Origin of the sequence: Bartonella sp. CE47NXGY, assembly GCF_042195415.1 — a bacterium.
In the GTDB taxonomy this organism is placed as follows: domain Bacteria; phylum Pseudomonadota; class Alphaproteobacteria; order Rhizobiales; family Rhizobiaceae; genus Bartonella.
The window spans coordinates 173,014-230,684 of the sequence record NZ_JBHIOI010000001.1; the positions used below are offsets into that span (position 1 = coordinate 173,014).

The 57,671-nt window shown below is 37.4% G+C and carries 46 protein-coding genes (2 of these 46 only partly in view); 25 read left to right on the top strand and 21 right to left on the bottom strand.

Annotated features, from left to right (window positions below):
- On the bottom strand, window positions 1-794 hold the 5' portion of the coding sequence (locus ACFIL3_RS00735) for a YgfZ/GcvT domain-containing protein (protein WP_375612944.1). 79 nt of this gene lie to the left of the window's left edge; only the first 794 of its 873 coding nucleotides appear in the window; the start codon lies at window positions 792-794; its stop codon lies beyond the left edge, outside the window.
- Between the two features lie 64 nt (window positions 795-858).
- Here ACFIL3_RS00735 and ACFIL3_RS00740 point away from each other — a divergent pair, with 64 nt between their 5' ends.
- Window positions 859-2,187 carry a dihydroorotase gene (locus ACFIL3_RS00740; RefSeq protein ID WP_375668205.1) on the top strand — a complete coding sequence of 443 codons (1,329 nt, stop codon included), beginning with the start codon at window positions 859-861 and terminating at the stop codon, window positions 2,185-2,187.
- Window positions 2,188-2,604: 417 nt separating this feature from the next.
- Here ACFIL3_RS00740 and ACFIL3_RS00745 read toward each other — a convergent pair whose 3' ends face one another.
- Window positions 2,605-2,973 (bottom strand): TIGR02301 family protein, encoded by a 369-nt coding sequence (locus ACFIL3_RS00745; protein ID WP_375612942.1) that lies wholly within the window; start codon window positions 2,971-2,973, stop codon window positions 2,605-2,607.
- Window positions 2,974-3,472: 499 nt separating this feature from the next.
- Between ACFIL3_RS00745 and cysS the strand changes: the two genes are divergently transcribed.
- The 5 genes from cysS to pssA all read left to right on the top strand — a co-directional run bounded on the left by cysS (window position 3,473) and on the right by pssA (window position 9,366).
- Window positions 3,473-4,981: a cysteine--tRNA ligase gene (gene cysS, locus ACFIL3_RS00750; RefSeq protein ID WP_375611222.1), complete on the top strand. Its 1,509-nt coding sequence runs from the start codon at window positions 3,473-3,475 to the stop codon at window positions 4,979-4,981.
- Between the two features lie 50 nt (window positions 4,982-5,031).
- Window positions 5,032-5,703 carry a DUF421 domain-containing protein gene (locus ACFIL3_RS00755; RefSeq protein ID WP_375611298.1) on the top strand — a complete coding sequence of 224 codons (672 nt, stop codon included), beginning with the start codon at window positions 5,032-5,034 and terminating at the stop codon, window positions 5,701-5,703.
- A gap of 115 nt (window positions 5,704-5,818) precedes the next feature.
- Window positions 5,819-7,702: an ABCB family ABC transporter ATP-binding protein/permease gene (locus tag ACFIL3_RS00760; protein ID WP_375620728.1), complete on the top strand. Its 1,884-nt coding sequence runs from the start codon at window positions 5,819-5,821 to the stop codon at window positions 7,700-7,702.
- A 117-nt stretch (window positions 7,703-7,819) separates the two neighbouring features.
- Window positions 7,820-8,518 (top strand): phosphatidylserine decarboxylase, encoded by a 699-nt coding sequence (locus ACFIL3_RS00765; protein WP_375612939.1) that lies wholly within the window; start codon window positions 7,820-7,822, stop codon window positions 8,516-8,518.
- 8 nt (window positions 8,519-8,526) lie between these two features.
- Window positions 8,527-9,366: a CDP-diacylglycerol--serine O-phosphatidyltransferase gene (gene pssA, locus ACFIL3_RS00770; RefSeq protein WP_375611225.1), complete on the top strand. Its 840-nt coding sequence runs from the start codon at window positions 8,527-8,529 to the stop codon at window positions 9,364-9,366.
- A 70-nt stretch (window positions 9,367-9,436) separates the two neighbouring features.
- Here pssA and ACFIL3_RS00775 read toward each other — a convergent pair whose 3' ends face one another.
- The 9 genes from ACFIL3_RS00775 to rpsF all read right to left on the bottom strand — a co-directional run bounded on the left by ACFIL3_RS00775 (window position 9,437) and on the right by rpsF (window position 18,359).
- Entirely contained in the window at window positions 9,437-10,186 is a 750-nt protein-coding gene (locus tag ACFIL3_RS00775) for an SDR family NAD(P)-dependent oxidoreductase (protein WP_375613045.1), read from the bottom strand.
- 2 nt (window positions 10,187-10,188) lie between these two features.
- Window positions 10,189-11,682, bottom strand: coding sequence for an amidophosphoribosyltransferase (gene purF, locus ACFIL3_RS00780; RefSeq protein ID WP_375638093.1), 1,494 nt, complete (start codon window positions 11,680-11,682; stop codon window positions 10,189-10,191).
- An 82-nt stretch (window positions 11,683-11,764) separates the two neighbouring features.
- A complete protein-coding gene (locus ACFIL3_RS00785; protein ID WP_375629260.1) occupies window positions 11,765-12,340 on the bottom strand; it encodes a CvpA family protein in 576 nt (191 codons plus the stop codon).
- Between the two features lie 142 nt (window positions 12,341-12,482).
- Window positions 12,483-13,859, bottom strand: coding sequence for a DNA repair protein RadA (gene radA / locus ACFIL3_RS00790; protein ID WP_375612937.1), 1,377 nt, complete (start codon window positions 13,857-13,859; stop codon window positions 12,483-12,485).
- A 6-nt stretch (window positions 13,860-13,865) separates the two neighbouring features.
- Window positions 13,866-15,356: a replicative DNA helicase gene (locus ACFIL3_RS00795; protein WP_375610161.1), complete on the bottom strand. Its 1,491-nt coding sequence runs from the start codon at window positions 15,354-15,356 to the stop codon at window positions 13,866-13,868.
- A gap of 595 nt (window positions 15,357-15,951) precedes the next feature.
- On the bottom strand, window positions 15,952-16,548 hold the full coding sequence (gene rplI / locus ACFIL3_RS00800; RefSeq protein ID WP_273791080.1) for a 50S ribosomal protein L9: 597 nt from the start codon (window positions 16,546-16,548) through the stop codon (window positions 15,952-15,954).
- A 25-nt stretch (window positions 16,549-16,573) separates the two neighbouring features.
- Window positions 16,574-17,554, bottom strand: coding sequence for a hypothetical protein (locus tag ACFIL3_RS00805; protein WP_375638094.1), 981 nt, complete (start codon window positions 17,552-17,554; stop codon window positions 16,574-16,576).
- A 149-nt stretch (window positions 17,555-17,703) separates the two neighbouring features.
- The gene (gene rpsR, locus ACFIL3_RS00810) at window positions 17,704-17,952 is read right to left on the bottom strand and encodes a 30S ribosomal protein S18 (RefSeq protein WP_012754957.1); all 249 of its coding nucleotides are present in this window, start codon (window positions 17,950-17,952) and stop codon (window positions 17,704-17,706) included.
- Window positions 17,952-18,359 carry a 30S ribosomal protein S6 gene (gene rpsF / locus ACFIL3_RS00815; RefSeq protein WP_375612935.1) on the bottom strand — a complete coding sequence of 136 codons (408 nt, stop codon included), beginning with the start codon at window positions 18,357-18,359 and terminating at the stop codon, window positions 17,952-17,954. The genes rpsR and rpsF overlap by 1 nt, the downstream gene beginning before the upstream one ends.
- Before the next feature lie 335 nt (window positions 18,360-18,694).
- Between rpsF and ACFIL3_RS00820 the strand changes: the two genes are divergently transcribed.
- From ACFIL3_RS00820 to gmk, 7 genes are all read left to right on the top strand, one after another.
- A complete protein-coding gene (locus tag ACFIL3_RS00820; RefSeq protein WP_375612934.1) occupies window positions 18,695-19,282 on the top strand; it encodes an undecaprenyl-diphosphatase in 588 nt (195 codons plus the stop codon).
- A gap of 77 nt (window positions 19,283-19,359) precedes the next feature.
- Window positions 19,360-20,304 (top strand): ACP S-malonyltransferase, encoded by a 945-nt coding sequence (gene fabD, locus ACFIL3_RS00825; RefSeq protein WP_375612933.1) that lies wholly within the window; start codon window positions 19,360-19,362, stop codon window positions 20,302-20,304.
- A gap of 18 nt (window positions 20,305-20,322) precedes the next feature.
- Window positions 20,323-21,060, top strand: a complete 738-nt coding sequence (gene fabG, locus ACFIL3_RS00830) for a 3-oxoacyl-[acyl-carrier-protein] reductase (RefSeq protein WP_375638095.1) — start codon at window positions 20,323-20,325, stop codon at window positions 21,058-21,060.
- Between the two features lie 260 nt (window positions 21,061-21,320).
- Window positions 21,321-21,557, top strand: coding sequence for an acyl carrier protein (locus ACFIL3_RS00835; RefSeq protein ID WP_004860281.1), 237 nt, complete (start codon window positions 21,321-21,323; stop codon window positions 21,555-21,557).
- 101 nt (window positions 21,558-21,658) lie between these two features.
- On the top strand, window positions 21,659-22,921 hold the full coding sequence (gene fabF / locus ACFIL3_RS00840; RefSeq protein WP_375622331.1) for a beta-ketoacyl-ACP synthase II: 1,263 nt from the start codon (window positions 21,659-21,661) through the stop codon (window positions 22,919-22,921).
- A gap of 96 nt (window positions 22,922-23,017) precedes the next feature.
- Window positions 23,018-24,127: an endolytic transglycosylase MltG gene (gene mltG, locus ACFIL3_RS00845; protein ID WP_375681757.1), complete on the top strand. Its 1,110-nt coding sequence runs from the start codon at window positions 23,018-23,020 to the stop codon at window positions 24,125-24,127.
- A gap of 291 nt (window positions 24,128-24,418) precedes the next feature.
- On the top strand, window positions 24,419-25,096 hold the full coding sequence (gmk, locus tag ACFIL3_RS00850; RefSeq protein WP_375681758.1) for a guanylate kinase: 678 nt from the start codon (window positions 24,419-24,421) through the stop codon (window positions 25,094-25,096).
- Window positions 25,097-25,125: 29 nt separating this feature from the next.
- On the opposite strand, the gene rsmA is transcribed toward gmk, so the two are convergent.
- The 6 genes from rsmA to lptF all read right to left on the bottom strand — a co-directional run bounded on the left by rsmA (window position 25,126) and on the right by lptF (window position 32,665).
- Window positions 25,126-25,956 (bottom strand): 16S rRNA (adenine(1518)-N(6)/adenine(1519)-N(6))-dimethyltransferase RsmA, encoded by an 831-nt coding sequence (gene rsmA / locus ACFIL3_RS00855; RefSeq protein ID WP_375611238.1) that lies wholly within the window; start codon window positions 25,954-25,956, stop codon window positions 25,126-25,128.
- Window positions 25,947-26,960, bottom strand: a complete 1,014-nt coding sequence (gene pdxA, locus ACFIL3_RS00860; RefSeq protein ID WP_375681759.1) for a 4-hydroxythreonine-4-phosphate dehydrogenase PdxA — start codon at window positions 26,958-26,960, stop codon at window positions 25,947-25,949. Before pdxA ends, rsmA begins: the two co-directional genes overlap by 10 nt.
- Complete coding sequence (locus ACFIL3_RS00865) at window positions 26,960-27,916, bottom strand: SurA N-terminal domain-containing protein (protein ID WP_375620739.1); 957 nt, start codon at window positions 27,914-27,916, stop codon at window positions 26,960-26,962. Before ACFIL3_RS00865 ends, pdxA begins: the two co-directional genes overlap by 1 nt.
- A 109-nt stretch (window positions 27,917-28,025) precedes the next feature.
- On the bottom strand, window positions 28,026-30,386 hold the full coding sequence (locus ACFIL3_RS00870; protein ID WP_375681760.1) for an LPS-assembly protein LptD: 2,361 nt from the start codon (window positions 30,384-30,386) through the stop codon (window positions 28,026-28,028).
- The gene (lptG, locus tag ACFIL3_RS00875; RefSeq protein ID WP_375681761.1) at window positions 30,387-31,478 is read right to left on the bottom strand and encodes an LPS export ABC transporter permease LptG; all 1,092 of its coding nucleotides are present in this window, start codon (window positions 31,476-31,478) and stop codon (window positions 30,387-30,389) included.
- The gene (lptF, locus tag ACFIL3_RS00880; RefSeq protein WP_375681762.1) at window positions 31,475-32,665 is read right to left on the bottom strand and encodes an LPS export ABC transporter permease LptF; all 1,191 of its coding nucleotides are present in this window, start codon (window positions 32,663-32,665) and stop codon (window positions 31,475-31,477) included. The genes lptG and lptF overlap by 4 nt, the downstream gene beginning before the upstream one ends.
- A 396-nt stretch (window positions 32,666-33,061) precedes the next feature.
- Between lptF and ACFIL3_RS00885 the strand changes: the two genes are divergently transcribed.
- From ACFIL3_RS00885 to ACFIL3_RS00895, 3 genes are read left to right on the top strand one after another with little or no spacing between them, the layout of a single operon-like run.
- Complete coding sequence (locus tag ACFIL3_RS00885; protein ID WP_375649565.1) at window positions 33,062-33,508, top strand: DNA polymerase III subunit chi; 447 nt, start codon at window positions 33,062-33,064, stop codon at window positions 33,506-33,508.
- Entirely contained in the window at window positions 33,508-33,687 is a 180-nt protein-coding gene (locus ACFIL3_RS00890; RefSeq protein ID WP_375629223.1) for a hypothetical protein, read from the top strand. The genes ACFIL3_RS00885 and ACFIL3_RS00890 overlap by 1 nt, the downstream gene beginning before the upstream one ends.
- Entirely contained in the window at window positions 33,677-33,940 is a 264-nt protein-coding gene (locus tag ACFIL3_RS00895; protein WP_375629333.1) for a hypothetical protein, read from the top strand. The genes ACFIL3_RS00890 and ACFIL3_RS00895 overlap by 11 nt, the downstream gene beginning before the upstream one ends.
- Here ACFIL3_RS00895 and ACFIL3_RS00900 read toward each other — a convergent pair.
- Window positions 33,937-35,226: an MFS transporter gene (locus ACFIL3_RS00900; RefSeq protein WP_375611247.1), complete on the bottom strand. Its 1,290-nt coding sequence runs from the start codon at window positions 35,224-35,226 to the stop codon at window positions 33,937-33,939. The two genes, ACFIL3_RS00895 and ACFIL3_RS00900, sit on opposite strands and share 4 nt — an antisense overlap.
- Window positions 35,227-35,798: 572 nt before the next feature.
- Between ACFIL3_RS00900 and bafA (ACFIL3_RS00905) the strand changes: the two genes are divergently transcribed.
- The 4 genes from bafA (ACFIL3_RS00905) (at window position 35,799) to ndk (ending at window position 48,341) form a co-directional block, all read left to right on the top strand.
- Complete coding sequence (bafA, locus tag ACFIL3_RS00905; protein ID WP_375681763.1) at window positions 35,799-41,303, top strand: BafA family autotransporter; 5,505 nt, start codon at window positions 35,799-35,801, stop codon at window positions 41,301-41,303.
- A 362-nt stretch (window positions 41,304-41,665) separates the two neighbouring features.
- A complete protein-coding gene (gene bafA / locus ACFIL3_RS00910; RefSeq protein ID WP_375681764.1) occupies window positions 41,666-44,230 on the top strand; it encodes a BafA family autotransporter in 2,565 nt (854 codons plus the stop codon).
- 831 nt (window positions 44,231-45,061) lie between these two features.
- The gene (gene bafA, locus ACFIL3_RS00915; protein ID WP_375681765.1) at window positions 45,062-47,650 is read left to right on the top strand and encodes a BafA family autotransporter; all 2,589 of its coding nucleotides are present in this window, start codon (window positions 45,062-45,064) and stop codon (window positions 47,648-47,650) included.
- 268 nt (window positions 47,651-47,918) lie between these two features.
- Entirely contained in the window at window positions 47,919-48,341 is a 423-nt protein-coding gene (gene ndk, locus ACFIL3_RS00920; protein WP_375612918.1) for a nucleoside-diphosphate kinase, read from the top strand.
- A gap of 329 nt (window positions 48,342-48,670) precedes the next feature.
- On the opposite strand, the gene pgsA is transcribed toward ndk, so the two are convergent.
- The 3 genes from pgsA to ACFIL3_RS00935 all read right to left on the bottom strand — a co-directional run bounded on the left by pgsA (window position 48,671) and on the right by ACFIL3_RS00935 (window position 52,568).
- The gene (pgsA, locus tag ACFIL3_RS00925; RefSeq protein WP_273723320.1) at window positions 48,671-49,252 is read right to left on the bottom strand and encodes a CDP-diacylglycerol--glycerol-3-phosphate 3-phosphatidyltransferase; all 582 of its coding nucleotides are present in this window, start codon (window positions 49,250-49,252) and stop codon (window positions 48,671-48,673) included.
- Window positions 49,253-49,324: 72 nt separating this feature from the next.
- Entirely contained in the window at window positions 49,325-51,304 is a 1,980-nt protein-coding gene (uvrC, locus tag ACFIL3_RS00930; RefSeq protein WP_375681766.1) for an excinuclease ABC subunit UvrC, read from the bottom strand.
- Window positions 51,305-51,704: 400 nt separating this feature from the next.
- Window positions 51,705-52,568, bottom strand: a complete 864-nt coding sequence (locus ACFIL3_RS00935; protein ID WP_375681767.1) for a 23S rRNA (adenine(2030)-N(6))-methyltransferase RlmJ — start codon at window positions 52,566-52,568, stop codon at window positions 51,705-51,707.
- Between the two features lie 1,632 nt (window positions 52,569-54,200).
- On the opposite strand from ACFIL3_RS00935, the gene tatA reads away from it, so the two are divergent.
- The 5 genes from tatA to ACFIL3_RS00960 all read left to right on the top strand — a co-directional run.
- The gene (gene tatA, locus ACFIL3_RS00940) at window positions 54,201-54,503 is read left to right on the top strand and encodes a twin-arginine translocase TatA/TatE family subunit (RefSeq protein WP_375612915.1); all 303 of its coding nucleotides are present in this window, start codon (window positions 54,201-54,203) and stop codon (window positions 54,501-54,503) included.
- Between the two features lie 55 nt (window positions 54,504-54,558).
- On the top strand, window positions 54,559-54,963 hold the full coding sequence (locus ACFIL3_RS00945) for a twin-arginine translocase subunit TatB (protein ID WP_375638106.1): 405 nt from the start codon (window positions 54,559-54,561) through the stop codon (window positions 54,961-54,963).
- Window positions 54,960-55,742: a twin-arginine translocase subunit TatC gene (gene tatC / locus ACFIL3_RS00950; RefSeq protein ID WP_375612913.1), complete on the top strand. Its 783-nt coding sequence runs from the start codon at window positions 54,960-54,962 to the stop codon at window positions 55,740-55,742. Before ACFIL3_RS00945 ends, tatC begins: the two co-directional genes overlap by 4 nt.
- 61 nt (window positions 55,743-55,803) lie before the next feature.
- Window positions 55,804-57,081, top strand: coding sequence for a serine--tRNA ligase (gene serS / locus ACFIL3_RS00955; RefSeq protein WP_375612912.1), 1,278 nt, complete (start codon window positions 55,804-55,806; stop codon window positions 57,079-57,081).
- Between the two features lie 133 nt (window positions 57,082-57,214).
- A protein-coding gene (locus ACFIL3_RS00960) for a protein-L-isoaspartate(D-aspartate) O-methyltransferase (protein ID WP_273791164.1) crosses the window boundary here: on the top strand, window positions 57,215-57,671 show its 5' portion. The gene runs 203 nt beyond the window's last position; the window shows 457 of its 660 coding nt (coding positions 1-457); its start codon is at window positions 57,215-57,217; its stop codon lies beyond the right edge, outside the window.

The window sequence follows — 57,671 nt, forward strand, 5'->3', positions numbered from 1 at the left end:
TTTTTTACAGTAAAGGGGATGTTATGATCCATAGCATCTTTGACGTGGTCAATACGCATTAAAGCAAGAGCCTCATTTTCTACACATGTTCCCAAGTAGCCAAGCACTTTTGTTCCTGCTTCAATGCTAGATTGAGGGATTAATTTACACTGGCCTTTTACAATAAAAATACGGCGACGTGCTGCACGGCGGTGGTGCATTCGTGAAACAATTTCTTGTCCAATATAACATCCTTTATTGAATGCAAGTCCATTGATTTGATCGTAATTAATATCATGAGGAAAGACTTTGCCAATTTCATAGTCTTGATCACTTTCCGCAATTGCATAACGGATACGCAATTGATTCCATGTGTCATGATATTCTGAAGTTAAAAAAGGTTTTTTGCCATAGATTCGTATTATTTTTTCTTTTTGTGGGAAGCGTTTATCAACAAAACTTGAATCAAAATTTAAAGCATCTGATTCATTATTCAAAGAAACTGTAACAAGCTCTTGGAATGGTTGTGTAATTTCTACTTTTTTGCGCAGCTTATAGAGCAACAGACGCTTATGGAGCGTATCAGCTAAAGGCATCCTGATATCAATCAGGTAACCATCTTCTTTTTTTCCGATAAGAAAATCAGCAAGAACCTTTCCTTGTGGGGATAAAAGGGCTCCAGGGAAAAGTTCCTGTGGACTGATTTTTTTTACATCTGTCGTGATCAGGGATTGTAGAAAATCTGTTGCTTCTTCGCCTGTAATTTGAATAAGTCCGCGGTTTTTTAAGCAAATGGCATTTTGTTTTTCAATCATGGTTCTTGCCTTTCTGCTCAAAGTTACATAATCGATAAGTGAGCAATATGTAAGGAGCGTGGTTATGTTTAAAACATTTGATACAATTTTTAAAGGTGCAACACTTGTGAATCATGATGGAAGAAGCAAGCGTGATATTGGTATTACAAATGGTCGTATTGCTGAAATAGGCGACCTTACATGTGCATCGGCTAGTGAGGTCATTGATTGTACGGGGCTTCATATTTTACCAGGAATTATTGATAGCCAAGTGCATTTTCGTGAGCCAGGAAATGAATATAAGGAGGATTTGGAAAGTGGCTCGTATTCTGCTGTGTTAGGGGGGGTTACGGCAGTTTTTGAAATGCCTAATACCAATCCATTGACAACATCAGAAGAAACATTAAGCGATAAGGTTCAACGCGCATTTCATCGAATGCATTGTGATTTTGCATTTTGGGTTGGAGGAACGCGTGAAAATGCTCATGAACTATCTGAATTAGAAAGACTTCCTGGTGCGGCTGGAATTAAAGTCTTTATGGGGTCCTCTACCGGTGATCTTTTGGTTGATGATGATGAAAGTGTACGCCTTATTTTGAAGAATACACGCCGTCGTGCGGCTTTTCATTCTGAAGATGAGGCGAGGCTCAAAGAGCGTAAAATATTGCGTATTGAAGGGGATGCATCGTCACATCCGATTTGGCGTGATGAAGTTGCGGCATTAAAATGTACGCAGCGTTTGGTAAAAATTGCTCATGAGACGAAGGCTCGGATTCATGTGTTACATCTTTCGACAGAAGAAGAAATTGATTTTCTAAAAAAACATAAGGATGTTGCAACAATTGAAGTGACACAACATCATTTGACACTCACGGCTGATGATTATAAGAAGTTTGGTACATTAATTCAGATGAATCCGCCTATTCGTGAGCCGCGCCACCGTGACGCTCTTTGGTACGGTGTTCAACAAGGAATTATTGATGTCTTAGGTTCAGATCATGCGCCTCATACTCTTGAAGAAAAACTTCAACCTTATCCCTCTTCACCTTCAGGTATGACAGGCGTGCAAACAACAGCAGCAATTATGTTGACACATGTGAATGCAGGAAAAATATCTCTTGAACGTTTTATTGATCTCACTTCACATGGCCCTAGTCGTATTTTTGGTATAAGTTGTAAAGGGCGCATTGCTGTTGGGTTTGATGCTGATTTAACCATTGTTGATCTTAAGCGAGAGGAAATTATTACGAATAGCTTAATTGGTTCTCGCGCCGGTTGGACACCTTATGATGGTCAAAAAGTTAAAGGTTGGCCTGTTGGGACTATTATCCGTGGTATGCGCGTTATGTGGGAAGGTGAAATTGTTACACCTTCACAAGGAGAGCCTGTTAAATTTATGGAAACTTTGGTGTAAACAAATTAAAATTATAAGTATGCCGTAAAATACCATCTTTTAGAGTGGTGATATAGGGTATGTCAGCCTCTTTGGTACATAAGTGTTTTTTTAATGCGAGGTGAGTATTCTTAGGCTTGTTTGTAGAAACTATGCAGCAAATTACATGTGTTAGAAGCCAAGAGAAACCTTGTTCAACAAGAACCTAGATTATTTACAGAGCAAATTTAGTTAAAAATCTTTGTCCGTTAAAGTGTGGGGAGGAAGCCAAAGAACAGTTTTGTATGGGGAAAAAGGCGCATATGAATAAAAGCGTATCAAGACATTATTCTTTAAACGTCTCTCTATTTTCAGAGCTGGTTTATTGCTCCCCGCATTTGTGAAAGGAGTATCATTGATATCGCTAAGATTGAGAGAGCTACTTTTTGTATAGATTAATTATTTATAATGCATGAGGAGGTTTTCAGATAAAATTCTTCCTTCCTCAATGTATCTTTGGTTGGCTTCAATGGCTGCTTGTGTACAATGATGATAATTTTCTGAGAAAGCACGATACGCTTCATTAAACGCTTCATAAAAATAAGCACGTCTTTGTGGAATGGGGCGTTCTGCTTCAATCAGTGCATTCATATAGTCATACCATTGGTTTGTTGGAGGCTCGCAAAGATTTTGGAGAGAATGCAATGATCCCAAAATTTCTGCTAGTCGGAGTAATTTTTTTTCATAAGGTGGAGATTGTTGTGCAAAGGTTGGCATTGAAATGACAAGAAATATTAAAATAATGATGTTCATCAATCTATACCGCATTATTTTTATTGCTTTCTTTGAATAAAACTCTGTAAAGATAAAATAATTTTGTCATGAGAACGGTGTAAAAAAATAAAGTTAATTGCTACATTATTCTCAATTATTGATTATAAAATATAGGGCGTAAGAGGCAGTAAGGAACCCATTGTGGAATATTGAAAATACTGACGAAGCTTTGTGTGGTTAAAAATTTAAGATTTTCTTTCTGCAAACTATCTATTTTTCACATAGATTTATATTGTATTGCCTATAGATTTTTTTCTAAGCTCATTTTCTTTAAGGAGAGAAAGCATCTCTAATGATAGAACGCTTTTGTCCAATCAAATAAAATAGATTGTTTTTATGATAAACGATGGATACAGCCGTAAATACAATGGGAAAATGGTAAGAAGAATTTACTATAAGATACAAGTTTTTAGCTTAAACCGCGTAATACAATGATTTGAGATAAGATACATCTAAAAGGATCGGTGCATAATATCGTCCATGGAGTCAATAAATGAAAGAGTTGCGATTTTATAATACGCTAACACGTAAAAAAGAAAAATTTACACCAATAGATGCGACAAGAGTACGCCTTTATGTTTGTGGACCGACAATTTATGATTATGCGCATATAGGAAATGCACGTCCTGTTATTGTTTTTGATATTTTATTTCGCTTATTGCGTCATGTTTATGGCAATGAGCATGTTCTATATGCACGTAATATTACAGATGTCGATGATAAAATTAATGCACGAGCAGCTAGCGAATATCCAAACGTATCATTGAATGAGGCTATTCGTCACTTAACAGAACGTACATATTCTCAGTTTCAGCAAGATACCATAGCACTTGGTTGTCTGTTGCCAACCAGTCAGCCACGCGCCACTGAGCATTTAGAGGAGATGCGCTCTTTAATTGAAAGGTTGCTTGAAAAGGGGCACGCTTATGAAGCGGAAAATCATATATTATTTTCTGTAAGTAGCATAAAAAATCCTCCCCATTATGGGGCATTTGCAAATCGTTCTTTAGATGAAATGAGGGCGGGGGCGCGTATCGATGTTGCTGCTTATAAAAGGGAAGAGATGGATTTTGTTTTGTGGAAGCCTTCTGTGGAAGGAGAACCAGGTTGGAAATCACCGGGCGGAATTCCTGTTTTAGGTCGTCCAGGTTGGCATATTGAATGTTCTGCAATGTCAATGGCAAAGTTATTAGCGCCCTATGGCGGTGGTTTAACCTGTGATGATCCGACCGCCAATGTTTTTGATATCCATGGTGGTGGAATTGATTTAATTTTTCCTCATCATGAAAATGAGATTGCACAAAGTTGTTCAGCTTTTGGGACGGAGCGAATGGCTAATTTTTGGATGCATAATGGTTTTTTACAAGTTGAAGGCAAAAAGATGTCGAAAAGCTTTGGCAATTTCATAACTATTCGTTCTGTTTTAGAGAATAATTTGGGGGAGTTTAATGGTATTTTAACCGATGAAATGAAGCAAAATTGGGCTGGTTTGTCTGCGCGTTTTTCGATGTTGCAAACGCATTATCGTGAACCATTAAATTGGACAGCACAGCGTTTAATACAATCGAGCAGCGAACTGTATCGTTGGTATGAATGGCTTCGCAGCAAAAAGAGTGAGATGAAAAACAATGAAGCAATTGATGATACTTTGATAGATGCACTTAGTGATGATCTTAATACTCCAAAAGCACTGACTCTTTTGCGAAAATTTTATAAAGAAGGAAATGCTTTGGCTCTTCTGAATGGGATGAATTTATTAGGACTGTTAAGACAAGAATGGATTAAAGAAATAGATTGCCCATTATTTACGAGAAAAACTTTCCTTGATACAAAATTTATTGATCAGCGCATTGCCGAAAGACTAAGACTTATCCATAATAAAGAGTGGGAAGCTGCGGATACAATTCGTGATGAGCTTGCAGCCAAGGGGGTTCTTTTAAAAGACAGTAAGGATCCGCAGAGTGGTGAGCGCATAACTGTGTGGGAAATAAAGCGACACTAAAGCGACACTAATGTCTCTATTCCAGCAGCTCCATAAAAAAGGAGAATATGATGGAATTTTTATATCATTATGGGTATGTTGCACTAAAACTAGTTGTAGGACTTATCGCTTTCCTCTTGATTTTAAGAACCACAGGTCGTGGTAGTCTTAGTCAAATGACGCCAGTTGATTTGGTAAGTAATTTTGTCATGGGAAGTATTATTGGAGGCGTTATTTATAGTCCGGATGTTAGCAGTATTCAATTGTTGATTGTCTTATTTATTTGGCAGACTTTAGTCACATCTCTTAATTTTCTGATGCGCTATTCAGTTTTTTTTCGTCGTCTTATTGCAGGACGACATATTGCATTGGTTTTAGATGGAGTATTTCAAGTGGATAAGATTAAAAAATTAGGTATCAGTGTGAATGATCTGATTACAATGTTGCGCATTAAAGGCTGTAGTTTACATGAAGCTGCTTTCGTTCGTTTAGAAACCAATGGCGATTGTTCCGTTATTAAAAAGGAAGAAGGAAAGAAGTCTATCATTTTAATACAAAATGGTGAAATTCTTGATAAGGGGCTGAAAGAGATTGGTAAAACAAAAAAATGGCTTCAGGCAGAATTGAAAAAAAAACATGTAAAAGTTGAAAATTTATTTGCAGCAGAGTGGTATGAAAATACAGATCAAAATAATAAATTGTATAGTGGATTATTTCTTGTTCCTTTTTCAAAAACAGTCTAACTTCAAAAAACAGGTAGGTATAGCTTATTGGAAGCCATAATGAAGAGATGAATCTATAAATAACCACAGAGGGTATTTTGCCTGTTTGTGCGGATGATAGAGAAGTAAGGACTTTATGAAACGCAATGAAATGACAAAAACTGTATCATCAGATACAGGGAAGACTCTGCACACACTTTACAATTTATGGCCCTATATGTGGCCGGTAGGGCGGCGTGATCTAAAAATGCGTGTGCTATGGGCAATATTTTATCTTGTTTTGGCTAAGCTCGTTCTCATATCTGTACCGTATTTATTTAAATATTCTACGAATGTGCTTGATTCAAGCTTTCAGCTACCTGAATGGTTCCCATCCAGTTGGATTATTCCCATCATGCTTGTTTTGGCATACAATGTCGCGCGTATTATGCAGGCTGGATTAAATCAATTACGCGATTCCCTGTTTGCCACTGTTGGTCAATACGCTGTTCGTCAATTAGCTTATAAAACCTTTGTACATATGCATGAGTTATCTTTGCGATTTCATTTGGAACGCCGAACAGGTGGGCTTTCTCGTGTGATTGAGCGTGGAACAAAAGGAATCGAAGCGATCGTAAGATTTTCAATTCTTAGTACAGTACCAACAGTTTTAGAATTTATATTAACGGCACTGGTATTTTATATAAGTTATGGGTGGCATTATCTTCTCATTGTTGTTGTAACGGTTGGATTATATATTTTGTTTACCATTAAGGCGAGTGATTGGCGTATTCGCATTCGACAAAAAATGAATACAGCGGATACTGAGGCGAATACTCGCGCTGTTGATTCTCTTTTGAATTTTGAAACGGTCAAATATTTTGGTAATGAAACTCTAGAAGCCGATCGATTTGATGCTTCTATGGTAGGTTATGAAAAAGCCGCAACAAAGATTTGGACATCTTTAAGCTGGCTTAATTTTGGTCAGACTCTTATCTTTGGTATTGGAATGACGATCATGATGCTGATGTCAGCTTATGAAGTTTTTTATAAGACACAAACTTTAGGAGATTTTGTTTTTATTAATGCGCTTTTAATGCAACTTTCCATTCCACTAAATTTTATTGGTTCAATGTATCGTGATATTCGACAAGGTTTAACGGATATTGAAGCAATGTTTGATCTTTTAGATGTTCAGAAAGAGATCGTTGATAAATCGGATGCTAAACCGTTAGAGATAAGCGATGGGACCATTTGTTTTCATCAGGTAAAGTTTTCCTATGATTCGAGACGTCAGATTCTCAGAGATATTGATTTTGAAGTTCCTGGAGGAAAAACAGTCGCTATTGTCGGTCCATCGGGTGCCGGTAAATCTACTATTTCTCGGTTGCTTTTTCGGTTTTATGATGTTGATGCAGGCTCTATCACAATTGATGGGCAGGATATTCGTGACGTAACACAAAAGAGTTTGCGTGAAGCGATTGGCATGGTCCCACAAGATACGGTGTTATTTAATGATACAATTGCCTATAATATTTGCTATGGGCGTCCAAGTGCTACAGATGAAGAGATGCGCAAAGCTGCTGAAATGGCACAAATATCAAAATTTATTGAAATTTTACCGGAAGGTTTTCAGTCTATGGTAGGAGAGCGAGGTCTCAAATTATCAGGTGGTGAAAAACAACGCGTGGCTATTGCACGGACACTTTTAAAAGCTCCTCCACTTCTTATTCTAGATGAAGCAACGGCGGCTCTTGATACGGCGACGGAACAGGAAATTCAACAAGCATTGGATATTGTAAGCCGTGGACGTACAACATTGATTATTGCGCACCGTCTTTCTACTGTTATCAATGCGGATGAAATTTTAGTTCTTAAAAGTGGTCGTATTATTGAAAATGGGACGCATACAGAGCTTTTACGCAAGAAAGGTCTCTATGCTTCAATGTGGAATAAGCAGCTTGAAGCATCGCAAGCAGAAGAAAAATTACGTAAAATGCGTGAAGAAGATGAGACGAGTGTTGTTAATCGTAAAAAATAAATAGAGCAAAATGTAATCTATATCTTTATATGGAGTGATTGATTAAATACATAAAAAGACACAAGAGGAACAAAAAGCTTTGTTGCTTGTTTAAGTTTACGATGAATAGGAAATTATATGAGTATTCTGCAATCTTTCCATAATAGCTTTGTAACGGTTCATAAAGAAGGTTATCCTTTTATTGTAGCGTTTTTTGTTATTTCGCTCATTCTTGGTTGGATATGGAGTCCGTTGTTTTGGTTTGGTCTCGTTCTCACGGTGTGGTGTGTATACTTTTTCCGTGATCCAGATCGTGTGATCCCTTTGAATTCAAATTGGGTTATGTCGCCTGCAGATGGGCGTATTTCATTTGTGGAATCATGTGTTCCACCTGAAGAATTAGGATTAGGGAAAGATGAAATGATCCGTATTTCCATTTTTATGGATGTTTTTTCATGCCATATTAATCGTATTCCTATCAGTGGTACAGTAGAGTCTATCGTTTATCATCCAGGTCGATTTACCAATGCTGACTTTGATAAAGCTAGTCAGTTTAATGAGCGTAATGGGGTGGTAATTGATAGCAAACATGGTAAAATTGGTGTCGTACAAATAGCGGGAATGGTTGCGCGCCGGATTGTTTGCTGGTCAAAAGAAAACGATGCCGTTATGACTGGTGAGCGATTTGGATTGATTCGTTTTGGTTCTCGCCTTGATGTTTATATACCAACTGAAATGAAATTGCGTGTTGCAGTTGGACAGACAGCAATTGCTGGAGAAACAGTTTTGGGTTCTTTTGATGATAAGAGTGCCACAACGGACTTCAGATACGATTAGGACTCACAATGAAAAATTTTTCGCCATTTTCTTCATTCAATCCTGAGGGGCAGCATGATGATGTTGCAAATCGGCGGCGTTCACCTACATCAATGCGGTATGTCATTCCCAATATCATTACTATTTTAGCAATTTGTGCAGGGATGAGCAGCATTCGTTTGGCTTTTGAACATCGCTATGAAGCTGCTATTTTAATGGTGCTTTTGGCCGCAGTTTTAGATGGTGCTGATGGTCGCATTGCCCGTTTAATAGATGGTAGTTCATCTTTTGGGGCACAGATGGATTCTCTTGCTGATGTTATAAATTTTGGTGTTACCCCTGCACTCATTGTTTATTCTTTTATCTTGAATCAAGCGAATCATATTGGGTGGGTTGCTGCCCTTGTTTATTGTGTTGCTTGTTGTTTGCGATTAGCACGTTTTAATGTGATGTTAGATAACCCCAATATACCTAAGTGGCAGAGAAGTTATTTTGTTGGTGTTCCAGCACCAGCAGGAGCATTATTACTTTTATTGCCTACCTATTTAGGCACTCTTGGTTTGGTCCCCAATTGGGGGTGGGCATTATTTTTTAGTCTTTATACTGTAATTATTGCTTTTCTTTTGATTAGTCGTTTACCGGTATGGAATGCAAAAACAATTGATCAAAATTTAAGGCGCGATATCGTTATACCTTGCATGTTGGTCATTGTTATTTATGTCGGTTTTCTTGCGACTTACACATGGGAAACTTTATTGATTACAGCTGTTAGCTATATGATTTTTCTCCCTTGTAGTTTTATCGCTTATAATAAACGTGCTACTTTAGAAGAGAAAAAGGCTGATGCTAAAGCTATCCAAGAATTATAAAGTGCTTCATTCTTCTGTCGAAAAGCACAGGAAAAAGAGAGAGTCAAACGATTTACTTCTCATATGATGATCAATCAGGTACATGATAATCTACAAACCGATTTTTATGGACATTAAAGAGTTTTCCAGTTTCCTTTAAATCAGGTGATAACAAATGGACTATCTTTTTTGCAACCTCTTGTGGTAAAGGAAGAGTTTGTGGATCTTCACCGGGCATAGCTTCAGCGCGCATGGCAGTGCGTGTGGCACCAGGGTTGACACAATTAATCTTAATAGGGGTTTGTTTGAGTTCTTCTGCCCAACAGCGGGCAATCACCTCTAAAGCCGCTTTAGAGGCTGCATAAGCTCCCCAGAAAGGGCGCGCAGCATGCGCAACGCTTGAGGATAACAGGATGGCTCGTCCAGCATCAGATTCACGTAATAAAGGCTCAACGGCTTTCATTAAGCGCCATTGGCTGAAAAGATTTATTTGAAAAACATCTTCAAATACCGTGTTTTCTATATGCGCTATTGGTGAGAGTGTTCCAAGAATTCCTGCGTTTGCAACGATAATATCAAGTTTTTTCCAGCGTTTGGCAATTGAGATAGCAAGGGTATCGATGTTTTCCATATGATGCAAGTCAAGGGGAACAAGGGTTGCATGAGCTCCTTTTTCTCGGATTTGATTATCTAATTCAGTAAGTCCACTGACTGTTCGTGCAAGAGCAATAATATGAGCACCGCGTGCAGCAAGCTCGAGTGCCAAATAATAGCCAATCCCTCTTGATGCGCCAGTAACAAGTGCAACACGCCCATGGAGACTAAAGTCACGTTTTGTCATCATTAATCTCTTGTTTTAAGAACAGATGATTGATGAATTTTGGAGAGATTTTCTTGATCAACCAGATGCGTAGGATAATATCCAGTAAAATAATGGTCAGTAAATTGTGGATCGGCGTTATTCCGTTTTTCCCCTGCTACAGCAAGATATAATCCATCAGTTGAAAGAAATTCTAATGAATCCGCTCCAATAAAATCACACATAGATTTTAAATCTGGATATTGATTTGCTAAAAGGTTTTCAGCTTTAGGTGTATCAATACCATAAAAGTCAGGATAAAAAATCATAGGGCTAGAAATGCGCATATGAACTTCTTTTGCTCCTGCATCGCGAAGCATTCGTACAATTTTAAGGGATGTTGTTCCACGCACAATAGAGTCATCAACCAGAATAACACGTTTTCCTTCAATCACAGGACGGTTTGCCGAATGTTTTAACTTGACGCCAAAAGCGCGAATTTGTTGTGTTGGTTCGATAAAAGTGCGGCCAACATAGTGATTACGAATAATACCAAGCTCGAAGGGAATTCCAATTTCTTGTGCATAGCCAATTGCAGCAGGCGTTCCTCCATCAGGAACAGGAACCACAACATCACCCTCACAAGGGGCTTCCTGTGCTAAACGGATTCCCATATTTTTACGTGTTGTATAAACACTACGCCCTCCAACGATTGAGTCCGGGCGGGCAAAATAAACATATTCAAATAAACAAAGCTTTTCTGGTGTCTCATTTTCTGGTTTTATAATTTTTTTCGTAATTTCCCCATTTTTTTGTATTTCACATATGATGATTTCTCCATTTTTAACATCACGGACATATTTTGCTCCAATAATATCAAGAGCACAAGTTTCAGAACAAAAGATAGGCTTACCATCAAGTTCCCCCATCACGAGAGGTCTAATTCCTGTTGGATCGCGTGCCGCAATAAGCTTTGTACGTGTGAGCGCTAACATAGCATACCCACCTTCTACTTGCCGAATCGCATCAACAAAACGATCAGAGGACGATTCATAACGTGAGCGGGCGATAAGATGGAGAAAAACTTCTGAATCTGACGTTGATTGACAGATAGCACCAGAAGCGATGAGTTCACGGCGTAATGTGAGACCATTGGTAAGATTACCATTATGCGCAATAGCAATACCTCCAACTTTCAATTCAGCAAAAAGGGGTTGAACATTGCGTAATGCCACTTCTCCAGTTGTTGAATAACGGGTATGTCCAATAGCACGATTTCCTGGTAAGCGGGCAAGTGTTGCAGGGTTTGTATAGTGATCGCCAACAAGACCTAAATGCTTTTCTTGATGAAATATTTTATTATGGTAAGAAACAATCCCAGCTGCTTCTTGCCCACGATGCTGAAGTGCGTGGAGTCCAAGAGCTGTTAATGTTGCGGCATCTTCATGCCCAAGAATACCAAAAACTCCACATTCTTCATGAAGGGTATCATCATCTAATGAAAATTCTTGACAGAAAACATCGCTTTTTATCATCATATTCTTTCAGTTGTGATATGGAGGAATCATTAATATCACATTTTACATCATTTAGTTCTCTTTCCTCATGAAAAACTATTCTCTATTTTTTGAAAATTATCTTTTCATGAGAGTGTTGCTCATACGTATGTTTATTGCTGTCTTTAAACAAATTTTCCGTCTTTTCGAGAACAGATCCAATATCTTTGGGGAGTATTTCCCAGACTTTTTGTCCCAATGAATCTAAAATAGGCCTTGTTTTTGCATTTTTTAACCAATTCGCTTGAAGCTCGGGTTTAATCAGTGCATTAAGCAGTAACATACCGATGACCATGATAAGTAAACCACGAAGTGCTCCAAAAATAAAACCAATAGCACGGTCAAGGATACCAATTCGACTATCAATAATAAAATCAGAGATCTTCATTGTAATAATTGAAGTAATAATGAGAACAATAATAAAAATTGTGACCAATGTTGTGATCAATGCAATCATTTTATTAGAGAGATATTGTTCAAAGAAAGGTAAGACAGGTTTGAATAAAAACAGTGTCGTAACAGCTGCAACTGCCCAAGAAATCAACGATAACACTTCACGTGAAAATCCTCGAAGCATAGCAAGAAAAGCGGACAACAGGATGATTACTACGACAATTCCATCAAGGATTGTTATGATCATTTGTTTGTTCCTTATACATAAAGTTGTGTTCTTTTAAGTCTGTGTGCAAATATATTTTTTGTTATGCCATTTTTTGTTCTTATAGCAAGGATCTTTTGTATTTTATAGAGTTTTTTCTATATTATCATATCTGTGGTGCAGATCATTTTTTACTTACGGTAAGAGTAGCAACGAGTTCGGGAAGGTCGGAGAAAGTTTTTTGTTGAAAGTTGAGCGACTTCATCATTTCGGTTGTTGTTGTGGGGTGAAAGGCTCCTTGAAAACCGAGTTTTTTTGCTTCATTGATGCGCTGTGCTGAATGTGCAACAGCGCGGGTAGCTCCTGAAAGACTGACTTCACCAAAATATACATAATCCGTTGGCAATGCGATATTGGCAAGAGAAGATACCAAAGCAGCGGCTACAGCTAAATCAGCAGCAGGTTCTGATATGCGATATCCACCTGCCACGTTCAGATAGACATCATGCTGTCCAAAACGAATGCCACAATGAGCTTCTAAAACGGCAAGAATCATAGAAAGGCGATTTCCATCCCATCCGACAACCGCACGTCTTGGTGTCCCAAGGGAAGAAGGAGCAACAAGCGCTTGAATTTCTACGAGTATCGGGCGTGTCCCTTCCATTCCTGCAAAAACAGCAGCGCCTGGTGCTTTTTCATTACGTTCCCCTAAAAATAATTCAGATGGATTTATCACTTCGCGTAATCCTTTATCAGACATTTCAAAGACACCAATTTCATCTGTTGGTCCGAAGCGATTTTTTACAGTTCTAAGAATGCGATAATGATGTCCTCCTTCACCCTCAAAATAGAGAACGCCATCAACCATATGTTCAACGACTCGAGGACCAGCAATTTGTCCATCTTTTGTAACATGCCCAACAAGAACAACGGCGGCTCCTGTTTTCTTGGCAAAGCGGATCATTGCCTGAGCACCGATACGTACTTGTGTGACAGTGCCAGGTGCTGAATCTGCTGTATCTGACCATAGGGTTTGAATCGAATCGATAATCACCATATCAAGGTTTTTATGTTCGCTTAAGGTTGCCAGAATATCTTCAACATTGGTTTCAGCAGCAAGTTTCACTTCTGTATTGTTAGCTTCAAGCCTTTGTGCGCGCAGACAAATTTGCGCAATAGCCTCTTCACCTGAAACATAGATGACATTATATCCTTTACGTGATAAAGCAGCGGCTGTTTGTGTCAGCAATGTTGATTTACCAATACCCGGATCACCTCCAACAAGGAGTGCTGATCCACGGACAAAGCCCCCACCGGTAACACGATCAAGTTCAGCAATACCAGAATGAATACGTGGAGCATCTTCGATATTTCCAGAAAGAGATGTGAGTGTGACAATGCGTCCTTTACGAGCATTCTGCTTAGGACCACTTCCTATGCCGCTATTTATAGTTTCTTCGATAAGGGAATTCCATTCCCCACAAGCGCTACATTTTCCTGCCCAACGGGAATGGATGGTTCCGCAATTTTGACAGATAAATTGAATACGATTACGCGCCATGTCGATTTAACCAATTTGCTCTGGAAGGTAATTGCTATCGGCCAGATCACTAAAGCGTGTGAAATCAGATTGAAAGGCAAGGGGCACGATTCCTGTCGGCCCATGGCGCTGTTTTGCAATAATAACGTCAGCTTTTCCAAAAGCTTTATCCATTATTTCTTGCCATTTCGTATGTTCCAAGCTACCTAGTTTTGGTTCTTCATTTTTGAGATAGTATTCTTCGCGATAGACAAACAGAACGATATCGGCATCTTGCTCAATTGAACCAGATTCACGTAAATCTGAGAGCTGTGGACGTTTATCTGTTCTATTTTCTACTTGACGAGAAAGTTGAGAGAGAGCGATAATAGGAATATTCAATTCTTTTGCTAATGCTTTTAATCCTGTGGTAATTTCTGTGATCTCTTGAACACGATTTTCTGATGAACGCTTTGAACTGCTTGTCATGAGTTGGATATAGTCAATAAACAAGATATCTAAACCATGTTGCCGCTTGAGACGCCGCGCACGAGCAGCTAATTGCGTAATTGATATTCCCCCAGTTTGATCAATATAAAGTGGTGCCTTTTGTAGTTGGTTCACCGCACGAATAATTTTTGAAAATTGTTCATCTGAAATATTGCCACGCCGAATATCAGAAGAAGAGACTTCTGTTTGTTCAGAAATAATACGGGTTGCAAGCTGTTCGGATGACATCTCAAGTGAGAAGAATCCCACAATGCCGCCTTCATTTTCTTGGATATTGGCATTACGATTATAAGCATTAGCAATATTAAAGGCAATATTGGTAGCCAGTGAGGTTTTACCCATACCAGGGCGGCCCGCAAGGATAATTAAGTCAGATGCTTGTAATCCTCCCATTTTTTCATCAAGTGTTTTAATATGGGTGGCTATCCCTGATAATTGTGAAGAGCGCTTTTTCGCAGCACTTGCCATATCGATAGCTTTTTTAATAGCCTCATTAAAATTTTCAAATCCACCTCCATATTTCCCTTTTTCTGCTAGCTCAAATAACTGATTTTCAACAGTTTCAATTTGTTGGGTAGGTGTGAGTTCTACAGGAGCATCAAAGGCTGTATTGACAACTTGAGTTCCAAGGTTAATCAAAGACCGTCGGATAAAGAGATCGTAAATGACGCGTCCATAATCTTCAGCGTTAATAATAGTGACTGCCTCTGTGGCTAAGCGAACAACATATTGGTATACAGTAATATCTCCAATTTTTTCTTCCATTTGGATATAGGGCTTGATTGTAACTGGATCTACACGTTTTCCTATTTTAATAAGGTGAGATAAAACATGATAAATTTTTTGATGCAATGGTTCAAAAAAATGTTCTGGTTTTAGAAAATCTGAAACGCGGTCAAGAGAATCATTGTTGATAAAGATGGCACCAAGCAATGCCTGTTCAGCTTCAATATTATGCGGAAGTTGCCGAAAAGAAGGAGAATCCTCTTTCTTTGAAGAGCTGACATTAACAACGTTAGTTTCTTCCATAATATTTTTCCACTAAAATTCTAAGTCTAGCTACTTTAGGCGATAAATTGAAAATCGTATAATTAAAAGAATAGAGCTACAAATCTTCATTTTAAGTTAAAATTATATAATTTTTAAAAACTCTCTTTTCGTTCCTCATTTATCATTTGTGTATTATTTATATAACGTCTATCTATTTTATTTTATAATATGTGATTTTAAAGTGGAAGGTTTGCTACTCTAAATTTAAGTATTTTTAAGTTACTTAACCTTAAAATTCCAATATCTGTGTAAGTAGAATTATTTTTTTATAACTGAAATTATTTCAGATCATGTGAGGATATAATCAACTTAACGCTCATACAAACTTTAGCCTTAAGGGTAGAACTTTAAATTATTTTTGCTTTATATGCTGGAAAAAAAAAGACATTTCACTCTTAGTGATATTATCATTCTCGGCATGTAATGCCTTTAAATAATATATTTCTAATTCTTTCATAAAAATTAGGTTCTTTATGTACGATAGCCATAAAATACTCACTTTTAAAGTGTGAGTATTTTATGAGCGATATTTAAAATGGAATAAAAAATATAAAACAGAAAGCAAAAATAGCAATTAAGCTTCTTGATGAGAACTGTTTATATCGTTGTCATTAATTTCTTCTGCCAATAATTCTTCCTGACTTTCTTCTAATAATTCTTCTTGAATATTATATATTTCTTTAGCCGAAGTGAGGGTTTCACCTTCTGCTTGGCGTTGTGCTTCACTGGTAGAACGCGCAACATTAATAATCACAGAAATTTGAACCTCTGGATGTAAGCTAAGAGTGATAGTGTGAAGACCGATCATTTTTATTGGATGATTAAGTTCGATTTGATTTCTTCCAATAGAAAAGCCTTCATCTGTTATGATTTCAGCAATATCACGTGTTGACACAGAACCATAAAGTTGTCCTGTTTCACCAGCAGAACGAACAACAATGAATGATTGTCCATCAAGTTTTTCAGCAATTTTTTGCGCTTCGCTTTTGCGTTCAAGATTACGTGCTTCAAGTTGTGCACGTTGTACCTCAAAATGTTTTTTATTAGCTTCATTTGCGCGTAAAGCTTTACCTTGAGGCAAGAGAAAATTACGCGCATAACCATCTTTAACTGAGACAATATCACCCATCTGACCAAGACGAGGAATGCGCTCAAGTAAAATAATATCCATAGTTTTTCCTTTCGAACAAATAAATTTAGTGGAGTTTTTTGCGTGATTGAAAATTGTATTGAATAGCAGCCCAAATTCCCATCAAAAGCATCATGAAAACAATAGGTGGAGTAAAAACGACTGTAAAAATAGCAATATAAACAAGAGAAAGTATAATAATCCGACCGTTTACCCCTTTTGTAATATTGTGAAGATATGCTAGACCGCTAATTAATATGATGACAATGTATGCAGTACTAAAGACACGGGTACTCAAGTTAAGAGAAGCGCTCAGCTCAACCATCGATGCTATGCAAACAATAATGAAAATAACAATTCCAGAAATGGGAAGGCGGAGAGTTTCGCTCCAATCATCACGGGGTCTTTTCAGCCATTTCATATGTTGTGCTGCTATCATGGAAAAGTAAAGGTTACCAATGAGAAAAACCAAACTATAAATAGTCAAAGAAAAAGCAGTAAAAGTTGCTGTATGCGTCATTAAAAGCTCACTAAAAGCGCGTATATCGGCTTCTTTTATTGACTGTGTTTGTTGCAGAGTTTGTGCTATGTTTTCGGTGATTTTTTTTGCAACGATGGGTGTGGAAGGACGTGTTTGAACATAGAGCCCAATGAAAGTTGCTATAAGAGCGATAAAATTAGTTAAATGAAAAATAACCGATGATAATGGATACCATATCAGTTCGTTTTCTTTTTGCGCTGGTCGTGCAAGCCCAAGAAGCCAAGAAGCATAGACAGCAGGAAGGAAAAATAAGAACATAAAGCCAAGAGCAATATAGGTATTAGTGGTTATGATAAGAACAACAGTGGCACTTATGAGGGCGATGAGACTGGCTAATGTTCCTTGACCGAACGCAACAATAAAAATTGGCAATGAAAGAAAGCAGCCAAGAAGAAGAGAAAAAAAGGGCGCGATATTTGCAACACTGATGATTGCCAGTCCTATCACAACAGCAAATAATCCTGCCAAAATACCGGTTAATATCTCATAAGTACGATTTTTTTTCATTTATTGCTGTCCTGCTTTCTGCAGTTAGAGGTGTGTCAATACCCCAACTTTGACATTTAATAGCTTAACATAGGATACAACAAGCTATTTTTTAACCATATAAGAAATGCAACTGGAGAAACTCTCCAGTTGCATAGCGTATTGATTGCTTACTTTATAACGTACGGAAGTAAGCCTAAAAAGCGAGCACGTTTGATAGCATTAGCTAATTCACGCTGTTTTTTCTGACTAACAGCAGTAATCCGTGAAGGAACAATTTTCCCACGTTCGGAAATATAACGTTGTAACAACTTGATGTCTTTATAATCAATTTTGGGAGCATTGGTCCCTGAAAAAGGACATGTTTTACGACGACGATGAAAGGGGCGACGTGCAGAGTTTTGATTAGTATCAGTCATTATTCTACCCCTTCTATAGTATTTTCACGTTGACGACGTGGAAAACGAGGACGCTCTTCATCATGTCCAATGTGACTATTGCGATCAAGGTGTGAGAGCATAGCAGATTTTTCTTTTTCGTGTTTTTCTACGCGAATGGTCATATAACGCAAAATATCCTCATTGATGCGCATCTGACGCTCCACTTCAGCAATTGCTGAAGCTGGTGCATCAATATTGACTAAGACATAATAAGCTTTACGGTTTTTACGAATACGGTAAGCAAGAGGACGAAGTCCCCAATTTTCTATACGCCCAACTTTTCCACCATGCGCTTCAATGACACCTTTGTAGAGACTCAAAAGTTCATCAACTTGCTGCGGTGCAATGTCTTGTCGGGCAAGGAACATATGTTCATAAAGAGCCATTGTTTTGCCTTTCTTCAATTAAATTTCACCGGTTTTAGCGCAAAGCCTCTGCGACTTGTCTTTTTTGGAAATCCAAAGAAGAAAGGACGCGTTTACAATTCGAGACATCTCAGAGCGGAGATACGGGAGGCCGGAAACATTGTATTTCCTACTGATATTTTACAGCCCTCCGTTCAACCTCCAGCTAAAGTGCCGGCAACGAATATTTCATATCTACAGGTTATCTTTTAAAATAGCAAGTTTATGCACACAAAAAAATTGATTTGTTAAATCTTGATATATTTCCTTCTTCTACAAAAAGATAATACTGTAATATAAAGGCAAAGGAGGGAAAAATGGACTTTTTAAACCAGATTGATGTTACACTCTTTGAAATGTTTGTCGGCAATCATCAAGCTTGGTCGATTGTAGTTTTGTTTAGTATTTTTTGTGCAAAGTTTTTAATTTATATTATTCCTCTCCATCTTTGTGCGTTGTGGTTTTGTGGTGGGGAGAGGGAACGGTGTGTTGTGCTAAGCATTTGCATGAGTATTTGTGCATCTCTTTTCATAGGTTATCTCATTTCTCTTTTTTATTTTCATCCTCGCCCATTCGTGGTAGGGCTGACGACACCGCTTATTCAACATCGTGCAACAGCTTCTTTTCCTAGTAATCATGCCTTGACCATTGCATCTTATGCAGCTAACTTTTATTTTTACCGATACAAAGTTACTTTTAAATTTGCCACCGTATTTTTGTGTTTGATCTGTTGGGCGCGCATCTTTGTGGGTGTACATTATCCCTTTGATATTTTAGCAGGTGCACTTTTAGGAAGTCTCATAAGTTTGGGTGTTATTCAGTTTATAGCACCCTATTTTCCTAAGTTTTTATATCAAATTCCGCCCTTAAAATATAATTTTAGGTGTGGTATTCGTTTTAAATAAAGGGCTTTATATTGATTTGTGCGGATGAATAAGGTCAAAAGAAAATAATTTAATTGTACAGTTTTAGGAGTTGATAAATGGGTGCAGCTTTTATTTTTCCAGGGCAGGGGAGTCAACTTGTTGGTATGGGGAAAGCGCTTGCAGAGCAATTTATTGTCGCACGGATGGTTTTCGAGGAAGTTGATGATGCTTTGGGTGAGAAATTATCAAAGATCATTTTTGAAGGACCAGCAGATGTTTTAACGTTAACAGCAAATGCACAACCGGCATTAATGGCTGTATCTATGGCTGTCATTCGTGTGATGAAACAATTAGGGCTTCGTATAGAAGAAAAGGTAAGGTTTGTTGCTGGTCATTCTTTAGGCGAATATTCGGCTCTTTGTGCTGCTGGTACATTTACTCTCACAGATACGGCAAGACTTTTGCGTATTCGTGGCAATGCTATGCAGGCTGCTGTCGCGGTTGGTGAAGGTTCTATGGCTGCATTAATTGGTTTAGAAGAGCACATTGTGGAAGAAATTTGTGAAACTGTTTCTGGAGAAGGACTATGTCAGATTGCTAATGATAATGGTGGTGGGCAAATTGTTATTTCCGGTAAAGCAAAAGCAGTTGAGGCAGCGGTAGAGATTGCATCAACAAAAGGTGCAAAACGTGCACTTCTTCTTCCTGTTTCTGCACCTTTTCATTCATCTTTAATGCAACCTGCTGCTGATGCCATGAAGAAAGCACTTTTGACTGTTAACAAAATGTCCCCTATTGTTCCTTTGATTGCCAATGTTTCTGTTGCACCTGAGAGCAATCCAGAGCGTATTACTACTCTTCTTGTCCAACAAGTGACTGGGAGGGTGCGATGGCGTGAAACAATAGAATGGATCGCTGCGAATGGGGTTGATACGCTTTTTGAAGTTGGTTCTGGAAAAGTATTAACAGGTTTAACGCGTCGTATTAACAAAGATATAAAGGGGGTAACAATTGGAACAGTTGATGAAATAGAATCAGCGCTAGGCATGCTTGGCGTTTAATCTATAAGGAGTTAAAAAATGTTTAGATTAACAGGGCGTAAAGCTCTTGTAACGGGGGCTTCGGGAGAAATTGGTGAGGCAATTGCACGCTGCTTTCATGCACAAGGAGCTATTGTTGGACTTCATGGAACACGTGAAGAAAAGCTCAGAGAAGTGGCGGCAGAATTAGGGCAGAATGTTTTTGTATTTCCCGCTAATCTTTCTGAACGCCAATCGGTGAAACAATTGGCTGAAGTTGCAGAGAGAAAAATGGATGGCGTCGATATTTTGGTTAACAATGCGGGAATCACTAGGGATGGTCTTTTTGTGCGTATGCAAGATAAAGACTGGGATGATGTTTTAGAAGTTAACCTAACAGCTGCTTCTCTTTTGACGCGTGAATTAATACATTCTATGATGCGCCGCCGTTATGGAAGGGTTATTAACATTACATCTGTTGTTGGTGTTGTGGGAAACCCTGGACAAACGAATTATTGTGCTGCAAAAGCAGGCTTGATAGGTTTTTCTAAAGCATTGGCACAAGAAATTGCTTCGCGAAACATCACTGTCAATTGTATTGCTCCAGGATTTATTAAATCCGCAATGACAGACAAGCTTAATGAAAAGCAAAAAGAAGCCATTATGGCTGCGATTCCGATGAAACGTATGGGAAGTGGGCAAGAAATAGCCGCTACTGCTGTTTATTTAGCAAGCGATGAAGCAGCCTATACGACAGGTCAAACACTCCATATCAATGGTGGAATGGCAATGATTTGAGTATTTATTTTATTCCACATTGATTTATGAGTTGTATTATTTTAGATAGTAACGATTGAAATGGATAGATGCATCTATTTCTTTAATATGGTCGTTGATCAATTGATGTCGGAATGTCAGATTGGTTCATTTTGTAGGGGATATCCACAGGATGTTTTAAATCATTACTAAAATCTTTTAAAGTAATGCATCTATTGCTTGATTAGATGAACCGATATAGTTAACCAAATTATAGGAAATATAAATTCGAGGATTTCAACATGAGTGATACAGTAGAGCGCGTTAAGAAAATTATCGTGGAACATCTTGGGGTTAATGCTGATAAAGTTGTAGAAAATGCAAGCTTTATCGATGATCTAGGGGCTGATAGCCTTGATACGGTTGAACTCGTTATGGCTTTTGAAGAAGAGTTTGGGGTAGAAATTCCAGATGAAGCTGCTGAAACGATTTTTACAGTTGGCGATGCAGTCAAGTTCATTGATAAAGCTTCTGCGTGATTACTAAAGGGCAAAGGCATAAATTGCTTTTGCCTATATTCTTCGGAGCTCTTTTGAAAAGAGAGCTTTGAGAGGTGAAGTTTAGTTCAAGGTTAGAAGTTATGAGACGTGTTGTTGTTACTGGTTTAGGGTTGGTATCTCCATTAGCTGGTAATACTGAATATAGTTGGAAACGACTTCTTGAAGGAAGAAGTGGTGTCCGACGTATCACTGAGTTTGATGTGTCAGATTTGCCATGCCAGATTGCTGCGCGTATCCCCTTAGGGGATGGAACAGAGGGGACTTATAATGCTGATTTGTATATGGAACCTAAAGAGCAACGTAAAGTTGATGCATTTATTGTTTATGCAATGGCAGCTGCTAACCAAGCGCTTGCAGATGCCGAATGGTTTCCTAAGAGTGATGAAGATCAGATTTGTACAGGCGTGTTAATTGGCTCAGGAATTGGGGGAGTTGAGGGTATTGTTGAAGCTGGTTATACGCTTCGTGATAAGGGTCCACGTCGTGTTTCTCCTTTTTTTATTCCAGGTCGTTTGATTAATCTTGCTTCTGGTTATGTGTCTATTCAATATGGTTTACGGGGGCCTAATCATTCTGTTGTAACGGCTTGTTCAACAGGGGCGCATGCAATTGGTGATGCGGCACGTTTGATTATGTTTGGTGATGCAGATGTCATGGTGGCAGGGGGGACTGAATCTCCGATAAATCGGATATCTCTTGCAGGTTTTGCAGCTTGTAGAGCTCTTTCTACTTGTCGCAATGATGATCCTGAACGGGCGTCACGTCCTTATGATACTGATCGTGATGGTTTTGTGATGGGGGAAGGAGCAGCTGTTGTTGTTTTAGAAGAGCTGGAACATGCCAAAAAACGAGGAGCGCGTATTTATGCTGAGGTTATTGGCTATGGTTTATCTGGTGACGCTTACCACATTACAGCGCCTTCAGAAAGTGGTGAAGGGGCTCAGCGTAGTATGATAGCTGCTCTTAAGCGTGCACAAGTGAATGTAAGTGAACTTGATTATATTAATGCTCATGGTACATCTACGATGGCTGATTCCATAGAGCTAGCAGCTGTTGAGCGTGTTTTAGGGAGTTATGCACCACAAGTTTCTATGTCATCAACGAAATCATCTATCGGGCATTTACTTGGGGCAGCCGGTGCTGCTGAGGCTATTTTTTCTATTTTAGCTATACGGGATAATATAGCCCCAGCGACACTTAATCTTGACAATCCATCGATTGAAACAAAAATCGATCTTGTACCACACAAACCGCGTGAACGAAAGATTGATACGATTCTTTCTAATTCTTTTGGATTTGGTGGGACAAATGCATCGTTGGTGATGCGACGTTTTAGGGGATAATAAGTATTTTTATTTAATTTTTGCTTTTGAGTTTTCTACTTTATTATAAGGTGAATAAGAAATTATAATATTATCCTTAATCGCTATTGAGGGGTTATGTCCGATGTGAAAAATGGAAAATCATTAAAGGACGTAAGTGATTCCTCTTCGAATCATTTAGCAGATAGTTATGACATGTTAATACATAAAAAACGAAAGAAATCATCTATCGTCCGTAATCCGTTGGTCATTCTCGGTCATTTTTTTCTTATGCTGATTGTGATTATTCTTTTTGCCATAAGTATTCCTCTTTATATTGGAAAAAGTATTTTTGAAGAAAAGGGAAAAATTGAGGAAGAACAAATTGTTCTTATCCATCCTGGTACCGGAATTCGTGAAATTGCTTCATTGCTAGAAAAACGTGGTTTCATTCGATCATCAGATATTTTTGTTTATGGGGTCGGTTATCACCAAAAAACAACGCACCTGAAGGCTGGAGAATATTTAATTCCGGCACATGCTTCGATGCAGGATATTATGGATATTCTTGTGAAAGGAAAATCCATTGAGTATGCATTTACCGTACCAGAAGGTTTAACGGTTCAGCAAGTTTTCGATCGATTAGCTGCGAATGAAATTTTGATTGGAGACCTTCCAAAAAATTTGCCTCCAGAGGGCTATTTAATGACGGATACTGTTCGCTTTATTCGGGGGACAACGCGTAAAGAGATTGTAAACAGATTGCGTGAAGGACAGACAAAATTAATTCATGCTATATGGGCTACGCGTTCACCTGATTTACCCATTAAATCGATTGATGAATTTGTTATATTAGCCTCAATTGTTGAGAAAGAAACGGGAATTGCAGCAGAAAGACCAATGGTTGCTGCAGTATTTTATAATCGCCTTACAAAGCATATGCGTCTTCAATCTGATCCAACAGTAATTTATGGTCTCTTTGGAGGAAAAGGAAAACCATCCGGTCGTGCAATTTATCGTTCAGATCTTGAGAAGGAAACACCCTATAATACTTATAAAATTAATGGTTTGCCTCCAACAGCTATTGCAAATCCAGGTCGAGATTCTTTGAAAGCGGTGGCACATCCACCAAGCAGTGATGCACTTTATTTTGTTGCTGATGGTTCAGGTGGGCATGTTTTTTCTCGAACCTTAGAGGAACATAATATGAATGTTCGTAAGTGGCGAGAATTTAAGGCGAGAAATTAATTTATAATGATAATGTATCTGTTTGCATCGTAAAATGAAAATCCAAAGTATAGTAAAATTTTTTATAAGAATTATAAAAATCATTTTCTTGTATGCTACAAGAGAAGTTAGCATATGGATAAAAATATTTAAGAAAGAAGTAAATATACTGCTAATAAATTATTTTAATGGAAGAACAGGATAACATTGAGGTCTAGCTGCTAAAGCAAATACCATTGGTTGGGAGAAACATTGAGGTAATGTATTATTTGAATTTTGAAGAAAAATTTATGAACAAAGTAGAGTGGTGTGATGACAGCCTTTGAAAGTAAATTCAGTGCCATAAAAACAAATCAACGCCGCGGTTTTTTATTTATTCTCTCTTCACCTTCAGGCGCTGGTAAATCAACAATTTCTCGATTACTTCTAAAAGATGGACAATTAGAGCTTTCCGTAAGTGTAACTACAAGGAAGAGGCGTCCTAGTGAAGTAGATGGGCTGCATTATTACTTTATTTCAAAAGAAGAGTTTGAATATAAGCGTGATAGGGATGAATTTATTGAGTGGGCAGAAGTTCACGGAAATTATTATGGCACTTTACGTGAAACTGTTGAAAGCGCATTGAATGCTGGCCAAGATATGTTATTTGATATTGATTATCAAGGTACCGAGCAGCTGCAAAAAAAGATGCTAGGAGACACTGTATCTGTTTTTATTCTTCCACCATCAATGAAAGAGCTTGTTTCGCGTTTACATCGTCGAGCAGAAGATAGTCAAGATACTGTCAATTTGCGATTGGAAAATGCACGAACGGAGTTAAAGCATTGGCTTTCTTATGATTATGTTGTGATTAACGAAGATTTAGATCAGTCTTTATCTTTTATTAAATCAATTTATTTAGCTGAAACCGTAAAACGTGAGCGTTGTTCTTATCTTGGCTCTTTTGTTGATGGGCTTATTGCTGAAAAAATCGATAAATGTTGTGATTAAAAAAGGTTTTATAACACAAAGTGCATTTTTTAGAGCACTAGATGCGCTAAAGTTACAAATTCAGAAATCGAGAGCGTTTCAGCACGGCGCGTTCCATCAATTCCAGCTTTTTCTAATAGCTCTTCACCTCCAAGTATTTTGAGATTTTGACGAAGCATTTTTCGTCTTTGCCCAAAGGCGGTTTTTGTGACGAGGCTTAGTTTTTGTGCAGAGCAGGAAAGAGGTTGTATTCGCGGAATAATATGAACAACGGAAGACGTTACTTTAGGTATTGGTATGAAGGCTTGAGGGGGGACATCAAAAGCAATTTTAGCAGTGGTACGCCAGCCAGTTAAGACACTAAGACGTCCATAATGAGTAGATTGAGGTTTAGCTGTAATCCGTTTGGCAACTTCACGTTGAAACATCAATGTCATTGATTCATAAAAAGGAGGCCATGGTTCAGTCAAAAGCCAATTTAATAAGAGTTGTGTCCCAATATTATAGGGAAGATTTGCAATAATGCGCGGTTTTACAGGGCTTGTTTCAAAGAGTTTTGAGAAATCTTGCTTCAGTGCATCATTACAAATAACTTTTAATTTTTTAGGATAGTGTTTTTCTATTTCTAAGAGAGCCGGTATGCAGCGCTCATCGCGTTCTATTGCTGTTACAATGGCACCCTTTGCTAGCAAGGCACGTGTGAGACCTCCAGGACCAGGACCAATTTCAAGAACAGGTTTTCCTTCTATATTGCCTGCTTGATGAGCAATTTTAGATGTTAAATTAAGATCAAAAAGAAAATTCTGCCCCAAAGATTTATGCGCTTGTAATCCATATATATCAATGACCTCACGCAGAGGAGGGAGATTATCTATTGGCATGGGTTTAAACTATTTTTTGCAAGTTGATTTGCAAGTTTAAGAGCAGCAATAAAGCTTTCAGGAGAGGCTATCCCTTTATCAGCAATGTCAAAAGCAGTTCCGTGATCTGGAGATGTGCGAATAAAAGGTAGACCTAACGTGACATTAACAGTGCTGTCAAAGTCTAATGTCTTAACAGGGATAAGGGCTTGATCATGATACATACAAATGGCAACGTCATATGCCTTTCTTGCGCATTCATGGAACATTGTGTCGGCAGGCAGCGGGCCTGCAATATTGAGTCCTTTCTTTTTAAGATATTCAATAGCAGGAGTGATAACTTCAATATCTTCTTTTCCCATTGCACCTCCTTCTCCAGCATGAGGATTAAGACCAGCAACAGCTAGTCGGGGTGACGTTATTTTAAACCTTGTTTTTAAGTCATATTCAGTAGTAAGTACCGTTTGAATAATTAAATCACGGGTAAGCTGTGAAGGAACATTTTTAAATGGAATATGAACAGTTATTGGTACTGTTTTTAATCGGGGTCCTGCTAACATCATAACTGGATGATAACATTTATGAAAAGCTTTATGGGCTAAATCGGCTAAAAATTCTGTATGACCTGGAAATTGAAAACCGGCATCATAAAGACTCTTTTTTGCAATAGGACAAGTGATAAGTGCACATGCATGGCCATTTTGAATCAATTGAACACAGCGTTTAATTGCTTCAATAATTCCAGCGGCATTATTCGATGAAGGTATACCTAATTGATCACTTTGTTTGTTTTTTAACGGTATGATAGGAAGAGCGTTTTGAAAATTTTTTGCAGGATTATTGATTAAAACAGATTGCACCTCAACATCAATCTGTAAAAAACGAGCGCGCGAACGAATAACATCTGGATCAGCAAGAAGTACAAAAGGTGGAATTTGGCGCGTAACACGCAAATTCCACGCTTTTAATACTATTTCAGGACCAATTCCGGCAGGATCACCACCGCTAACAATAAGAGCAGCCATTATGAATTTTGAATGCGTGCCACTCGGCGCAGTTCTCCTAAATATTTGTCGCTTAATTCTTCAAGTTTTTGCGGGCTTCTTTTTTTACTATCTTGAAGAGAAAATATCAGTCGAGCGACATAATCATCAGAAACTCTTTTTATTTTGCAGACAGCAATTGCTTCGATTCCATCAGATGTTTCTTGTAATTTTGTCATTTTTCCAGCAGGCGTTTCAAGAATAGCTTGTTCCCATGCATTAGGAAGTTGTGGCTCCAGAAACTTTCCTAAGTGGCGGATAGTAACGTCTAAAATACCTCTTGCTTGATTGTGAGCATTGGCACATCCACGGAAATGTGCGCGAAAATTACTTGCTTCTCTTTGACGTCTTTCAAAGATCTCTGAACGACGATGTGCAGGAATGACAAAAACAATTCGCTGTAATGTATATTCGTTGGTTGAAGGTTTTACACCACCATTTTTTAATATTCTGCGTACAGCTTCTTGTTCGCTAATCATACCTGTTTCAGCTTGATAGCGTGCGCTAACAAGACGCCCCCATCCTATTTGTCCACGGATGTAATCTTTAAAGTGTTGCACTGTGATCTCAGTTTGGATCAGAATCTGGTTGAGCTGATCAATCGTCATATTATTTTGTGTCGCAAAATTCTCAAAAGCTCTATCAACTTCATCATTGCTTACTTCAATATTACGACGTTTTATTTCAATATTTTTTAGCTTTTCATCAATAAGCTCTTTTTTAGCCTGTGCCACCAAATTGCCTTGCTTTTGTTGTAGCCTGAGAAAAGCAAGGCGTCTTTGTATATCATAATTTGTGATGGGGTTGCCATTAACTGTAACAACAATAGAAGTCTGCGCAAAGACTGTCGGAATCAAAAATCCATTTATTAGCAGGCTACTTACGCTCAAAGATGCAATATAAAATAAAGCAAGAAAACGCTTTTTCAATTTATTCATGTAAATAGGCTTTCGCATTGTTTATTAATTCTCATCAACAACTTAAAATACACGCTTTCTTTCATAAAAACAATGATAAGTTAAATGACTGATACATTCCCTTTATAAATTAATTTATCTTTTTTCCGATATCTGCAATCGTACGCAATGAAAGAGAGAAATTAAAGTTTTGCAAGGGTGCTTTCCTGCCTGGATTCGTTACCTGTTGATAACCGAATGTTAACCCGAAACATTCATCCATATAACTCAAGCTAATTCCTCGCTTTATAAATGTACCAGATACTAAATCATAACCGGCGTTGCTATTAATGGACCAATAATCTGCTAATTTAAGTCCTGTTTGAAAAGAAATTTCTTGGCGCTCTTGAGAATATTCATAGTCTGGTTGCTTTGCGATATAGGCATATTGTAGAGCCGCCCAAAAATTTTGCCATTTTTGTGATGCTTCGATTTCACTACGGCGGATTTTTCCTGTTTTTTTGTCAAAGCGTCCACGCGTTTCTAAGGAAAAACCACTTTTATGGGTTGTACCAAACATTGCAACATAGTCTGAACGTTTTGCCTCTAAGCTAGAATGAGTACCGACATTGATAAAGTCCTTTTCTGCAAAAGAATTCTTTCCTGCTAGATGGAAGGATTGTCCAATGAGACCATAAAGAGACCAATTATCATTAAGGCTTCCAGAATATCTTATACCTATATTGGCTCTTGTACCACCTTCTACACGATCATAACCAGAAAATTTGTCTCGTTGAAAGAGAGTGGTTGCATCAAAGACAAAGCTTTGAGCATCTTCATTAGGAATTTGTCCGATATATTGTTCATTATTGCGTATGAAAATTTGTGCGGTTGGTTCTATGATATGTGTAGAATGATCAGCTGTAATGAGAAAGGGATAGCGTAGTTCCAGCCCTGCTGTTGCCATGCCACGAATTGCTGAACCACGAACTTCTGATAACACATTGTTTTCTATATAATCTGTGTGATTTTCGCTTGCATTAGTTGTAATGATATCAGCTCGTAGAGAGAGAAGAGGAGTTAAGATGAGTCCGTTGTGCGTGTTGAAGCGCTTTTTCCACTGAAGCTCGTTTGTTAAACGCAAACTATTTCCAGCCATACCAGAAAGCCTTACTGTGTTGAGAGGGTTTCCGTTCTGGTCGGGTGAACTGAAGTCAGCATGGCGACGATAAACTGATTGCATATTACTATGGAAGGTAAGCTCTCCATTATAAATGGGTTCATCTGGTGTGAAAAAATAATCGATGCGTGGTAAGACCCACGCTTGCCGAGAGTGACGTTCATAATGAGGATCATTCAATATTGAATCTTGAACTTTAAAATGATAAAAACGCATATCAAAATAATTTTTTTCTGCAAGACCATTCAGATAGATCTGAGAAAGTTGTGTAGGATTGTTATAGTTTTCAAGTTTATAGGCACGACTAAAATGCCGATCTGATTGTGCAAGAATATCCCATCCATAAGTCCAGTGTGAATTAATACGAAAATCCCCCTTTGTCGCCAGCATATAACGGTTTTTATGTTGGGCATCAATCGTATCATTATCAAATCTATGCGGTTTCATTTGATATATATGAGCAAAGCGAATGTTATAACGGCCCGTTTTTAAACGCTGACGCCATTCCCCTTCGGTTAAAAGCCCTTGTTGGGTATAAACCGTAGAAGAAAGGGTAAAATCATAATGGGGGGCGAGATTCCAGAAATAAGAATTCTTTATCCCCATACCGAGATAATCAGTATAAAAAAAATGAGGAGTAAGCAGACCGCTAGCACGCCTGACAGTTGGATCATAGATCTCAAAATTTGGAAATTTTATAATCGGTACACCAAAAACTTCAAAACTGCTATTTTCAAACCGAATTTTTTTGACGCTATTATTCCATATGATCTTTCTTGCTTTAATTTTCCATAGGACGTCTCGATCTGGTTTATAAGAGCAAGGTTCACAGGCTGTATAGGTTGCATTTTCAAAGACTGTTATGTGATTGTGTTTGCGTGTAGCATTTTGGGCTGAAAAGTGAACATTGTTGGCTGTATCAATACGTAGGGCGTTTACAAAACCCTCGCCAAGATCTTTGGTCATATCAATTTGGTTGGAATAAATTTTATTACCATCCTTTTGAGTAATTTCAACGTTCCCTTGTGCTATAAGCCGTCCTGTTTTTTGATTGTAAATAATTTTTTGAGCGACAACTTTATTGCCATCATATTCGATTTGGACATTACCGTGTGCAGAAACAGTGTTTTCATCACGATTGTAGATGAGTTCATCCGCAGAGAGCAAAAGAGGAGGTTCCGGATTTTGAATGCGACTTTGAGAAGGAGATTGAAGGCTTTGAGCGTGCGCACAATAAGATAAAGCACCTCCTAAAATAACCCCCACAACACTTTTAAAAGCGAGAGCACTTAATTTTGTTAAAATAGTTTTTTTAAGTGTTAATGCTTTCACTTAGCCATCCTCTTTATGAAGTAAAAAAGAGATTCCTAAGAATAACGCAATAACAACGGGTGTCCAAGCTGCAATAATTGGTGGAATATATCCAGCATTACCGAAAGCTTGAACAAGTACGGAAATAACATAAAGCATAAACCCAGCTATTACGCCACCAAGAATCAACATTCTAGATTGCCCAAAACGTGTAAAATTTAAAGATACAGTTGCTGCAATGAGGGTCATTGCCACAAGCAATGCCGGTAATGCAATCAAAGATTGGAAATACATATCAAAATTATGAGCAGAATAGCCAAATGAACGTGCAATCATAATTTTTTTTGGCAATTGGTAAAATGGAATAGTTGCGGGATTCACTAAACGTTCCGTTAAAAATTCAGGTTTTAGATTGGTTTTTATTTGCAACACGGTAAATTTTTCAGGAGGATGCCCTATTTTATAGATTGTTCCATTTGTTAATAGCCAGAATCCATTAGTCAAGGTTGCTTTTGGGACGTTAATCCAATTTTTAACGGTTGCATTGTCATTGTATTGTACAAAGGTTGCATCGAGAAGAGAAAGTCCTTGATCGGTGATAGATTTAGCACCAATGGTTGTTCTGCCTAAATTTGTACGTTGTGTTAACCAGTGGATACTTGTATTGTGAAGAGGTGTTAGTACATTGTGATTGCGCCATTCAGTCATCTTTTTTTCTGCTTGAGAAAATCCCCATGCAGCAAGTGGATTAATGAGAAGAATTGAAAATAATCCCAAAAGAAAAGCTCCAAAACAAGCTGGCATAAGAAATTGCCATGCAGAAACACCGATTGAACGAGTCACTACAAGTTCAAGTTTTTTGTTGAGCGAGATAAGCGTTGCCATTGCAGAAAAGAGTGCAATGAAAGGGATAAGTTGTTGCATGATAAAAGGGATGCGTAAAGCAGAGAGGAAAAATGCATCTTTTGCTGTATAATGCGGAAGGGAAGATAGCCTACCAGAATTCTCTGTGAAATCGATTAAAAGAGCAAGAACAAAAATACTTCCCCAGAAATAACAAGTTATTTTAAGATACCGTATAAAAAAATATCGTCCAAGTGTCCACCCAATCATGATATTTTATCCGAGGAATCTTGAGATTTTTGCTGTTCAAATTTGTTCATTATTTTTTGAAAAGCGATTTGAAGTATCTCATTAACTTTTGTGGGAAGCCCAATTTTATGATTCGTTAAAAGCATAAAAAAGACAAATGCACTTGTTCCTATAGGTATAATATAAAGGAGAGGAACGTATGCAAGATCGCTTTTTGCTTTTTCTGCGAAAAAATATCCTATCCAATACACCAGAAAAGAGAGGGCAATTGCCGAGAGATTTGCGGAATGACGAGCTTGTCGATGGGAGCGTACATCCCCTGCTGCTGCTAATGCAATAAGTGAAAAAACAATAGGGTAGAGCCATTGTGTTAATCTGCGGTGAAATTCAGCTTTATATTGGAGTGGTTTTCGTTGATAGTAGGGATCTTTTGGGTCAGGGTTTTGTAAATAAGAAAGAGACCGATCTTTTGGATAAAGAGTAGGTGTTTTATCACTGGGGATAAACTCTCCTAGGCTAAAAGTATATGAGCTAAATTGCACGATTGAAACACTGTTATTTTGATGATTGACTCTTTCTATTTCACCGTTATTGAGAACCAGAAAACTGCCGTTTTTATTGCTCACAATGGATGCGTCTGTTGCATAATAAAAAAGATCAGTCTTAGGATCACGCTGGTCGGCAATGAAAAGGCGTTCAAGTGTTCCATTTGGATTTCGTTCGCCAATTTCTATGTAAAGGTTATTGGCGAGTTTTTGGAAGCTCCCTTCACTAATGAATAGATTAATAAGATCAAAATGAGCGCTTGCTAGCATTTGTCGCATATGAAGACGCGCTTGAGGAACAACAAAATTAGCTATAGAAAAGGAGATACAGGATGCAACAATAGCAAGAAGAAGGATAGGTTTCCAAACAGTACTTTTAGGAAAACCAGAGGCATTGATGACAGCAAGTTCTGAGTCTTGATGCATTGCTGAGAGGATGGTTGTAATTGCGATAACTAATGCAAACGGAATGACAACAAAAATAACAGAAGGAACCAATGAGAGTGAAAATTGTAAGACTGTGAGGAGTGTTTGTTTACTTGTTGTGAGAAAGTTTATCCGTGCAAGAATTTGTATAGTCCAACTAACGCCCACTGCTGCAATCATGACAGAACTAAACAAAACAAGGACACGTTTCAGGATGTAGAACTCAATAATACGCATAAATTGGGGAAAATCCTCAGTTTTTAATTCGATAGCAAATATTCTTACTGCTTTCGGTTAAAATGTAATAAAGTTTGTAAAAATATCCTTTCATGAATTGGATATTTTTACCAAATAAATAATATAAAATTGCCTATGAGGTCCTCTTTAAATTTTCCGTACATTATATTTTATTTTCAACTATAGTCTACAAAGAATCTAGAAAATAACTTAAAAAACTTTTTTATTAACGTTGAAGATAAAAATTTTTGTCTTTTAAAGACACGTGCAAAAAGATAATGCATCTCAATCAAAAAAGAGGGTTTATATCTTGAACCGTTTCCTTTGTATTAGGGATATAGAATTTTTTTTAAAAAGATGTTAGCTTTTTATAAAGAATGATGAAGGCTTAAGAGATTGGATATTTTATTCTATCATTTGACGCAGTCAACGCTGAAGGGTATTTTGCCGACGCTTGTGGAGCGTGCATTGGCTCGTTTTGGTAAAGTAACAATACAGTGTGTGAGTAAAGAACAACGCGATTCTATAGATATACATTTATGGGTTTATACTGATGAATCATTTATTGGACATGGAACGGAGTGTGATCAATATCCAAACTTTCAGCCTGTATTTCTTACGACAGGACAAGAAAATCCGAATGATTCAAAGATTCGTTTTCTCATAGAGGGAGCTGTTTGTTCGGATATTGATGCTTATCAACGGCTTGTCGTGATATTTGATGGTAGAAGTGAAGAGCAGTTGAATCTCGTTCGTGCACAGTGGAAAAAATATAAAATGGAAAATCATAATTTAACGTATTGGCAACAGACTGAAGATTGTCGCTGGGAAAAACAGGTTTAATGCGTCTTGTATCTATTGTTCTGATTTTTATAGGATTACTGGGAATAGTAAATCCTGCACTTTTTATTACGGAAGGCTCAGGGGGAGGGCGTTGGGTTTTTATTGTGATTTTTCTTTTAGGCATGTTAAATATATGGACTATAATTAAAAAAACGAAACGCCATAATGATGATCATTGATCGAATTTTGCTTGTTTTATGGGCTGTGATGTTGGCCTTCTTTTGCGTTTCATGGTTGGGGACAACGCATATCTTATCAGAAATGTTTGCTGTTTCTTATATAAGCAATATTGCAGATTTTTTATTTTTCTTTTTGAGTGCCTTGTTTGCAGGAATATTGTGGTGGAAAATACCTCAACCCCTATCTTTAAAAACGAAACTGGCAGCATTTTTGCCGCCAGTCCTTATTTTATTCTTCGTTATTATATTTTAGTTGGATATTTCATCATCTGTAAATCCGACGAAGCAAATCAGTGAAATAAAAGAAGCAAGAAGCAAATAATAACCGATATAAGATGTATCGAAATGTTGCACCAGATATTCTGCAATATAAGGCGCGAGAGATGCTCCTACAATAGCAGATAAATTGAAAGTAATAGAAGAACCGGTATATCGAATTGCTGTTGGGTATGGTGAAGCCAAAACAGCACCAAGAGGACTGTATATCATTCCCATGAGAGATAAGCCAATGACAGACATTGCAAGGACTCCTATAACTCCAGAATTTAAGAAATAAGGAATTGCGAAAGAATAAATACCGGTGATGATTGTAATCCAAATCATCAAAGTTCTACGTCTAATACGGTCAGCGAGTCTTCCCGTGATGACAGTAAAAATCCCACAAAAAATAGCACCGACAATTTCGATTTGAAGAGCTTGATGAAATGGCAATTGCAAATGGTTTGTTGAATAGCTTAACAAATATGTAGTAACCAAGTAAAACAAAACAAAAGTTGCCATACCAGAAAATATTCCAAGAAATAGGATTCGTGGACATTTTAAAAAGACATCTATGATAGGAACTTTGACATGTTTTTTACTTTCAAGAGTTTTTTTGAATTGAACAGTTTCATTGATTGAAAGACGGACCCATAATCCTATAATCATAAAAACAACTGAAGCAATAAAAGGAATACGCCATCCCCAAGCTAAAAGTTCTTCACGATCAAGGAAATGCAGCAGACCCAAATAAACAGCAATAGATAAAAACAAACCTATTGAAACGCCTAATTGGGGAAACATTGCATACCAGCCGCGCTTTTCTGGAGGGGCATTTTCTGTAGCGAGCAAAACAGCTCCTCCCCATTCTCCTCCTAATCCAATTCCCTGTCCAATACGGCACAAGGTTAAGAGGAAAGGGGCAAACCACCCAGCTATTTCATAAGTAGGAAGAAAACCAATAATGACTGTTGAAAGACCCATTGTGAGAAGAGAAGCGATAAGTGTTGCTTTTCTTCCAATCTTATCTCCAAAATGTCCAAAAACAACTGATCCAAAAGGGCGGGCAAAAAAGGCTGCTCCAAATATTAGGAAAGATTGTAAAATAGCAATTTGATCATTTTGTGTTGGAAAAAACACATGAGGAAATATAAGAGCTGCGGCAGTGCCAAAGACATAAAAATCAAAGAATTCAATTGTTGGGCCAATAAGGCTTGCAAATAAAATCCGACGAGGGGAGTTTCTGTTGCTTGTAGCTTTCATTTCTGAGTTTATAGACATGAATAGAATGTCCCTTTTAGTATATGACAAATCAAATGACGAGTTAACTGACTATAACTATAGAAATTTCAAATCGGTGTCGAGTCAATATTATGACACTTCGTTATATATTAGAACAATGATTATGGACTGATGAGTATGAATAAGTGGTCTATATATTATCCATATTGAATAAAATAAAGACACTGTTTTAAATGCTGTAGAAGATGGCAATAGGTGGCCATAAACGCAGCTCTCATTCACATTGCTGTTTCCTTTAAAGTTTAATGCCATTTTTATCTATTAAGGAATCAATCTTATTCGTAGATCAGTGTTTAGTGTCTCAAAATATTAAAAATATTTTTCATGGATGCAATTATAACACTTTTAAAGTGTATCTAAAACAAATTAAATCTTTTAGTTGTGCATGCATTTTAAAACACATGGTGTATATTTGATCTGTCAGAGCTTAATCCATCGAATGCTTTGCTATCTTAAAAGACATGAGGTTGAGCAATTACGTTGTGTTGTTTTGATCTATGCACTTTTTTCTAAATGGGAGAATTTAAATTTAAAATTATGGAGTGTAAATAATGCAACGCAAATTGAAATTAAGTTTTTGTGCGGTAATGGCCAGTGGTTTTTTTGTCAAGATTGCGAGTGCATATGGAGTAGCTACACCAAGAGAAAAGTTATTAACACCAGTAAGTATCAGTGAACACCTAGAAGAGACAAGAAAGTTGTTATCGGAAGTGAGGGGACTAAAAGAAAAAAAGGGGGGATCAAAAAAGATAGAGAATAAACAGACAGTAGAAGGAAGTGATCTTTCAGAAGAGGAAAGGAAGAGATTAGAAAAGCTATTCTTTGAAGTACTCCCAAATTCAATAATAAGCGATGGTGCTACGATCTATATTACTAACCGTGACTCTGAAGGTTCTGAAATAAATAGCTTTAACTATAAAGATGCAGCTTATTCCATTAATAATACGGTTAGAGAAGGGGGAAAACTCTACATTGATGCAGCAAGTGTTAGCAGGGATACGACAATTGAGCATGGTGGGATTGAGTTTGTCCAAAACTTGAGCAGTTCGGAATATGCCGCTGTTAAAAAAGGGGGAAAACAAATTGTTGAGAGTGGTGCAAATGCAGAAGGGGCTCAAATCCATGGCGGTGAGCAGATTATTTTTGGTAAGGGGTTTCTTGGGGATGGTTTGTCGCGTGAAGATAAGGCAAGTAGTGCTTATGGCACTGAAATTCATGCTGCAGATGGAATGCTAGGAATACAAAGTGTCTATAGTGGGGGGATGGCTGTTGACACAAAGATTATGAAAGGTGGTGTCCAGAATCTTGATGGTAAAGAGAATTTTCATAACGGTTTCTCAGAAGATGCTGATACAGCCGATATAAAAGATGAAGATTTTACAATTAATGAGGGGGCTTTTGCACTGAGTACCGAACTTTTTAAAAATGGTATGCAGAATATCTTTGCAGGAGGGAATGCGAGCGAAGTTACTTTATACGATAGAGCTATTCAGAATATATATGATTCTGGATACGTGGATAATCTAACCATTAATCATCAAGCAAGGTCATGGGCTTTTGCTGGTGCAATATTAGATAAGGATACAAATGTTCATGATTTTGGTAGTCTCTATCTTTATGCTGGGAATGGTGAAGCTGTTACGGAAGTAGAAAATCTTAATTTAAATGGAGAAGATAGCAAACTATACATTATTGCTCCTGAAGATAACAGCAAAAAACCTCACGTTAATATCCAGAATTTAACTGGAAGTGGCAGAGTTATTTTTACGTACTTAGGGACTAATAAGCATTACTCTAAGCTTAATATTGATGATCTTTCAGGTTCTTTACATTTCGATTTTAATGTCAATTTTGCCAAGCAGCTTAGTGATTATCTTGTGATTAAAAAAAGGGGCTCTGGTTCTCACACAATAAGTGTGGCTGATTCTGGGCGTGAAATTACAAATTCTTCTTACAAAAAGCTTAAATTAATTACTGATCGCAGCGGAAATGCCCATTTTACTCTGACAAACACTTTTGGTGAAAAAATCGGAACTGTTGATGCCGGAACCTATCGGTACAGTTTGAAACATAGAAACAATAAGGGTACTGGTAAAATTTGGTACTTAGATGCAAACCACACCATTGATGAGACAACTTCTCAAGTTTTTGATAGTGTATTGAAACCATATACTGGTTCATCAAGTGATTTACTTACAGAACTCACAATTGATCAAGGAACAACTGTTTCTATTGCAGATCCTAGCTTTGACACGAGTAGCAAGGAAGTTGATAGCAATGGAGAAACTTCAATTAGTAATACAGTTAAAGATGGTGGAAAGCTTTCCGTTTATAGCGGTGGTTTTAGCTTGTATACGACAATTCAAAGAGGTGGCACTGAGCTTATTAAAACACAGGGTCTTTCACAGGATACTATTGTTCATAAAGGTGGGCAACAAAAGGTTAAAGAGGGGGGAAAAGCTGAAGGGGCTAAAATTTACGGAGGTGAGCAATTTGTTTCAGGAAAGTCTGATATTAAAGGTGCGATGGTGAGGAGCAGCGCCTATGACACTATCGTTTCTGGTGAGAATGGAGTGCGAGGATATCAGAATGTGTATGATGATGGAGAGGTTTTTAACACACAGATCATGGAAGGAGGGGTACAAAATCTTTATGTGGAAGAAGATTTAGACCATTATAGCAGTTTTGCCTTTGATACGAAGGTCTTTTCTGGTGGACAGCAACATGTTTTAGCGGGAGGAATCGCGATTGGCGTTCTTTTAGAAGGGACTGCTTTTCAGGCAATAGATTTAGGAGGTTATGTAAAAGATTTAACCGTTAAGGATCAAGCACAATCGTGGTTACATGGTGGCGCAACATTGGAAGGAAAGACAACGGTTAATGATTCTGGACGGATTTATCTTTATGCTGGTGCAGAGCAATCTCGTACTGAAGTAGAAAAAATTGTCTTAAATGGCAGAGATACAAAATTGTACGCGATTGCCTCTAATATAGATGGTGAAAGTTCTTTGATTGAGAATCTGAGTGGGAATGGTCGTGTTATTTTTACTTCTACCGTGTTTGATCCACATTACTCTAAACTTGAGATCAATGATCTTTCAGGGAGTTTACATTTTAGGTTGCATACTAATTTTGCAGAACAGCGCGGTGATTATCTTCTGATCAAAAAAGGATCAGGTAATCACACCATAAGCGTTATCGATTCTGGTGTTGAAATGACCAATTCTCCTCTACAAGATCAGAATTTAGTTTTGGAGCTTGATTTAATTCATGTTCAAAGCGGAAATGCGCATTTTACTCTGACAGATTTTTCTGGTGAAGAGACGAGTACGATTGATGGTGGAGCCTACATGTATGGCTTAAAGACAAAAGATGATAATGGGGGAAAGACTTGGTCTTTGGCTACATCACAAATAACTTCTGCTCCTGTAATTCCTTCACCTCATGTGGAGTCGCCTATAGATAAGCTTCCTGAAAAAGAAGAAAATATGACATCGGCAAAAGATTTTAGTATCTCTGATGTAATTCATTACAGCATTGGGGAAGGAGGAGGAATTCTACAAAGCTCTTGGCTCGGTGATGATAACGTAGTTTATGTCTCTGATGATGGAGAGCAAGGTGTTCTTAAGAAGTCTATTAATAATACAATTCAGGGATCAGGAAGACTTTATGTTGAAGCTGGTGGTTTCAGTAAAAATACAACCATTGAAAATGGTGGTGTTGAGATTGTAGGGGAACAAGGGATTTCAGAATTTACGATTATTTACGAGGATGGAAAACAAAGAGTGGAGGGAGGAGGAACCGCATTGAGAGCTGAAATTTATGGTGGGGAGCAGCTTGTTTTCGGAGATGGTTATGTAAATGGTGGAATTGTGGGGAGCAGTGCTTATAACACGACACTGTATGGTCAAGGTGATACGCCGGGACAGCAGAATGTATATGATGATGGGATGGCTGTGGGAACAAAAGTGATGAGTGGAGGAGTACAAACTCTTGCTAAGTGGTTTCCTAATGATGATAACTTTGCAGAAAAAGCCGGCGGTTTAGCTGTAAATGCTGAAATCTTTTCAGAGGGTGTGCAGCGTGTTTTAGCAGGAGGTGAAGCAAATAGAGTCATTTTACGCACTGGTGGTGTTCAAGAAGTCTATGCAGGTGGAATTGTAAAGAATCTAACGATTGAAGGTAATGCTAATTCATGGATTTCTCCTGGTGCAATATTAGGAGGAGAAATAAAAGTTCAGGATTTTGGTGGGCTCCATCTTGATGCTGGAGACGATGGTCAACAAACTATAGTAGAAAACATTGAATTAAATGGAGAAGACGCTCAATTATACTCCGTTGCTCGTGGGTTTGACGACAAAAGTACACGCATTCAGCAGTTAAGCGGTGTAGGAAAAGTCATTTTTATCTCTTTTGAAGATGATTTATATTACTCTCAGCTTTACATTGATAATCTAGCAGGGAGTCTACATTTTAACTTTAATGTTAGCCTTGCAGAAGAAAAAGGTGATTACCTCTTTATTGAGAATGGGAGTGGTTTTCATACAATAAGTGTCGTAGATTCTGGTATTGAAATTGTTGATCCTTCTTCAGCAGGACTTGATTTAATTTTTGATCAAAGTGGGGGCGCACATTTTACCCTGAGAAGCTTTTCTGGTGCAAATGTTAAAACTATTGATGGCGGAGCCTATACGTATGGTTTAAAACAGAGAATTGATGAGGATGGGGGTGAAAAAGTTTGGTATTTATCTGCAGTATTTATTGATAATATTTCATTTCTCAACAGTTTACCACGTAGTAGAAGCAGATCTATGCGGCATTTAAATCAAAATCAATCAGCTTCTTCTCTTTCAACTATTGCAGCACCACAAGCGCGTATTATTAAATTGCCACGTCGAAGAAAAAACCGCCAAAACTTGAGTCAAAGATCTCCAGCTTTTGTATCTCCAACTGTTTCCTCTCTTGGAAGTCCCGTTATTGAAGTCTTAGGTTCAGGAAGTTTTCATCCTCTTTCTGATGAAAAACAACAAACTGCTGTTTCAACCTCTTCTCAATCTTTAGCCGATCAAATGATTGTGCGTCCAGTTCATAAAGAACAACCTTTTCTACAATTGAGTGAGAAACTTTCAGTTTCTCACTTTTTGACCACTCCCTCTACAGATGCGGTATTGTCTATGTCTGTGGCGCCAGCGATGGTTTTTCAAAATGAAATGCAAACCGTACGTGCGGGAAGAGGAATTCTAGATAAAAGTAAAAAGAATACGGCTTTATGGACCTATGCGATTAAATCTAAAGAGAGTGTTGTTACAGAGCATATAGATTTTAAACTGGATCAGACCGGTATCGTTTTGGGGATCAATGGTTTAAGCGAGTGGGAAAATGGAGAATTTTATATAGGTGGTTTTGGCAGTTATGATCGTGCCCGTGTTGCGCATGCACGGGGGGGCATCAGTGGTATCAATACTTATGGTATTGGCGCTTATGTCACTTATTTGGATCATAGTGGATGGTATCTCGATGGTATTTTAAAATACAATCATTATCAAAATACTCTAAAGGCAGTTTCAACGAATGGTTTAGGGATTGAAGGAAGTTATAGGCAATGGGCGCTGGGCGCCTCCTTTGAAGCAGGTTATCGACTTAAGACGTCAAAGAACAGTTGGTTGCAGCCTTATGGACAATTTACATGGTTGCAAGTTGAGGGTAAAGAAATCAAGTTATCGAATGACATGACAGGTGACATGCGTCCATTCACTTCATTACGCAGTGAGGTTGGTTTATCTTTAGGATATGAATTTGGTTTTCACATGGATTCCTCATCGCTTGCGTATATTACAGCAGCATGGTTGCGTGAGAATAAAGATGACAATCAAACGTTAATTAATCAACGGCATTCATTTACCACGGACTTATCAGGGAATGCAGGTAAATTAGGAATAGGTTTAAGCAGTTTAGTGAGTGAGAAGTTAAAGTTATATGGTGAGGCCCATTATATTAAAGGGCGTAAAACAAAACAGTCCCTTCAGGGAATTATAGGTGTACGCTATAGTTTCTAACGATATGGTTATTTTTTAGTTATCTTTAAATATATGATTGTTTTTAAAGGTCTTTAATTAAAGGTTCAGAGAACAATTTTTCAGAGCACGCAGCTTCGTTGTTCATGATAAACTGTATACCCTTATATACTTGATTATGCATTACTTTTTATCTTTGATAAGAAAACTCCGAGAAAATGCTAAAGAAGCACTATAAGAGCGCTCTTATATTCTTGATCAAAAAAGTATTTAAAAACTATAAAGAGCGGTTTTTTATGAGATAAGGAGGATTTTTAAGAAGGATTGTTGCAATCTAAGGTTGAAAATATATTTTGTAGAGCTAATTACGTTTAGTGTCTATGCAGGCGTGAAGGGGGGAGGATATGGCTCTACAATATAAATGGAAACGACATTGTTGGATACTCATGTTGAGCAGCTGTTTTGTGCAAGCTGCTGCTGCAAATGAGGGGGGAACAGCACTTTTTTGTCAATCTTCAAGTTATGAAAATGATAAAGTATTTCAAGATCAATACAATGAGGATATGAAAACAGGCAGATGCATACTTGGAGCCTCTAATGATGTCATGGTAAGAACGCGCAATGAATTAGACTTTTTGAAAAAGCCTAGCGATTTTATCATGGATAAGGGTGCTAGAGTGTTTGCGAGTCAACAGGAGCTTGACAGCAGTCATCGTGACAATGCTGGATATAATGCACAAGAACAAAATACTGCATTCCTTAAAAAGCCTGAACTTATTTCCATTAAAGATGGGGCAATGTTAGAAAATTATATCCTTGATAATGAAGGTAAAGCATACATTTCAAATGATGGTGAGATTGATAGTCCAGGGCGATCCATTAATAACACTGTAAGGAATGGTGCAGAGCTTTATGTGTATGCAGGAGGACTCAGTGAGAATAGTAAAATTGAACATGGTGGAATTGAAAATGTTCAGGCTTTAAAGGGAAAACAAGGTTTTTCGAAAAATGCTGTTGTTAAAGAAGGCGGGCACCAAAGTGTTGGAAATGGAGGGAAAGTAGAGGGGACTAAAATTTATGGCGGTGAGCAGCTTGTTTTCGGCGAGGGGGATATTGGAGGAGAGATTAAAGGCAGTAGTGCTTCTCATACTATCATTTATGGTCAAGATGAAACACTAGGCCAACAAAAAGTATATGATGGCGGAAAAGTTTGGAATACAAAAGTTATGCAAGGGGGTGTCCAAGAGGTTGGACAAAAGTCTCAAAGTGCAAAAAATGGTGGTTTTGCATTTGACACAGAAGTTTTTGGTGGTGGTAAACAACGTATCTTAAAAGGCGGTCAGGCTATTGGAGTCACTTTAAATGAGAGTGCTATTCAGGAAATATATACTGATGGATCTGTAAAAAATCTAACAATGAATGATCAAACAAAATCATGGGTGCATGCTGGAGCAACATTAGAAGGCAAGACACAGGTAAACCATTCTGGGCAGATCCATCTTTATGCTGGGAATGATCAACAACGCACCACAGTAGAAGATATTATTTTAAATGGAAAAGATACAAAACTATACTCTATTACTGATGAGTTTGATGAAAAAAGTTCTTTGATACAAAAATTAAGTGGTGAAGGGAGTGTTATTTTTTCGTTTACAGGTTCTGATCCATATTATTCTCAGCTTCATGTGAATAATCTTTCAGGAAATTTACATTTCGCGTTCAATACTACGATTGCCCATAACCGTGGTGATTATCTCTTGGTTGAGAAAGGCGCTGGGAAACATACAATAAGTGTTGCTGATTCTGGAGTTGAAATCACGGATCCTTTTTCAAATAAGCGTGATTTAATTACGGATCAAAGTGGTGGAGCGCATTTTACGCTGACAGATCTTAAGGGTGAAAAAATTAACGCCATTGATGGTGGAACTTATATGTATGATTTGAAAGAAAGAAAGGATGAAAATGGAAAAGTTTGGTTTTTATCGGCAGACCGCCTCAGTGGACCAGAACCTTCTATACCAGATCCGACAAATCCTTTTTTTCCTGGAGAAACATCAACAACCCCCTCTACAGATGCAGTGTTAACGTTGTCCGTAGTTCCTGGGCTTATTTTTAATAATGAGTTGCAAATTATACGGAATGGTAGAAAAATTTGGGACAGAAATAAGAAGGATATCGAACTATGGACTTATGGGATTAAGAGCAGAGAACGTGTTGCGACAGGCCATACACACTTTAAGCTTGGGCAGACAGGTTTAGTCTTTGGTGCTGATCAGTTGAGTGAATTAAGGCATGGAGAGTTGTATGTTGGTGGTTTCGGGAGTTATGATCAAGCACGTATTTCTCATGCACGAGGTGGTGACAGCGATTTGAGCTCTTATAGTATTGGAACTTACGCAACTTATTTTGATCATCGTGGATGGTATATGGATGGTGTTTTGAAATATAATTATTACCGAGATAATTTGAAAGCCATATCAACGAATGGTTTAGCCATTCAAAGTCATTACAATCAGTGGGCGATAGGTGGATCATTTGAGATTGGTTGTTATTTTGAACCGGCACAGAATACTTGGATGCAGCCTTATATCAAGCTAACAGGTTTGCAGGTTGAAGGTAAAAGAATAAAACTTTCCAATGGAATGATAGGTGATCTAAGCCCATTAACTTCATTCCGCAGTGAAGTTGGATTGACTGCAGGACATGAATTTTTTGTGAGTTCAGAAACTTCATTAACAGCTTACATTATGGCAGCTTGGTTGCGTGAGAATATAAATAATAATTATACGACAATTAATAACCAGTATAAATTTATTACAGATTTATCAGGCAGTGCGGGTAAATTGGGAATTGGTTTAAACGGTTCGGTCAATGATAAACTAACACTTTATGCGGAAGCACATTATCTAAAAGGACATAAGATTAAGAATGCTCTTCAAGGTATTTTAGGATTACGCTATAGTTTCTAAATATGTGTGCATGGCTGATTAACTTTACAAATGTAATTGTTTTGCAAACTTAAACAGATAACGTTCGGCTATGTCTTCTCGAGAGTGTAAGGACTTTCTCAAATAGTAGAAATGTCTTTATACTCTCTCTTTTAAAGGCAACATACTGAATTTATAATAATAATTCATTTCTATGCATGTTGAATGAGAGTCGCGAAAATCATAGGATTCTCTCATTCCAAATCTGTTTATGTTGAATCAATCAAAATTATTCGCTTGGCACATCGCAAGCGGGATGAAGGTGTGTATAAAAACTATACAAAAAAGAAGTAAAAATGTCTCTGATGAATCGTCTCTAGTGTCAAGGGCTGTCACAACATCGGGATGGCAAAGTGTATGATGATATCGGCCCGCTTCTTCATAAGCGTAAAGATTGGGGGGTCAATGGCTTTACCGGTATATCATTCATGGATGACGTGGCGAAATGGGCTTGAGTGCATTGAGAGATGTCTCTTTAAAACAAGTGAGTGAATGTACAACCCAATGGCGTTTTGTTTTACGTGAAGAGGGGGCCCCATTAAAGGGCACGAGCATTTTTTTCATCTATAATTCCAGATATGCAAATTATTCCTTTAACTTAAGTGAACATTTTGAATTTTATTCAATTTTTCTGCCTTAAGTTAGAGTTTTTTAGTGGTTTATAGATAAACAACTTTAAGTTGTTTAAATTAAAAAAATACACTAAAAAATTGTATTTAGACATAAATAAAACACATTATGATACAATCTAAAATGAGCTATCTATGTAGTCGCGGGGTATTTTTCTAAATAATTGAGAGTGGAGTGTGGATAATGCGGTATAAATACAAATTAAGTTTTTCAGTATTGATGATCAGTAGTTGTCTTTTGCAATCTGCAAGTGTAGTTGAGAGTAGGAATAGAGTGCTAACAAGAGCAACACATGTGGTAAATAGAGAAGAGGAAGAAAAAAAAATAGCACTGATGTCTAATTTTTTTCGCAATAATACTATTCTCAAAGATGGTGATGTAGAGCTTGTTGATAATGGAAAATCCTCCGTAGGATCTAATATTAAAAAAGGTGGGATGCAGATAGTTGTACGCGGAGGAACTGCAATTAATGCTGAAGTTAGAGGTGGTAAGCAGTTTATTCATGAAGAGCCCAATATTGATCTTACACGCGTGTTGAGACGGAGTAGTGCATATAATTCCACAGTTACTGGTGTAGATGGAGCAATTGGGCAGCAGAATGTGTATGATGGGGGAGGTGCTTGGTATGCGAAAGTGGGAAATGATGGAGAACAAAATATTTATGCGGGGCAAAGAAAGGAAGGGGGGAGAGCAATGTTTACAGAAGTTTCTGGGAATGGGAGACAGCATGTCTTAGCACTAGGGGAGTCTGTGAAAACTACTTTGAAGGATCAAGCTATTCAAGTTGTATATCCTATGGGATTTGTAGATACTTTAACAATTACCGATTTTGCTAAATCGTGGTTCCATGTTGGTGTACAAGAAGTCGTTGGAGAAGTAAGGATCAATGGTGGCGGAGAACTTTATTTATTCGCTGGCGATAGGACAAATCATATAACTAAGAAAAAAATTCCTATAGAAGAGAGCGTGGATGAGATAATATTTGAGGTTGGTGAACGGAAGATAGGAGAAAAACCACAGATTAAAATTAAAGATTTAGGGGGGCAGGGTGGGACTGTTATTTTTTCTTCTATTCCGTATGATCCACGTCATATTTCACTTTATGTTGAGAGACTTTCAGGGGATTTACATTTTCGATTCAATATTAGCGCTACGTGGGATGCGAGTGATTATTTGTTGATTGGTGAGGGCTCAGGGAATCACAAAATAAATATTGCAGATTCTGGACGTGAAATTACAGGTCCTCTCTCACAAAGGAATAGTTTGGTTACTGAGCTTCCGTTAATTACCGATAGAAGCCACAATGGCGGAGCTAATTTTACTCTGGCAGATCTTTTGGGCAAGGACATTACAGCTGTTGATGGTGGAACCTATCAGTATCGCTTAGTGAAGAGAGGAAGATGTGCTGATTCTAGTGGTAGTGCTACAATTTGGTATTTAAGTAGAGCTTCTGGAGATACGGAAGGTTCTAATTCTGAAGTAGAGTGTGTGAATAAGAAAGCGAAGATTCCTCTTGCATTGTCTGCTGATACGGGTATACAGTCTGATCAAGGGGCTTCTTCTGAAGGAAAAAATACCGGTCCTCGTCCACTTACTAAAAAACAGCCATCTAAACCACGACCTCCACGTCATTTAAGAGGGGCACAGAATGTCTCTAGTGTTTCTGTATCTCCCTCTCAAGAAAATCAGACTCTTGTAGCGTTTCCTCTATCAGGTCTTCATCCTTTTTCTGATGAAAAACAACAAACTGCTGTTTCAACCTCTTCTCAATCTTTAGCCGATCAAATGATTTTACGTCCAGTTCATAAAGAACACCCTTTTCTACAATTGAGTGAGAAACTTTCAGTTTCTCACTTTTTGACCACTCCCTCTACAGATGCGGTATTGTCTATGTCTGTGGCGCCAGCGATGGTTTTTCAAAATGAAATGCAAACCGTACGTGCGGGAAGAGGAATTCTAGATAAAAGTAAAAAGAATACGGCTTTATGGACCTATGCGATTAAATCTAAAGAGAGTGTTGTTACAGAGCATATAGATTTTAAACTGGATCAGACCGGTATCGTTTTGGGGATCAATGGTTTAAGCGAGTGGGAAAATGGAGAGTTTTATATAGGTGGTTTTGGCAGTTATGATCGTGCTCGTGTTGCGCATGCACGGGGGGGTAACAGTGGAATCAATACTTATGGTATTGGCGCTTATGTCACTTATTTTGATCATAGTGGATGGTATCTCGATGGTATTTTAAAATACAATCATTATCAAAATACTCTAAAAGCCGTTTCAACGAATGGTTTAGAGATTGAAGGAACATATACTCAAAGGGCATTGGGAACTTCCTTTGAAGCTGGTTATCGACTTAAGACGTCAAAGAACAGTTGGTTACAGCCTTATGGACAATTTACATGGTTACAAGTTGAGGGTAAAGAAATCAAGTTATCGAATGATATGACAGGTGACATGCGTCCATTCACTTCATTACGCAGTGAGGTTGGCTTATCTTTAGGATATGAATTTGGTTTTCACATGGATTCCTCATCGCTTGCGTATATTACAGCAGCATGGTTGCGTGAGAATAAAGATGACAATCAAACGTTAATTAATCAACGGCATTCATTTACCACGGACTTATCAGGGAATGCAGGTAAATTAGGAATAGGTTTAAGCAGTTTAGTGAGTGAGAAGTTAAAGTTATATGGTGAGGCCCATTATATTAAAGGGCGTAAAACAAAACAGTCCCTTCAGGGAATTATAGGTGTACGCTATAGTTTCTAACGATATGGTTATTTTTTAATTGATCTCAATGATAATTTTGATAGGAAGCATTTAAGATTATGAAAGAAGATTCAATATTTATTGAGATTCTGTAGCGTATCTTTATGATGGGATGAGCAATTGCAGGTATTTTTATTAAAGTTTTCTTTATAATTTATTCTATGTTTTTGAGAATTTGTGTAGATTTTTGCAGAGTCACTTGGCAAAGGGTTCCTTGCTCGCTATAGAAATGGCTAGAGAATATTATAAATGAAATAAAGGTGGTTAAATGGCTTTAGAGCGTACTTTTTCGATGATTAAACCAGACGCAACCCGTCGTAATTTGACTGGCGCAATTACTAAAATGCTTGAGGATGCGGAGCTACGTGTTATTGCGTCTAAACGTGTCTGGATGAGCAAACGTGAGGCTGAAAAATTTTATGCTGTTCATAAAGAACGTCCTTTTTTTAGTGAATTGGTTGAATTCATGTCTTCTGGTCCAACCGTTGTACAAGTTTTGGAAGGTGAAAATGCAATAGCTAAAAACCGTGAAGTAATGGGGGCTACGAATCCTAGTGATGCAGAAGAAGGGACAATTCGTAAGGTTCATGCTTTATCGATTGGCGAAAATTCTGTCCATGGATCCGATAGTGCTGAAACGGCAAAAACAGAAATCGCCTTTTGGTTTCCTGAGGTAGAAATTGTTGGTTAATAAAGCGTTTATAATAATAAAGCGTATATAAGAAGCAAAAATCCGAAACACTATATTTCGGTTTTTTGCTTATGAGATTATAGATTTTTTTGAAAGCATATGGAGCATTAATCGTTTTTTTAGCTTTTAATATTGCAGCTGCTTTTACGAAAATATAAAGGCTATTTACTCTTTTTTGAATAGCTTTTATCTACACGTCCCCCTTATTTGTAATGTGCAAAAAAGCATTTTATTGATCTATCATTAATAAAAACAAATCAATCTTATGCTATTCTCATCTCTTATTTAAGTACAAAAAGATAAATCATCATTATAAAATTCCATACTATTCATAGGATAACGTGTTTTAAACCTGCACGAAAATAATCCCACCCTGTCCACAATGTAAGGAGGGCAGAAATCCACAGCATAGTAATGCCAAACTCTACTGTGTAAGGGAAAATTTTATTACCGGCTGGTCCAGCTAAAAGAAATACAATAGCGATCATCTGTACAAAAGTTTTCCATTTTGCAAGACGAGAGACAGGAACACTAACTTTTAACTCCGCCAAATATTCACGTAATCCTGATACAAGAATTTCTCTGCAAAGAATGATAATAGCTGCCCATAGAGTCCACCCAGCGATGGTACTGTCTGCGGCAAGCAAGAGCAAACAAGCAGAGACGAGAAGTTTATCGGCGATTGGATCTAACATGCGACCAATATTGGATGTTTGTTCCCAAATACGAGCAAGGTAACCGTCAAGAAAGTCAGTAATGGATGCAACGATAAAAATAGAAACAGCAATCCAGCGAGTGATATCACTTGATTGTAGTCGCCCTTCTAAAAAAAAGCATGCAACAACCATTGGGACTGCAACAATTCGTGCATAAGTTAAAATATTTGGAAAAGAAAAAGTATGATTTTTCATGGAGCCATTTTTAATTCTTGTGAAAGAGAATATATTTCCTAAACGTAACAAGGCGAAGGTTATGAAACAAGCCTATTTTTCATGAAAATGGTTATAAATTTTTTGTGCAATTGTCATAGAGATTCCCGTAACTTTTTTTAAATCTTCAAATGAGGCACTAGCAACAGCTTTGGCACTTCCAAAATGATGAAGCAATGCACGCTTTCTTGTCGGACCGATATTTTCGATTTCATCAAGTGGGTTTTTGAATGTTGCTTTTTTTCGTTTTATCCTATGAGTTCCAATCGCAAAACGGTGTGCTTCATCACGCAGACGTTGCAAAAAATAGAGGATAGGATCACGTGGAGGAAGTGTAAAGGGGGGAATACCTTTTATAAAAAATCGTTCACGTCCCGCATGACGGTCAACACCTTTGGCGATTCCAACAACTGTGAAGAGATCATTTAATTGTAATTCAGCAAGTATTGCATGTACGCTGTTGATTTGTCCTTCACCACCATCGATTAAGATAAGGTCAGGCCAAATGGGAAAAAGATCATCATCTTTTATGTTATGACTTCTATTTGGCAGATCATGCTCTTTGATAAGGCGTGAAAATCTTCGTTTAATCACTTCTTTCATCATGCCAAAATCATCGCCAGGCGTGATATCTGTTGAGCGAATGTTGAATTTTCGATATTGATTTTTAATAAATCCCATTTGACCAGCAACAATCATAGCCCCTACAGCATTTGTTCCCATGATATGAGAATTGTCATAGACTTCTATCCGGTGTGGAGGAAAAGGTAGTTGGAATGTTTTAGCAAGACCTTGAAGCAATTTTGTATGGGTGGCTGTTTCAGAAAGCTTATGTTCAAGTGCTTCATGAGCATTGAGATAGGCACGATTAACAAGAGTTTTCCGTTCACCTTGTTTGGGTAAAGAGAGGGATACTTTGTGGTTTGCTTTGAGACTAAATGCTTCTGTAAGAAGTGCCTTTTCTTCAATTTCTTCAGATAAAAGGATGCTTTTGGGAAGTGGTTTATCATCGTAAAATTGGGCAAGAAAACTCGCTAAAATTTCAGTGCGGGAAAAAGAGGGATCTGCTTTAGGAAAATAGGCACGGTTTCCCCAATTTTGCCCCATGCGAAAAAAGAACACTTGAATACAGGTCATTCCTTCTTTTTGCGCAATTGCAAATACATCCGCTTCTTTTATCGTTTGAGGATTAATACCTTGATGGCTTTGTATGTGAGAAAGGGCTGATAAGCGGTCACGATAGGAAGCTGCTTGTTCAAAATCAAGATTTTCTGTGGCTTTATGCATAGCTTGAACCATATCGCTTTTAATAGATTGATCTTTTCCCGAAAGGAACGCTTTTGCTCCTTTCACCAGTTCTTTATAATCACTGTCACTAATTTCATGAGTACAAGGTGCAGAACATCGCTTAATTTGATAAAGCAAACAGGGGCGTGTACGGTTTTCAAAAACTGAATCAGTACAGGTTCGTAATAAAAAGGCGCGTTGTAAAACATGAACTGTTTGTGTCACTGCACCAGCAGAAGCAAAAGGACCAAAATAGTGAGCTTTTCGTGTTCGAGCACCACGATGTTTGTAAAGTGCAGGCACTCGATGATCATCTGTAATCATAATATAAGGGAAACTTTTATCATCACGCAGGAGTACATTAAAATGTGGATGCAATCTTTTGATGAGATTGGCTTCTAAAAGGAGTGCTTCTGTTTCTGTATGGGTGACGATAAATTCCATATGATATGTTGCACGAATCATGCGGGTAATACGATTATTGTGTCCTTGTTCACGTGTATAGTTTGAAACACGTTTTTTGAGATTACGGGCTTTTCCAACATAGAGAATATCACCATTTTCACCAATCATCCGGTAAACCCCTGGCTTATGCGGAAGGTGTCTAACAAACTCTTGTATGAACTTGATACCTTGGAATTGATTTTTCTCATTGCTTTGATTAGCATTATGCCATGTAATATTAGAGAGAAAAGAAAGATTTTCCCGTTCATTTTGCGGACAATTTGTATTATTTTTCAGGACCATTCCGTTTATTACGAATATGTTGTTTGTTTAATATATGAAATATTCTTTTTTGTTAAATAATGATTATTTATGTCTTTATAATTTTTTTCTATAAATAATATCTTATAACATAAGAGTATGATTTTAGAGAGCCGATCTTTCATAAAAAATATGAGAGTTGTTATTCTAAGACAGCTTTATGAATTTGCCCAATTTATCCATTAAAATGGATTGAAATAAGAAATCCATGATGATTAAGAGGATAGACTTTCTAAAAGGAAAAAAATTAATTCACGCTGATCGTTCTTAGCTTACCATTATAATATGTTGGTATTATCCAAAGAATCAAAGAACTTTATCATTTAATGCCTTTGTATTTTACAACATGATATTTGATTTAGGAAAAATATTAGAGAAAGATCTAAAATAATAGATGTTCTTTTTGAAGCCACTTATGCGTTATTTTGGCATTTTCATCTTGTCCAAGACGGTTGATAAGAAAGGGGCTGAGTTTTTTCATTTCTTCTTCCAAAAGGTAGGGAGGGTTAATAATAATCATACCACTTCCATTCATTGTCGGTGGACTTGAATTTTTTCGGATACGCATTTCAAGCTGTAGAATCTTAGGAATTCCGGTTTGATAAAGCGCGTGAAGAAAACTTTCAATTTCTTTGTCATATTTAACAGGATACCATAAAGCGTAGATTCCTCCAGAAAAGCGACGATAGGCTTTCGTTAATCCATCAATAAGGCGGGAAAACTCTCCAGTTTTTTCAAAGGGAGGGTCAACAAGGATAAAACCACGTTTTTCTTTTGGTGGTACATGAGCATTTAAGGAAAGCCAACCATCTAAATGCAGAACTTTTGTTTGATAATCTCCTGCAAAGTTTTTTGCTAAAATATGATAATCTTCATTGTGCAATTCTATTGCGGTGAGGCGATCTTGTTTCCGTAATAATTGACGAATAAGAACAGGAGATCCAGGATAAAATACAATTTCTTTTTCCCCTTTATTGAGGGCATCAATGATATCACACCATGGACAAAGGAGTGTTCTTAAATCTTCTGGGATAGGAGTTGAAAAAAGTCGTTGGACACCTTCGCGACACTCTCCTGTTTTATGTGCTTCTAAAGAAGAAAGGTCATAAATACCGATTCCAGCATGCGTATCTATAACGCGAAAAGCTTTTTCTTTGCGTTTGAGATATTCTACAATGCGAGTGACAATAATGTGTTTAAAAACATCAGCAAAATTGCCAGCATGATAAATATGCCGATAATTCATGGAGTAAACTCTATCATATGTATAACTGTACCGGATTATTAGCATAGAATAATAGAATTGATATCCATAAAAATACTCTTGTAGAAATCAAACAATACCCTCACTCCCACATTATACACTACAGAAAAAATATTAATGTCATCAGAGCATTTATTCACAGAGCTATTTTTATATAATGAGATTAATCGTTAAAATTTTAATTTTTTTATATGAAAGATAGACAAGAAGAGATCAAACATTTCAATAGAGATATTTATGTTGTAAGAGAATTTTTTTATGACCGCGGACTCTTTCAGGAAAACTATAAAAAAACTCAATTAACGAGAATATTAGTGAAGTTTGTTGAAAAATTGAAGGGTATCTTTCAAATTCATTTTGTTTAAAGATTAAAGAATTTCAAATGCTTGATAAAAACATTGTTACATTTATAAGTTTTTTAGCAAGCGTAAAATTATGGATAGAGCAATAAAGTGCTGGTGTTATAGTGATAGATTTTTGTAAAAGTGTGAATGAATTTCATTGTTTTAAGCGGAGCCGAAGCTTTACATTATACACGCTAAATAGCTAGGTTATTGTGTATGATGCTAAAATAAAACTTTTGAAAATTGATATGTGCTCTGCAAGCTATCTCAATCAAAATGAGGAATTTTAAACTAAAGTAAATAGGTTTATCTATCTCTAACACTGTATTATCGAGCGGCTTTATGAGGTAATCTTATAAAAAAGGCTAGGATAAGAAATTCTTTTTATATGGATTATGCTTCTATACCATGCTTTTGATTGAATGTAATTTTCTATTCATGCCCATTCTGTTTTCAATACTGAGATAGGTTAAACACATGATATTATGAGAACGCATGCCCAGAATCCGGAGACTTGTAATAGTTAGAGCATACAGTGGCTTAGAGAGCTGGTTATATGGAGGTATTTTACTGAATAAAGGCACAAGCTGGTACCTTTTTTATTTTTTAGCAGTATTGCCATACCTCTTGGCACTTGAGTTGGTTCATAAAGTGCATTTTTACTCTTTCCGCTAATAGTTTTATTTACACGACAGATATTTAATTGAATACGATGATGGCTCATATTTCGTATTGTATATGGAATAATGGATGATAAAATTCCCACCCCAACGCAAAGAGTAAATGTTGTGCGTAAGATGATCGTTTTTGAAGAGACTGATGATGTGTTAAGAAAGTTTTTTAGAGATTTTTCTTTCTGATTTTTTTAATTGAATACGTAAAATGTTTTACAGCATGTTATGATTTTTATCAGTAAAGGATAATTTGGCGGAAATGTTTGTAATGATACGTACAACATTGTTTAAAAGGAAAGACATTGGCTATAGTATTTACAGGAAGATGAGTAACCTAAGAGATCAGATGAAGTTATTTTAGAAAAGTTTTTAAGTGTTTTGAACTTTGTATGAAGTGGTTTATCATTTTTGAATGGTTTGTGTTATAATACGCTAAAAAAGGATGAGAGGATAAAAAGTTCTTTTTGCAATAAAAGCGTGTAATTGCTTTTAAGTTAAGAAGAAAATATATAAGTAAGATATTATATTTGATACCTCCTTCAGAGGAAGCATGAATAAATGAAATCAAATTTAAAAGCATAAAGTTAGAGAGAATAATGGGTAATATTTTTTCACCAACGCATTTAATTATAATTTTATTGATTATCTTTGTGCTTTTCGGTCGCGGTAAAATTTCTGAATTAATGGGCGATGTTGCTAAAGGAATTAAAGCCTTCAAAAAAAATATGAAAGAAGAAGATGATAGCATTGAGGATAAAGTTGAAATGGCTCCTACTTCCCAAATGATTGATGTAGAATCTCAACAATCTCAGCCGTTATCGGTAAAACATGCAACAGCGCGCAGAAAGGTTTCTTCTGCTTCTAAAAAAAGCAAAACATCTGTTGCTAAAAAACAGTAACAAAAACGCAATCATCATTGTGCAATATTTTTTGATGAGAAAGTCGAATTAAGAGATGTTTGGGATTGACGGACCAGAGTTTATCGTAATCTTACTTGTTCTCATCATTGTCGTTGGACCAAAAGATTTACCTAAAATATTAAAGACAGTAGCAAAGATAAGAGCGTATGTGTATTCAACAGCAAATGAACTTCGTCATCAGTTTGATGATGTAATAAAACAAATCGAGCGCGATAATTTGCAAAAAGTATGTTCGGATATTAGCGATTCAAGCAAGAAGTTGGCAGAAACTTTTGATCCCACTCAAAATATATTAGAGGATATCCACGATAATTGGGATGTTAAGGAAACACATCATAAATCAAAAAAAGATAAAGAAATTTTGGAATGTGATCAAAACGTAACCAATAAAGATACGACAGTATCTATTGCTTCTAAAGATAAAGAAGATATGTCATGAATGTTAAGAAAGATGAAGTTGATGCTAATATGGCTCCACTTTTAGAACATTTAATTGAACTTCGTCAGCGAATTATTTCTGCCTTGGTTGCATTTATGATCGCTTTTATGATGTGTTTTCTTGTTAAAGATTATATTTTAAATTTTTTACTATGGCCATATCAGTGGGCAATGAAAATAGCAGAGGGTAATCCTGAGGGGATTCGTTTACAATCAACGCAAGTATGGGAAACTTTTTTAACGAAGATGAAGCTTTCTGTTTTTGGGGGAATTATTTTATCTTTTCCCTATACGGCTTTTCAGTTTTATAGTTTTATTGCACCAGGGCTTTATAAAAATGAGCGGATGGCTTTTTTACCATTTCTCATTGGGGGGCCTATTTTATTTTGTATTGGGGGAGCGTTTGTTTATGGTCTATTAGCGCCAATAATACTATGGTTTAGCCTTTCTCAACAATTTCTTCCAGATGTTCATTTAAAAATAGAGTTTATAGTGCGTATTTCTGATTATTTGGGCTTTATGACATCGTTTATCCTAATTTTTGGTTTGATTTTTCAATTACCTCTTGTCATCAGTCTTTTAACAAAAATTGGATTTGTAACATCTCATGATTTGGCGTCTAAACGAAAATGGGCTATTTTGCTCTCTTTTATCATAGCGGCAATCATAACGCCGTCGGATTTTTTTACGATGTTTGCAGTGGCTTTACCAACGATAGCACTTTACGAGATTTCAATTTTAATTGCTTACAGTATAGAAAAGAGAAGAAAATCCGCTTAAGAAAAGTGTATAATCTTATGCGATAAGGAATGAATAAAAACAATATAAATGAGGAATTTTTATGCTTGATATTAAGTGGATTCGTGACAATCCTGAGAAATTAGATAAAGCACTCGTAAGTAGAGGTCTTGAGCCACAAGCTGAAAGGTTAATACAACTTGATCTTGCACGTCGGTCGTATATTGCTAAGGTGCAATTGGCGCAGGAACGTCGCAATGCTGTTTCAAAGGAAATAGGACAGGCTTTAGCGGTATCGGATCAGCAAATGGCTGAACGTCTTAGGGCTGAAGTTGAAGAGATTAAAGCTTTTCTTTCCTCTGCAACAGTGGAAGAAAAACAGCTGACGGAGAGTCTTGAGAAACTTCTTTCAGCACTTCCAAATATTCCATTAGATGATGTTCCAGAAGGTAAAGATGAAAGTGATAATGTCGTCATTCGACATTTTGGTACACCTCCAACATTTAATTTTACACCAAAGGAACATTTTGATCTTGGTCAAGATCTCAAACAGATGAATTTTGAACGAGCTAGTCGTTTGTCTGGAACACGTTTTACAGTACTTTCAGGGGCATTAGCACGGCTAGAACGAGCATTAGGCCAGTTTATGCTTGATGTGCATGTCAATGAGAATGGTTACACAGAAGTCTCAATACCTCTTCTTGTTCGTGATGAGATTGTTTACGGAGCAGCACAATTACCGAAATTTGCTGAAGACCTTTTTCGTACAACAGATGGTCGATGGCTTATTTCCACAGCAGAAGTGCCATTAACCAATTTGGTCAACGATGAAATTCTTGAAATATCAGATTTACCACTGCGATTTTCTTCTTTATCTCCCTGTTTTCGTTCAGAGGCGGGAGCAGCCGGTCGTGATACGCGCGGTATGTTGCGTCAGCATCAATTTTGGAAAGTTGAAATGGTCTCGATTACCAGTGAAGAGCAGTCTTTAATTGAATTGGAACGTATGACGGAATGTGCAGAAGATATATTAAAGCGGCTTGGTTTGCCTTTTCGCACAGTGGTTCTTTCTACGGGTGATATGGGGTTTGCAGCGCGTAAAACCTATGACATCGAGGTTTGGCTTCCTGGTCAAGAATGTTATCGTGAAATTTCTAGCTGTTCAGTTTGTGGAGATTTTCAAGGTCGCCGTATGAATGCGCGCTATCGTAAAGAAGGCGATAAAAAATTGCATTTTGTTCATAGCCTTAATGGTTCTGGTACGGCTGTTGGACGTTGTCTTATTGCCGTACTTGAAAATTATCAACAGGCTGATGGATCAATTATTATTCCAGATGTTTTACAACCTTATATGGGAGGCATGCGCTGTATTACTGCTTAATTTTACGAAAGGAGAGACAATATGCGTTTATTGCCAAGAGGTGATGATACACAGACGCAAGTTTTTGCCATTTTAAAAGAAGCAGTTTGTCAGTATGATAAAAGTGCACCTCCATTGGAGATTGAATGATACTATGGGGCAAAAGGGTATTTTACAATTTCGTGAGGAGTTAGCCGCTCTTGTACTGAAAATGCGTAGCAAAGGCATTGATGACGTGCGATTTTTTTCGGCATTAGAGAAAATTCCGCGTCAACAGTTTGTTGCTGCTCCTTGGTTCAATAGTGCTTATGATAATAAAGTTATTCCCCTTGAGTGTGGTGAATATATGGAACGTTTGGAAGAACAACTCTTAATTCTTTCGGCATTATCGTTGAAAAAAAGGCATCGTGTCTTAGAAATTGGTACAGGATCTGGTTTTTGTACTGCTCTTATGGCATGTCTGAGTGACCGTGTGACAACGATTGATCGTTATAAAACGCTTGTTGATTTAGCACGCCAAAAATTTCAAACTTTAGGAATTGAAAATATTGTTATACGGCAGATTGATGGAAGTCATAGCGTGACAGGCTTAGGATCATTTGATCGCATTC

Excerpts from the sequence above, each read along its gene's own strand:
- ACFIL3_RS00740 (WP_375668205.1), top strand. The coding sequence starts at position 859 with ATGTTTAAAACATTTGATACAATTTTTAAAGGTGCAACACTTGTGAAT.
- ACFIL3_RS00775 (WP_375613045.1), bottom strand. The coding sequence starts at position 10,186 with ATGACAAAACGTGACTTTAGTCTCCATGGGCGTGTTGCACTTGTTACT.
- ACFIL3_RS00835 (WP_004860281.1), top strand. The coding sequence starts at position 21,321 with ATGAGTGATACAGTAGAGCGCGTTAAGAAAATTATCGTGGAACATCTT.
- lptG (WP_375681761.1), bottom strand. The coding sequence starts at position 31,478 with ATGATTGGGTGGACACTTGGACGATATTTTTTTATACGGTATCTTAAA.
- ACFIL3_RS00890 (WP_375629223.1), top strand. The coding sequence starts at position 33,508 with ATGCGTCTTGTATCTATTGTTCTGATTTTTATAGGATTACTGGGAATA.
- ndk (WP_375612918.1), top strand. The coding sequence starts at position 47,919 with ATGGCTTTAGAGCGTACTTTTTCGATGATTAAACCAGACGCAACCCGT.
- bafA (WP_375681764.1), top strand. The coding sequence starts at position 41,666 with ATGGCTCTACAATATAAATGGAAACGACATTGTTGGATACTCATGTTG.
- bafA (WP_375681765.1), top strand. The coding sequence starts at position 45,062 with ATGCGGTATAAATACAAATTAAGTTTTTCAGTATTGATGATCAGTAGT.
- fabD (WP_375612933.1), top strand. The coding sequence starts at position 19,360 with ATGGGTGCAGCTTTTATTTTTCCAGGGCAGGGGAGTCAACTTGTTGGT.
- lptF (WP_375681762.1), bottom strand. The coding sequence starts at position 32,665 with ATGCGTATTATTGAGTTCTACATCCTGAAACGTGTCCTTGTTTTGTTT.
- ACFIL3_RS00795 (WP_375610161.1), bottom strand. The coding sequence starts at position 15,356 with ATGGAAGAAACTAACGTTGTTAATGTCAGCTCTTCAAAGAAAGAGGAT.
- uvrC (WP_375681766.1), bottom strand. The coding sequence starts at position 51,304 with ATGGTCCTGAAAAATAATACAAATTGTCCGCAAAATGAACGGGAAAAT.
- ACFIL3_RS00760 (WP_375620728.1), top strand. The coding sequence starts at position 5,819 with ATGAAACGCAATGAAATGACAAAAACTGTATCATCAGATACAGGGAAG.
- rpsR (WP_012754957.1), bottom strand. The coding sequence starts at position 17,952 with ATGACTGATACTAATCAAAACTCTGCACGTCGCCCCTTTCATCGTCGT.
- ACFIL3_RS00865 (WP_375620739.1), bottom strand. The coding sequence starts at position 27,916 with ATGAATAAATTGAAAAAGCGTTTTCTTGCTTTATTTTATATTGCATCT.
- purF (WP_375638093.1), bottom strand. The coding sequence starts at position 11,682 with ATGATGATAAAAAGCGATGTTTTCTGTCAAGAATTTTCATTAGATGAT.
- ACFIL3_RS00935 (WP_375681767.1), bottom strand. The coding sequence starts at position 52,568 with ATGAATTATCGGCATATTTATCATGCTGGCAATTTTGCTGATGTTTTT.
- pdxA (WP_375681759.1), bottom strand. The coding sequence starts at position 26,960 with ATGGCTGCTCTTATTGTTAGCGGTGGTGATCCTGCCGGAATTGGTCCT.
- ACFIL3_RS00745 (WP_375612942.1), bottom strand. The coding sequence starts at position 2,973 with ATGCGGTATAGATTGATGAACATCATTATTTTAATATTTCTTGTCATT.
- serS (WP_375612912.1), top strand. The coding sequence starts at position 55,804 with ATGCTTGATATTAAGTGGATTCGTGACAATCCTGAGAAATTAGATAAA.
- tatC (WP_375612913.1), top strand. The coding sequence starts at position 54,960 with ATGAATGTTAAGAAAGATGAAGTTGATGCTAATATGGCTCCACTTTTA.
- gmk (WP_375681758.1), top strand. The coding sequence starts at position 24,419 with ATGACAGCCTTTGAAAGTAAATTCAGTGCCATAAAAACAAATCAACGC.
- ACFIL3_RS00895 (WP_375629333.1), top strand. The coding sequence starts at position 33,677 with ATGATCATTGATCGAATTTTGCTTGTTTTATGGGCTGTGATGTTGGCC.
- ACFIL3_RS00945 (WP_375638106.1), top strand. The coding sequence starts at position 54,559 with ATGTTTGGGATTGACGGACCAGAGTTTATCGTAATCTTACTTGTTCTC.
- ACFIL3_RS00805 (WP_375638094.1), bottom strand. The coding sequence starts at position 17,554 with ATGAAAAAAAATCGTACTTATGAGATATTAACCGGTATTTTGGCAGGA.
- ACFIL3_RS00785 (WP_375629260.1), bottom strand. The coding sequence starts at position 12,340 with ATGATCATAACAATCCTTGATGGAATTGTCGTAGTAATCATCCTGTTG.
- fabF (WP_375622331.1), top strand. The coding sequence starts at position 21,659 with ATGAGACGTGTTGTTGTTACTGGTTTAGGGTTGGTATCTCCATTAGCT.
- pssA (WP_375611225.1), top strand. The coding sequence starts at position 8,527 with ATGAAAAATTTTTCGCCATTTTCTTCATTCAATCCTGAGGGGCAGCAT.
- fabG (WP_375638095.1), top strand. The coding sequence starts at position 20,323 with ATGTTTAGATTAACAGGGCGTAAAGCTCTTGTAACGGGGGCTTCGGGA.
- mltG (WP_375681757.1), top strand. The coding sequence starts at position 23,018 with ATGTCCGATGTGAAAAATGGAAAATCATTAAAGGACGTAAGTGATTCC.
- rpsF (WP_375612935.1), bottom strand. The coding sequence starts at position 18,359 with ATGGCTCTTTATGAACATATGTTCCTTGCCCGACAAGACATTGCACCG.
- ACFIL3_RS00765 (WP_375612939.1), top strand. The coding sequence starts at position 7,820 with ATGAGTATTCTGCAATCTTTCCATAATAGCTTTGTAACGGTTCATAAA.
- ACFIL3_RS00900 (WP_375611247.1), bottom strand. The coding sequence starts at position 35,226 with ATGTCTATAAACTCAGAAATGAAAGCTACAAGCAACAGAAACTCCCCT.
- rsmA (WP_375611238.1), bottom strand. The coding sequence starts at position 25,956 with ATGCCAATAGATAATCTCCCTCCTCTGCGTGAGGTCATTGATATATAT.
- rplI (WP_273791080.1), bottom strand. The coding sequence starts at position 16,548 with ATGGATATTATTTTACTTGAGCGCATTCCTCGTCTTGGTCAGATGGGT.
- cysS (WP_375611222.1), top strand. The coding sequence starts at position 3,473 with ATGAAAGAGTTGCGATTTTATAATACGCTAACACGTAAAAAAGAAAAA.
- tatA (WP_375612915.1), top strand. The coding sequence starts at position 54,201 with ATGGGTAATATTTTTTCACCAACGCATTTAATTATAATTTTATTGATT.
- pgsA (WP_273723320.1), bottom strand. The coding sequence starts at position 49,252 with ATGAAAAATCATACTTTTTCTTTTCCAAATATTTTAACTTATGCACGA.
- radA (WP_375612937.1), bottom strand. The coding sequence starts at position 13,859 with ATGGCGCGTAATCGTATTCAATTTATCTGTCAAAATTGCGGAACCATC.
- ACFIL3_RS00755 (WP_375611298.1), top strand. The coding sequence starts at position 5,032 with ATGGAATTTTTATATCATTATGGGTATGTTGCACTAAAACTAGTTGTA.
- bafA (WP_375681763.1), top strand. The coding sequence starts at position 35,799 with ATGCAACGCAAATTGAAATTAAGTTTTTGTGCGGTAATGGCCAGTGGT.
- ACFIL3_RS00820 (WP_375612934.1), top strand. The coding sequence starts at position 18,695 with ATGGACTTTTTAAACCAGATTGATGTTACACTCTTTGAAATGTTTGTC.